This is a genomic window from Actinophytocola sp. (genome assembly GCF_035634895.1).
Taxonomy (GTDB): Bacteria; Actinomycetota; Actinomycetes; order Mycobacteriales; family Pseudonocardiaceae; genus Actinophytocola.
Genome location: NZ_DASQCC010000140.1, coordinates 1 through 50,135, shown reverse-complemented (window position 1 = coordinate 50,135; position 50,135 = coordinate 1). Strand labels below are relative to the sequence as shown.

Genomic DNA, 50,135 nt, shown 5'->3' with positions numbered 1-50,135 from the left:
CTAGTGTCCCGCGCCGGAAATCAGGCAACTAATTCGGCGGCCCAGCTTCCCGCTGGCGGCGTTGCCGGTTCGCCCAAGTACGACCCAGTACGAGGGCGAACCGGCGTCTTGCCAGCAGAAACCCGGATCCACCGACTTAATCACCGCATTCCCGGCGCGGGACACTAGTTAGATGACCTCATGGCTACAACCGCACAGTGGGTGGCTGGTGCTCGGGTCCGGACGCTGCCCAACTCGATCGCGCCGGTGATCGTCGGGGCCGGGGCGGCCGCCGCTGTCGACCAGTTCAACTGGTGGGCGTCCCTGCTGGCGCTCGTCGTCTCCCTCGCGCTGCAGGTGGGCGTCAACTACGCCAACGACTACTCCGACGGGATCCGGGGCACCGACGACAGGCGGGTCGGGCCGTTGCGGCTCGTGGCCTCCGGGGTCGCGCCCGCCGCCCAGGTGCGGCTGGCCGCCTTCGTCTGCTTCGCGGTCGCCGGGGTGGCCGGGCTCGTGCTCGTCGCGTTGACCGGTTACTGGTGGCTGGTCACCGTCGGCGTCGTCTCCGTTGCCGCCGCCTGGTTCTACACCGGCGGGCCGCGGCCCTACGGGTACGCCGGGTGGGGTGAGGTCGTCGTCTTCGTGTTCTTCGGGCCCGTCGCGGTGCTCGGCACCCTGTACGTGCAGACCGGGCAGCTCACCTGGGCCGGGGTCGCCGGCGCGGTCGCGCTCGGGTGCATCTCGGCCAGTGTGCTTGTCACCAACAACCTCCGGGACCTGCCCACCGACTCGGCCAGCGGCAAGATCACCCTGGCCGTGCGGCTCGGGGACCGGCCGACGCGCCGGCTCTACGTGCTGCTCGTGGCGGTGCCGTTCCTCGTGTCGGTCGTCGGCGCCATCTGGTCACCGTGGTTGTTGCTCGGGTTGCCGGCCGCGTTCCTCGCCGCGCCGGCCGCACGGACCGTGACCGGTGGGGCCACCGGGATGGCACTGATCCCCGTGCTCCGCGACACCTCCTTCGCCATGCTCCTGTGGGCCGTGCTCGCCGGATTGGGACTGGCGCTGAGCTAGTGTCCCGCGCCGGAGATCAGGCAACTAATTCGGCGGCCCAGCTTCCTGCTGGCGGCGTTGCCGGTTCGCCCAAGTACGACCCAGTACGAGGACGAACCGGCGCCTTGCCAGCAGAAACCCGGATCCACCGACTCAATCACCGCATTCCGGCGCGGGACACTAGTGCGGTGTCCGCACTAGTTGTTCGAAAATCGGTAACGTTGATCGGTCTGTCGCGACATTCGGGACAGAGACAGAACTCTGGGGGATCGTCATGGCGCGGTGGGCTCGTCACCCATTACTCGGGCTGGTCGTGCTGGCGCTCGTCACCACGGGGTGCGCCAACAAGGTCTACGGCACGCCCACCGCCGTCCGCGTTCCCGAGAAGAGCCGCGACTTCGACGACCCGGACCGGCTCACCGCCGAGGACGCGCTCGGCGACCTCACCCTGTTCAACCCCTGCAGCGTGGTCGATCCCGACGAGATGCCGGACGACTGGACCGCGCGCGTCGACGTCCCCGCCGCCTTCGAGTACTGCGCCATGGCCGTGACCACCAAGGACGGCGCCACCGCGGAGGTCCAGGTCGGCTACCTCTACGAGTCGGAGCACGACGGCGGCCGCGGGGACCGGAAGGGCGGGCTCAGCGTCGCACCCGCCGAGGACTCGGACGCCGCCTGCACCCGTGACATCGTCTTCGCGGACGGCATCGCGCTGGAAGTGCGCAGCTGGGCCGAGGACCCGGCCGACGCCAAGGCGATGTGCGGGATCGCCGACGAGACCGTCGACCACGTCATCGACGCCGTCGCCGCCGGCAGGGCCGAGACGCTGAGCCTCCCGGAGCACTCCGTCGGCGAGGTCGACCCCTGCGACATCGTGACGGCGGACATGGCCGCCGTGGTGCGCGGGGTCACGGCCGGGGTGCGGCCGGAGCGCCAGACCAGCGGGCACACCTGCTGGTGGCAGAGCGACGAGGGCACGATGCTGCAGGTCGCCTTCGACATCGGTCGCGTCCCCGTCGGCGACACCGGCGACACGATCCACGACCGCTACACCGCGACCACCCAGTACGCCGACAGCGCCGAGTCCTCGACCTGCGCGGTGGTGGGCGAGCACGTCCCCTTCGAGTACGGCTCGACCACCGGCCTCATGGAACGCGCCGGCATCTGGGTCTACCTCAAGCCGGGCGAGGTCGAGGCCGCCTGCGCCGCCGGCAAGCAGATCGCCGACAAGCTCTGGCCGGCGCTGCCGAAGCTATAGCCACTCGCCCGAGGACAGGAACCGGTCCACGGTCGCTCGGTGCGGCGCCAGGTCAAGGCCCTGCGCGGCCAGCCACGCGTCGTCGTAGTACGTGCCGGCGTAGCGCTCGCCGCCGTCGCACAGCAGCGTCACCACGCTGCCCGCGCGGGACGCGGCCAGCAGCTCCGCCACGAGCTGGAACGCGCCCCACAGGTTCGTGCCGGTCGAGCCGCCCACCCGGCGCCCCAGCAGCGGCTCCACCGCGTGGATGGTCGCCAGGGACGCCGCGTCCGGCACCTTGACCATGCGGTCGATCACCTGCCCCACGAAAGACGGCTCGACACGCGGCCTGCCGATGCCCTCGATGCGTGATCCCTGGCACGACGTCAGGTCCGGCAGCGTGTCCCGCCACGCGTCGAAGAACACGGAGTGCTCGGGGTCCACCACCGCGAGCCGGGTGCGCAGGCGCCGGTAGCGGATGAACCGGCCGATGGTCGCGCTCGTGCCCCCCGTGCCGGCGCCGACCACCACCCACTCCGGCTCCGGGTGCGGCTCAAGCGCCATCTGCTCGAAGATCGACTCGGCGATGTTGTTGTTGCCACGCCAGTCCGTCGCCCGCTCGGCGTGGGTGAACTGGTCCATGAAGTGCCCAGCCAGCTCGGCGGCCAGGCGGTGGGACTCCGCGTAGAGCTGGCTCGGCTCGTCGACGAAGTGACATCGGCCACCCTGGCGCTCGATCAGCTCGACCTTGCCGGCACTGGTCGTGCGTGGCATGACCGCGATGAACGGCAGGCCGAGCAACCGGGCGAAGTACGCCTCCGACACGGCCGTCGAGCCCGAGGACGCCTCGATCACCGGCGTGCCCTCGACGATCCAGCCGTTGCACAGCGCGTAGAGGAACAGCGAGCGCGCCAGGCGGTGCTTCAGCGAGCCCGTCGGGTGCGTCGACTCGTCCTTCAGGTAAAGGCGGACATTCCATTCGAGCGGGAGCGGGAAGGGCAGCAGGTGCGTGTCGGCGCTGCGGTTGGCGTCCGCCTCGATGACGCGGACCGCCTCGCACACCCAGTCACGGGTCTTCTCGCTGCCGCGGTCGACCGCCGTCATTCCTCGTCGCCGCGCAGCTCACGACGCAGGCGTTCCCTCGTCTGCGCCCGCTCGGCGCCACGCTCGGCCAGGCCGGCCGTGACCCGCTGGTTCAGGCCGCGGAACACCAGCAGGCCCAACGGAAAGCCGACCACGAGGGCCACCGCGACCGCCGGCAGCAGCGGCACGTCGAGCAGCATCAGCGCGACCGTCACCGCGCCGACCAGCACCAGCCGGCCCAGCGTGTACAGCGTGAGATCGCGGCCCAGGGTGTCCGCCTCGTCGTGGTCCGCTCCGCCAGCTCCGCTCACGGCGGGAACGTTACTCGTCACCCTCACCTACCTGCGAAGTGTTGGGCCGACCCTCGAAACGGGTCGACAGCACGAGTGTGGTTCGGGTCCGCGCGACGCCGTCGATGCGGCGCAGGCGGCCGAGCGTGTGCTCCAGGTCGTCGACCGTCGCGACGCGCACCTTGACGATGAAGGACTCGTCGCCCGCGACGCGGTAGCACGACTCGACCTCGTCGAGGGCGGCGAGCGCCTCGGCCACGTCGTCGTCGTCCGCGGTGTCGGTCGAGTAGATGCCGATCAACGAGGTGACGCCGAGACCGACCATGGTGGGGTTCACGACGGCGTGGTAGCCGGTGATGACACCGCTGGTCTCGAGCTTGCCGACGCGCTCGTGGACGGCGGACGCGGACAGGCCGACCTGCCGCCCGAGCTCGGCGTAGGTCGCCCGGCCGTGCTCCCTGAGCGCGGCGATGATGCGGTGGTCAACAGCGTCCACGGCGGGCACTCTAGCCAATGGCTCAGCCTGTCCGAACCGGCCGTTTTGTCCCTTACTACCTCTTTACCATCAGACAACCGTTCGAGTACCCGATGGTCGAGATGCAACGATTGACGTGTCCAGGCCAGATCAACTGAGGAGGACACGTGACTGCGGCACATGTCGGAGAGCGGCTCCTTACCCCCGGCGAGGTCGCCGCGCTCTTCCGCGTCGACCCCAAGACCGTCACCCGGTGGGCCACCGCCGGACGCATCGGTTCCATCCGCACGCCCGGTGGGCACCGCCGGTTCCGCGAGTCCGAGGTGAAGACCCTGCTCGCCGAGCTGACGACCGAGGCCAACCTCGGCAACGGCCACGCGTAGCGCACGCATCGCCCCCTGTGGCCCCCAAATCGGTACAAAAGGGCTAACCTCGATGCGGAGGACCTCAGGAGGTGGCCAATGCTGTACTTGCTCGCCGCGATCGGCGCGATCTGCGTCGTAGTCCTGCTGTGGCGGGCGTTCGTCGCGAACCCCACCACGACGACCACGGTGGGTGACCGGCGGGTGAGTCGACCGAACCGGGAGAGCCGTCGCACCGGGCCGGTGGCGCCCGACGACGACCCGGAGTTCCTTCGGAGCCTCAACCAGCGAAAGAACCCGCCGGAGGCGGAGGGCAAGGAACCGAGCTGAGCCCGCTCGGTCGTCGGCGACCCCTGCTCGCCGGGCACGGCTTCGACCGGGGCGACCTTCGCCGTGTCTTGTGGGGGCCGAGCCCCCACACCCCCAACCGGGGGCGAGCCCCCGGACCCCCATTGTCGGTGGTCGTGCAGGGTGGCCCCAGTGGTCGTCCATGGTGGCCCCGGTGGTCGTGCAGGGTGGCCCCGGTGGTCCGTGCATGGTGGTCGTGCTGGCTGGGTCGGGGGTGCTCCGCACGCTCAGGCAGATCATTCGGGGCTGGCCGCAGGCCGCTCTTCGCCGCGGCTTCGAAAGCTTCTGCCGGGTGTTCGCGTTGCGGGGGCGTTTGTTAGCGCATGTAGTAGAACTCGCTGGGGAAGCCGTCTGCGACTGTGGCCGCTAGTTCTAGTAGGGCTAGGCGGGTTGGGGCGCTTAGGCGGTCCAGTTCGATTTCCGCGCCTTCTTCCAGGTGTGGGTCGAACGGGATGCGGCAGACGGCGCGGCAGCGGGCGCCGAAGTGTTGGGCCAGCTTGTCGAGGTCTACCGAACCGGCCTGGGGGCGTACCGAGTTGATCACGGCGACCGAGCGGGCGACCAGGTCGCGGTAGCCGTGGGCGTCGAGCCAGTCGAGGGTGGCCGAGGCCGAGCGGGCGCCGTCCACCGAGCCGGACGACACGACCACCAGCGAGTCCGCCAGGTCCAGCACGCCCTTCATCGCCGAGTGCATCAGGCCGGTGCCGCAGTCGGTCAGGACGATGTTGTAGAAGTGTTCGAGCAGCGTGACCGTGCGCCGGTAGTCGTCCTCGCTGAACGCCTCCGACACGGCCGGGTCCTGCTCGGACGCCAGCACCTCCAGCCGGCTGGGGCCCTGTGAGGTGTACGCGCGGATGTCGCTGTAGCGCTTGATGTTGTCCACGTCGCGCAGCAGGTGCCGGACGGTGGCCGTGGTCTCCAGCGGGATCTTCTGGCTGAGCGTGCCGCGGTCGGGGTTGGCGTCGACGGCGATGACGCGGTCACCGCGCAGCGAGGCGAACGTCGAGCCCAGCGTGGTGGTCGTGGTGGTCTTGCCCACGCCGCCCTTGAGGCTCAACATCGCGATCTTGTAACAACCGCGCAGTGGCTGGTTCACGCGGGTGATCAGCTCGCGGCGGTGCGTCTCGTTCGGGCTCTCGCCGACGTTGATCAGCCGGCCGCTGGCCACGAAGACGGCCTTGCGCCAGCCGGACTGCGGCGGCCGCTTCTGCTGCTTGATGAGCTTCTGGGACGACAGCTCGCTGTGCCCGTGCGCCTGCTGGGCCTGTTGGGCCTGCTGGCTCTGCACCGGGTACTGCTGCTGGTAGACCTGCTGTTGGTAGGCCTGCGGCGGGACCTGGTAGGGGCCGGAGCCCTGGGTCACGTGGTGGGGACCCGAGCCCTGCTGGACCTGATGCGGTCCCGAACCCTGGGGGACCTGGTGGGGACCCGAACCCTGCTGCATCTGGTGCGGGCCGGACACGGCAGGCTGCGACCCCGACGGTGTCTGGTCCACATAGGGCACCCGGTACGGGCCCGACACGGCAGGCTGCGCACCGGACGGTGTCTGGTCCACATAGGACGGCATCGCCGCCTGGGAGCCCGACGGGGTCTGATCGACATACGGCACCCGGTAGGGACCGGACACGGCCGGCTGCGCACCGGACTGCTGCTGCTGGGGGGCCGACGGGTCCGCGTACTGCGGGTTCGGGTCCTGGTAGGGCCGCGACTCGGATCGGTCCTCGTTCTCCAGGTCGGATACGAGCGGCCGCGGGCCGAAGTCCTCAGTCGGGGGTTCCTGACCTACGCCGACGCGGGGCACGCCCCCCTCCGGCTCGCCGTGCGCACTCACCGCTGGGTTCCTCCCTGAAGCACTGACCGGGTCCGCCTCCGAACGCGACGGTAGTCGCACGTGCTCGCGAGCGTCGACACGGGGGTTACCGGTCTTCGCACCAGCAACCGGTCAGGACACCGCAGGTCACGGGCAGGTTTCGACGCACCGACCGACGGCGTGGGCCGAGTGCTGGAACCGGTGCCGCCGAACGGCGTCCCGTCAGCCGACGGCGAGCAGGTCGCCCAGCGGGTTGATCATCGTCAGCGCGGGGCCGGCCGGCGCGGACTTGGCGGAGGCGGTGCTGTTGGTCGAGGCCGACGACGGGGAGAGGATGTCGCCGACGGCGCCGGTCACCGGGGAGAGCACGTCGCCGACGGTGCCGAGGAGCCCGCCGCCGTTGGACCCGGAGCCGGAGTTCGAGTCGGAACCCGAGTCCGAGGGCGTCGTGGGCTCCGGCGCGGGCGTGTCGGTCCCGGTGCTCGGTGCGGGCGTGCTGGTGCCGGTGCTCGGCGACGAACCGCGCTGGTTGCTGCCGCCACCGGTGGAACCCGTGCCGCCGGTCGCGGTGTTCGACTCGACCGGGGTGCCCTGCGCGTTCGTGCCGGCCGAGGCGGGCGTCGTCGGCTGCGCCTGCTGCCCCTCGGGCCGGGACTGTTGGTGCTGGTCGCCCTTGCCGGGCACGGGGGCGCCGACCACGGGGCCGCTGCCGTCCGGGGCGTGGCCGGGGGCCGCGGGTGCGTGCTCGGGGGCCGCACCGGCGGCCGGCGCCGCGCCACCGTGGAGGCCGAGGGCGCCGGCGGCGAACGTGCCGGCCATCAGCAGGGCCCCAGCCGCTACCCCAAACGTCCAGCGCTTGTGGGACGCGGAAGTCTCCGGCTCCTCGATCGCGGCCTTGGTCGCCTCAGCTCGGCGAACACCCAGTGGGTGGCCTTCGCGACGTAGTACCCGGTCGACAGGTAATCCGTCGTTACCCCCATACAGCCCTGCGTAGGTCACAGTGCCCTCCTGCCCAGCTCAGCGTCACCCAATTGGGTGTACCGTGGCGAACCCCGAAGCGGAGAGTACTGATCTCTGTGCAGCTTGTCCAACGGTCGAGGTCAAACCCCCGCATAGGAATGCAACCCGGCCGTTACCAGGTTGATGAAGAACAGGTTGAAGATCATCGCCGCCATGCCGACGATGTTGATGACCGCGGCCCGGCCGCCCCGCCAGCCCGCGGTCGCGCGGGAGTGCAGGTACGCGGCGTAGACGACCCACGCGACGAACGCGACGGTCTCCTTCGGGTCCCAGCCCCAGAACCGGCCCCAGGACTCCTCGGCCCAGATCGCGCCGAAGATCACGCCTGCGGTGTAGATCGGGAACGCGAACACGGTGGCGCGGTAGGCGACCCGGTCGAGCACGTCCGCGGCCGGCAGGCGCGCCGCGAGCCCGGTCGACCACCGCGGCTCACGCACCTTCAGCAGGTACAGGATGCTGACGACGCCCGGCACCAGCAGGATGCCGCTGCCGGACGCGATCGTGAACACGTGGATCACGAGCCAGTAGGACTGGAGCGCGGGCTGGACGGGCGCGGCGGTCGTGTACAGGAGGACGCCGCCGAGGAACATCAGCACGACGACCGGCAGCAGCACCCACACGCCGAGGTGGCGGACCGGGTACTTGCGCAGCACCACGAGCCAGGTGCCGACGGCGACCAGGCAGAGAACGGCGCCGAACTCGTACATGTTGCCCCACGGGGCGCGGTGGGTGGCGAACCCGCGCAGCGCGAGCGCGGCGACGTGCAGCATGACGCCGAAGACCGTCAGCGAGACCGCGAGCTTGCCGATCCGCTCGGCGCGGTTGTTCCGTTCCAGGACGGTCTCGTCGGCCGGCCTCTCGTCGGTGGGCGCGTCGCTGGCCGGCTCGGTGTCGGCCGGCTCGGTGTCGGCCGGCTCGGTGTCGGCCGACTCGCTGCCCGCGCCGACCGCCACCAGCTCACGGTTCCGGACGGTGGTCCTGCGGCGGTAGCCGAAGGCCTGCTCGTACAGGTAGAAGAGCATGGCCACGACGTAGGCGCCGACGGCGATGCCGTAGCACCAGTCGCTGTAGCCGGACAACGTCTGGTTGATGTCCATCAGGACTCCCTCCCGGTTACCGCGTCCGCGTGCTCCCGCTCCGGCCCCAGCAGGTCGAGCAGGTCCTCGGTGACGCGGCCGAACTCCTCGCCGTATCCCGCCTGGTCGGTGCGGGCGAGGCCGCCGAGCAGCAACACCGTACCGCCGTCCGCGGGCACGGCCCGCACCCACAACCTGCGCCGTTTGACGACCAGGGACGTGCCCAGCCCCAGCACGATCAGCACCGCGAACACGAGCACCCAGACCTGCGCGGGGTCGTGCGAGACCTGCAGGTACACCCACTGCTGCACGCCGTCGAAGCTGATCTTCGTGCCGTCGTCGAGGGTGACCGTCTCGCCCGGCCGCATGTTCTCCCGCGCGACCCGCTTGAGCCGGCCGGAGTCGACCATCTCCTGGTTGACCTCGTAGATCGACTGGCCGCGGCCGGACTCGTTGCCCAGGTCGCCCTTCAGCACGTCGACCGCGACGGCCGGGTCACGCAGGTCGGGGAACGCCGAGCCGAGCAGGTCGCCCTGCAGCACGGCGGTCGGCGCGAACAGGCCGGTGATCGCGAGCTGGCGCTGGCGCCGCTGGGCCGGGTCGGTGACGCCCGGCGGGTCGAACTTGGTCGCGCCCTCGGACAGGTAGGTCATCTGGTTGACCGGCCGCCACTGCGTGGTGTGCGTGCGTTTCTGGCCGTCCGGGAAGGTGACGGTGAAGACCGGCGCGTAGCCGTGGCTCAGCAGGTAGACGCGGTCGCCGGCGGTGCGGAGCGGCGAGTTGACCTCGAGCGGGTAGGGCCGCCAGGTGTTGGTGGCCAGGTCCTCGCCGGACTGGTACTCGATGTCGGCGCGGTAGTGGTCGGCCTGGCCGGTGGGCAGGTAGCTCGCGGTGAAGCCGTCGACCTTGACGCAGAACGGATCCAGGTCGGTGCCGTCGACCCGCAGGCCGGGGCGGAACGTGTCGTAGCTCAGCGTGCCCGAGTTGCAGAACTGGGAGCCGTTGGCGAGGACGATGACCTGGCCCTCGTACTGGTACATCTTGCCGATGGCGAGCGCGATGATCAGGCCCAGCATCGCGAAGTGGAACACCAGGTTGCCGGTCTCGCGGAGGTAGCCGCGCTCGGCGGAGATGCTGCGGGCGCCGTCCTCTTCTTCCCGTTCTGCCATGCGCCAGCCCCGGAGGCGCTGCCTGGCCGTCGCCATGACCTCCTCGGGTGTGGCGTCGACGGTCGTCTCGTGGTGGTGCGGGAGGCGGGCGAGGTTGCGTGGCGTGATGACCGGCCTGCCGCGCGCGGCCTTGGCGTACTCCAGGCTGCGCGGCAGCAGGCAGCCGACGAGCGAGATGAACAGCAGCAGGTAGACGGCGGAGAACCAGACGCTGCCGTAGACGTCGTAGAACTCGAGCCGGTCCAGCAGCCCGCCCCACCAGCCGTGGCTCGCGACGTACTCGTCGACCTTCTGCGGGTTCAGCGAGCGCTGCGGAAGGAGGGCGCCGGGCAGTGCGGCGAGGGCCAGCAGGAACAGCAGCACGAGCGCCGTGCGCATGGAGGTGAGGCCGCGCCAGGTGTTGCGCAGTAAGGCGATCACAGGGGCAGCTCCGTGTCGGTGATCACGGCGTACTTGAGCCAGGACGTGAGCTCGCCCCACAGGCCGGTGACCAGCAGCACGCCGACCACGAAGAGCATGCCGCCGCCGACCAGCTGGATCGTGCGGGCGTTGCGGCGCAGCCAGCCGTTGGCGCGGACCGTCCAGCGGGCGCCGAGGGCGATCAGCAGGAACGGGACGCCGAGGCCGAGGCAGTAGACCAGCACGAGCAGCAGGCCGCGGACCGCGGTTCCCCCGGTGCTCGCGGCGACGACCATGACGCCCGACAGCGTCGGGCCGATGCACGGGGTCCAGCCGAGGCCGAAGATCGCGCCTAGGACGGGGGCGCCGGCAAGGCCCATGCGGGGCCGGGAGTGGAAGCGGATCTCCTTCTGCATGCCGGGGATGAGACCGACGAAGACCAGCGACATGGCGATGATGAGCACGCCGCCGACCCGCTGGAGCACCTCCTGGTTGGCGAGGATGGCATCGCCGAGCCAGTACAGCAGGCCACCCATCCCGGCGGCGAAGACGACGGTGAAGCCGAGCACGAACAGGGCGACCGCGCCGAGGACGCGGCCCTTCTTGCCCTTCTCGTCGGGGGTCTCCGCGCCGACGAGGGCGGCGAGGTAGGCGAGGTAGCCGGGGACCAGTGGGACCACGCACGGGGACGCGAAGGAGACCATGCCCGCGAGCAGCGCCACTCCGGCGGCCAGCAGGAGCGGCCCGCTGGTGGCGATGGCGGTCGGGTCCACGCGGTTCAGGGTAGGCATGGGACCTTGGTCCTACGGGGACCGGGTCGGCCTCGGGAGACGGCGGTCCGCGGCCACCGCCACCGACCGCTGGTGAGCTCGACCTGTTGGCCGGCCCGTTCGAGGCCGGCCAACGGTCACTTCTCGGCCAGTAGCCGGTCCAGCCGCGGGGTCAGGTCGCTCGCCAGCAGGTCACGAAGGTAGACCGCCGCGACGCGGTGCTGCTTGTCCAGCACGATCGTCGACGGGACGGCCGCCCGCGGGTAGCCCTGCAACGCCAGCAGCGCGCGCTGCGGCGGGTCGTAGATGGACGGGTAGGTCAGGCCCGTGTCCCGCATGAAGTCCTCCGGGAAGCTGCGGTCGTCGTCGCGGACGTCGATGCCCAGGACCTGCACACCCTTGTCCTCGTAGGACTCCCACACCTTCTGCAGCTGCGGGGCCTCGACCCGGCACGGCGGGCACCAGGCGCCCCAGATGTTCAGGACCACGACCTTGCCCTCGTAGTCCGAGATCTTCAGCTGCTTGCCCTGCTCCATCAGGCTCTCACCCTGGATGTCGGGGATCTTCTTGCGCTCGTCGCCGTCGTAGGGGATGTCGGTCCTGCCGCCGGGGCTCACGAAGTTGAACTCCGTGCCGTTCTCGACCGCGTCCGCGCCGGTCGAGCAGCCGGCCGCGAGGAGTGCCGCGGCCAGCAACAGAGCCGCTGTCCCCAGCACCCGGCGATGCGCTCCGCTCATGCCCCGGTCACCTTCGGGCTGGTCGCGCCGGCCGGCTCGGCGTACCGGATCGAGACCAGGCTCTCGTCCTCGAACAGCAGGCTGGTCAGCGAGGCCAGCGAGCACTGGCGCCGGCGCGGGTCATGCCACAGGCGCCGGCCCTCCAGGAACCGCCGCACCGTCCAGATCGGCAGCTGGTGGGACACGCACACGGCCTCGTGCCCTTCCGCCGCGGCCCGCGCGCGGTACACGGCGCCCAGCATGCGGCGCGCGATCGCCAGGTACGGCTCGCCCCAGGACGGCGTGAACGGGTTGTACAGCTTCGGCCAGTGCTTCGGTGAGCGCAGTGCGCCGTCGCCGATGGACACCCGCTGGCCCTCGAACGCGTTGCCGGCCTCGATGAGCTGGCCGTCCGTGGCGAGGGCCAGCCGGTGGGAGTCGACGATCGGGGCCGCGGTCTCCTGCGCGCGCTGCAGCGGGGACGCGACGACGTGCACGATGTCGTTGCCCGCCAACTGTTCCGCCACGATCAACGCCTGCCGCTGGCCCAGCTCGGACAGCTTGAAGCCGTCGAGCCGGCCGTACAGGATGCCGTCCGGGTTGTGTACCTCGCCATGCCGCAGCAGGTGCACGATCGTCCTGGTGCTCACTTCTCCCCCTCAGCCGCCGCGGCCGCCGCGGCGGGCAGTGCGGCGGCGATGATCTCGAAGGTCTCGTCGGTCATCGCCGCGTTGACGAACCACGCCTCGAACGCGCTGGGTGGCGCGTACACGCCCCCGTCGAGCAGTGCGTGGAAGAACGCCGGGAACCGGCCGGTGGCCGTCGCCCTGACCTCGGCGAAGTTCCGCACCGGCGTCTCGGTGAAGAACACGCTCAGCAGGTTGCCCGCGAACTGGACCCGGTGCGGCACACCGGCTTCGCTCAGCGCGGTGCCCAGCAGGGCGCCGAGGCGGGTCGCGTTGGCGTTGAGCCTCATGTACGTCCCGGGCTTCGCCTCCCGCAGCGAGGCCAGGCCCGCCGCCACCGCGACGGGGTTCCCGGACAGCGTGCCCGCCTGGTAGACCGGGCCGGCCGGGGCGAGCAGCGCCATGACGTCCGCGCGGCCGCCGAACGCCGCGGCGGGCAGCCCGCCGGACATGACCTTGCCGAACGTGTACAGGTCGCCGGCCACCGTGTCGATGCCGTGCCAGCCGGCCTCGGTCACGCGGAAGCCGGTCATGACCTCGTCCATGACCAGCAGGGCGCCGTGCTCGGCGGTCAGCGCACGCAGGCCCTCGTTGAAGCCGGGTTCCGGCGGGACCGCGCCCATGTTGCCGGCCGCGGCCTCGGTGATCACCGCGGCGATCTCCGTGCCGTGCTCGGTGAACGCGGCCCGTACCGCGTCGAGGTCGTTGTACGGCAGGACGATCGTGTCCCCGGCCTGCGCGCCGGTGACGCCCGGCGAGTTGGGGAGCGCGAAGGTCGCGACCCCCGAGCCGGCCTCGGCGAGCAGCGCGTCGACGTGACCGTGGTAACAGCCGGCGAACTTGACGATCTTGGCCCGGCCGGTGAAGCCGCGGGCGAGCCGGATGGCGCTCATCGTGGCCTCGGTGCCGGAGTTGACCAGCCGCACCCGCTGGACGGGATCGACGCGGCGGACGATCTCCTCGGCGAGGTCGATCTCGGCCTCGGTCGGCGTGCCGAACGAGAGACCGCTCGTCGCGGCGGCGCGGACCGCGTCGACGATCGGGGGGTGCGCGTGCCCGTGGATCATCGGGCCCCAGGAGCTGACGAGATCCACGTACCGGTTGCCGTCCGCGTCCCACAGGAAGGGTCCTTCGCCGCGGACCATGAACCTCGGGGTGCCGCCGACCGCCTGGAACGCGCGGACCGGGGAGTTCACCCCGCCGGGGGTCACCGACTGAGCACGCTTGAAGAGAGCCCGAGACTGTTCGGTCGTCACCCAACCAGTCTTACACCGCTACCTTTCGCGCCTCGGCCGGGCACGGACGGCGAGAATCGCCTGGCGCAGCGCGTCGACGACCAGGAGCGCGGCGACCGTGCCGAGCAGGATCGCGAGCGCCATCCAGCTGCCGACCCAGCGTGTCGACTCGAGCGTGATGTCGTTCGGGTAGTGCTCGACGATCTTCGCGACGCCGAGCGGCCACACGTCGAACGCGAACCAGACGGCGACCGCGGCGACCACCAGCTCACCGGCCGCGACGAACGCCCGGACGGGCTTGTGCAGCCGGCCCGGCTCGGTGGGCGGCGGGGCGACGAGCTCATCGGTGGCCACGGTCACGTATCCACTTTCTCACGGTCGCCGCGTGGAGCGCAGCCGGCGCTCCTTGTACTCGGCGAAGTACTTCGAGGACTCGGGACGGAACATGTAGATCACCGCGGTGACACCGAAGGCGACCTCGGCGAGGCTCCACATCAGGCTCAGCTCCGCGCCGCTGCTGGCGATCGCGGTGAGGAAGCTCCAGACGCCGAACACGGTGTAGATCGTGATCACGATCCGCGCCCAGTTCCTGCCGGCCCGCATCTTGACGGCGAACAGCACGAACAGCCCGGCGAAGATCGCGATGCTGAGGCCGAGGATGACCTGCATGGCGCCGACCATCGCGCTCGGGTCGAGCCGCTGGTCGGGCGGCATGCTGTCGATGGTCTCGGTGACCCACCTGGTCAGCAGTGCCTTGTCGAGCAGGACGGTGACGACCGTGCCGATGGCGCTCACGACCACGCTGGCGAGCACCGCCTGGAACGCCGAGTCAACGGCCTTGGGCCTGACGATTGGCTCGTCCATGGTGCCTATTCTTCCTCTGCTTCTTCCTCTGCTTCTTTCTCTACGAGGCGGGTCAGCGCGTCCTTGAGGGCTTCGCCGTCGCGGGCCCAGGCCAGGGCGACCGTGCCGTCGCCCAGACGGACGGGTACCTCGATGGTCTTGCGCGGCGCGGTCCAGCCGCCGCCGAGGATCCGCGCGCCCGGCGCCGCCCCGACGTCGGTGACCTTGGTGATGGACTCGGTGTCGATCGTCTCGCGGCCCTGCGTCAGCCGGCTCGGCGTGAGCTCCACCCGGTAGACCTTGCGGCGGGCGTTCACCCACAGCGACGCGACCCCGAACAGCACGATGCCGACGACCAGCCACGGGACGGTGTGCACCGGACCGGTGAGCGCCTCGAGCCCGGCGCCGACGGCCGCGAACGCGGGTCCCCAGAGCAGCGGCCACCAGGTGGACCCCGGTTCCGTGTAGAGGACCCGCTCGTAGCTCACGACGTCCCCTCGCGGCCTCGGTGACGTTCGCCGGCGGTGTTCCTGATGTTCGCTTCGCAGGCTCCGCTCACCGTAGTTCGCGCGGCGGGAAGTAGGCGCGCGAGGACGGCGCCCAGAGCAGTCCCAGGCCGACGAAGCCGAACAAGGCGCTCAGGATGCCGAGCTGCGTGCCGTTCAGGAACACGTGGAAGATCACGAGGATGGCGGCGAAGATCGTGACCAGCGTTCTGCCGCGGCGGGCCCCCTCGGTGGCCTTGTAGCCGAACAGGGCGAGGAAGATCGTGAACGCGAGCGCCGCGATGGTCACGATCCACAGGATCTGGTTGACCGCGCCGGCGAGCTGCTCCGGGGTGATCTTCGGATCCTTGTTGGCCTTGACCTGCGCGTCGATGATCTGCTGCTTGTAGAACAGGGACAGGACCATGCTCCCCAGCCAGACGAGCCCGGCGGCGGTGAAGAAGTAGAACGAGAAGCGCAGCATGCGCGGGGGCGGTTCCTCGAAGCGACGCTTCGCCTGGGCGCGGAGGACTTCGGCGTTCGGTGGCAGCGGGGCCTTTTCGAGTTCCGCCATGAGCGGCTCGGGCTCCTCGTCGGCCGCGGCGGCCCTGGCCCGCGTCTTGGGGACACGCTTGGCCGCGGCGGGCTCCGGTTCGGCGGGCTCGGCGCCGGCTGGCTCGGCCGTCGCTCCCGTGCCGTCCTCCGCCGTCGCATCGCTGGAACCGGAATTGTCGGTGCTCTCCGGTAGCGTGGAATTCGGGGGGCCCCCCGGCGCGCGAGTGGGACTTTCGTGCGAGGAGGGGGGCGCCGAGGCCGGGTCCTCGGCCGGTGTGGTGGGTAACTCGGGGGTGCCGTCAGCCGCTTCCGTGCCGGCCACGGTCGGCTCGGGAGCCTCGTCGGCCGTGGGCTCTGCTGGATCCGAATTGCCTGGCTTCGTCACGGCCGCAGGTTACCTTTGCCTTTTCGCCTTATCGCAGCCAGGCCGCTGCCTCGGCGGCCCAGTAGGTCAGCACGATGTCCGCGCCGGCCCGCCTGATCGCGGTCAGTGACTCCAGGATCGCCGTCCGGCGGTCGCACCAGCCGCCGGCCGCGGCGGCCTCGATCATCGCGAACTCGCCGGAGATCTGGTATGCCGCGACCGGCACGTCCGAGATCTCCGCCACCGCGTGCAGCACGTCCAGGTACAGCATGGCCGGCTTCACCATGACCATGTCCGCGCCCTCGTCGAGGTCGAGCCGGACCTCGCGGAGTGCCTCACGCAGGTTGGCCGGGTCCTGCTGGTAGGTCCGCCGGTCACCCTGCAGCGACGACTCCATCGCGTCGCGGAACGGGCCGTAGAACGCCGACGCGTACTTCGCCGAGTAGGCCAGGACGCCGGTGTCGGTGAAACCGGCCTCGTCCAGCGCGGCGCGGACGGCGGCCACCTGGCCGTCCATCATGCCGCTCGGGCCGAGCAGGTGCGCGCCCGCTTCCGCCTGCGCGACCGCCATGCGGCCGTAGACCTCCAGGGTCGCGTCGTTGTCGACGCGGCCGTCGGGGGAAAGCACGCCGCAGTGGCCGTGGTCGGTGAACTCGTCAAGGCACAGGTCGGACATGAGCACGGTGTCGTCGCCGAGCTCGGCCCGCAGGTCGCGCAGCGCGGTGTTCAGGATGCCGTCCGGGTCGACGCCGCCGGAGCCGACCGCGTCCTTGTGCAGCGGCACGCCGAACAGCATCAGTCCGCCGACCCCCGCCTCGACCGCCTCGACGGCGGCCTTCCGCAGGCTCTCGCGGGTGTGCTGGACGACGCCGGGCATCGTCGCGATCGGGGAGGGCTCGGTCGCGCCCTCCTTGACGAACATCGGCAGCACCAGCTGGCCGGGCCGCACGGTCGTCTCGGCCGTGAGCCGGCGCATGGCGGGCGTGGTCCGCAGCCGCCGGGGCCTCTGTGCAGGAAACATGGACAGCTCTCCCAGATGCCAGAAGGACCCCTCCGTGAAGGGGTCCTCCATGGCGTGTCAGCGGCGGGCGCGCTTGGTCTTGCGCGGCGGAGGCAGTGCGCCCTCGGCCCGCAGGCGGGCGGCATGCTCGGCCAGCGCGTCGACCAGCGCCGCCACCTGCGCGATCTCGGGCTGCACGTCCACCCGCAGGCCGAACTCCCGCGCGGTCTCCGCGGTCTTCGGGCCGATGCAGGCGACGAGCGTGCGCGTGTGCGGCTTGCCGGCGATGCCGACCAGGTTCCGCACGGTGGACGACGAGGTGAAGCACACCGCGTCGAAGCCACCCGTCTTGATCATCTCGCGGGTCTCGGCGGGCGGCGGCGCGGCACGCACCGTGCGGTACGCGGTCACGTCGTCGATCTCCCAACCGCGGTCGCGCAGACCGGCGGCCAGCGTCTCCGTGGCGATGTCGGCCCTCGGCAGCAGCACGCGGTCCACCGGGTCGAGGATGTCGTCGTACGGCGGGAACTCGTCGAGCAGGCCCTCGGACGACTGCTCGCCTGAGGGCACCAGCTCGGGGATGATCCCGAAGCCGCGCACCTTCTCCGCGGTGGCCTCGCCGACGCAGGCGATCTTCACGCCGGAGAACGCCCTGGCGTCGAGCCCGAACTCCTCGAACTTCTCCCACACCGCGCGCACGGCGTTGGTCGAGGTGAACACCAGCCACTGGTAGCGGCCGTCCACCAGGCCCTTCACCGAACGCTCCATCTGCGCGGGGCTGCGCGGCGGCTCGACGGAGATCGTCGGGACCTCGGACGGGATGGCGCCGTGCAGCCGCAGCCGCTCGCTCATCTCGCCGGCCTGGTCCTTGGTGCGCGGGACGAGCACGCGCCACCCGTACAGGGCACGCGACTCCCACCACGACAGCTTGGTCCGCGCGGCGACGGCCTGGCCGACGGTGACGACCAGGTTGCCGCCGATCTCGCCGGCGTCGGCCGCGAGGGTGGCGAGCGTGGCGTCGAGCGTGCGCTGGCCAGCGCCGGTGCCGTCCGCCGTCACCGCGACCGGGGTCTGCGGCGCCAGGCCGTGCTCGACGAGCGCGGAGGCGGCCTCGGCGAGGTGGCTGGACGACGCGAGCAGCACGATCGGGCCCGGTGTCTTGGCGAGGCCCGCCCAGTCGACGTCACCGCGGACGTCGACCTCGGTGTGCGTGCCGCCGAGCGCGATGCCGGCGTAGGCGGGCACGGCGGTCGCGGCCGGCACACCCGGCACGACGTCGAACACCGCGGCGGTCCTGGCCACCGCCTGCGCCTCGGCGACGAGCCCGGAGTGGGTTAACGGGTCCCCGGAGACGAGGCGCACGACGACGCGGCCGGCCTTGGACTCGGTGACGAGGTCCTTCGCGACGTCGGCCGGTTCGCCGACGGCGGGACGGATCTCGGCACCGGCGTCCGCCAGCGCGAGCACGCCGGACGGCACGTCCGGATCGATCACCAGGAGCTCCGCGCGCTGGATGAGCTCCTGCGCACGAACGGTGAGAAGCCCGGCATCGCCGGGCCCCGAGCCCACGAACGCGATGCGCCCTGAGGACTTTCGGGACTGGGTGGTCATTTCTCGGCCACTTCCTCTTAATTACCTGTTGTGCTCAGCGTCGTTGTTGCTGGTGGTCAGCAGCCCCGCACCGAGCTCGAGCAGCTCCGCGGCCAACGCACGCCCGAGCTGCTCACCTTCTGTCAGGTCACCGGTGGCCGACGCCCGGATCAGCTCGACGGCGGGCCCCTCGGCCGCGCTGCCGGGTATCCAGTTGGCGGCCGCGACCCCGCGCAGCGACAGGCGATACACGATCCTGTCGTCCGCGTCGAAGTCCTCGACCACGTCGGCCAGTGCGCCGACCGGGGCCTGGCAGCCGGCCTCGAGCGCGGCCAGCAGGGCCCGCTCCGTGCCGACCGCGGCCCTGGTGGCTGCGTCGTCTACCACGGACTGGAGAAGATGCTCCGTGTCCATGTCGTCGACCCGGCACTCCACGGCCAGCGCACCCTGCGCCGGCGCGGGCAGCACCTGGATCGGGTCGAGCACCTCGGTGATCACCTCGAGCCTGCCCAGCCTGGCCAGGCCGGCTCGCGCGAGCACCACGGCGTCCAGCTCGCCGCTCTCCACCTTGCGGAGCCTGGTGTCGACGTTGCCCCTGATGGGCACGATCGAAAGCCCCAGGCCGAGCGCCTGGATCTGAGCCGCCCGCCGGGGCGACCCCGTGCCGACCCGCGAGCCCGCCGGCAGCTCACCGAGGGTGAGGTTGTCACGGGCGATGAGCGCGTCCCTCGGGTCCTCCCGCGGCGGCACGGCCGCGAGGGAGAGCCGGGGGTCGGGTGCGGTCGGCAGGTCCTTGTAGGAGTGGACGGCGATGTCGACCATCCCGTCGGCGAGCGCGTCCCGCAACGCGGAGGTGAACACGCCGATCCCGATCTCCGGGATGGGCGCGGACGACTTGTCGCCGGGGGTCATGACGGTGATCAGCTCCGTCGTCGCGCCGGCCGCCTCGAGCCGCGCGGCGACGATCCCGCTCTGGGCGAGCGCCAGCGCGCTGCCCCTCGTACCGATCCGGATGGCACGGCTCACCGAGACTCACCATCCACGAATGGGACTTTCGCTCGGGTTCCCACCGCGAAGTTGTCCACAACCCCGCTTTCCGCCCCGGAACCGTCGGTCCCACCCGATAGCGTGGAAACCGGGGGGGCCCCCGGCGCGCGAGTGGGACTTTCGTGCGAGGGGGCGGCGATCGCGGCCGGTGCGGTCGGGGTGAGCTGGAACAGCTCGCGCAACGCCTCCGCGTACTCCACGCCGTTCGGGCCGGACGCCAGCTCCTTCACGCGGACGGTCGGGGTGTGCAGCAGCTTGTCCACCACGCGCCGTACGGTCTGCGCCACCTCGGCGCGGGCCGCCGGCTCCAGGTCCAGCCGCGAGCTCAGGCGCAGCAGCTCCGAGTCCACCACCTCGGCCGCCCGCCGGCGCAGGGCGGTCACCGTCGGCGTGACCTCCGCCGAGCGCTGTGTGGCCAGGTACCCGTTGACCTCGTCGCGGACGATCTTGGCCGCGCGGCGGGTGTCGAGGCCGCTCGGCGACTCGGCCAGCCGCCGCTGGAGGCTCTCCAGGTCGACGATCGTGACGCCGCGTACGAGGGCCACGTCGCCAGCCACGTCGCGCGGCAGTCCCAGGTCGCAGACGACCAGCGGACGGTCCCGCTCGGCGATCATGGTCGCGTCGACCACCGTCGCGGTCGCGCCCGTGCAGGAGATCACCACGTCCGCGGCGGCGATGTGGGTGGCCAGGTCCTCGATGCCGACGGCGAACGCCGGGGTGCCGTGCTCGACCTGCAGCGCCGCCAGGCGGGCGCCGGTCCGCTCGGTGCGGTTCGCGATGACGATCTCGGCGATGCCGGCACGACGAAGCGCGGCAGCGGAGAGGCCGCCCATCGAACCGGCACCGACGATCAACGCGCGGCGGCCGGTCAGGCCGCCCAGCACGGACGCCGCGTCCGCCAGCGCCTCCGACACGACCGAGCCGCCCGCCGCGTCCAGGCCCGTCTCGGCGTGCACCCGCTTGCCGACCCGCAGCGCGCGCTGGAACAGCTCGTGCAGCGTGCGGCCCGCGGTGTGCAGCTCGCGCGCGGTGTTGTAGGCCGTGCGGACCTGGCCGAGGATCTGGGACTCGCCAACGACCATCGAGTCGAGGCCCGCGCTCACGCCGAACAGGTGCTCGGCGGCCGCGGCCGCGTAGTGCACGTACAGGTGCTCGTACAGCTCGGCCTCGTCGAGGCCGGAGTGCCGGCCGAGCACACCGACGACGTCCGATAGCCCCGCGTGGAAGGCCTGCACGACCGTGTAGACCTCGACCCGGTTGCACGTCGTGACCAGTGCGGCCTCCACGACGTTCTCGCACCGCATCAGCTCGTCGAGTACCTTGCCGGCCTCACCGGCCGGCACCGTGGCGCGTTCGAGCACTCGCAGGTCCGCGGACCTGTGCGAGACGCCTACCGCCAGGACACTCATCTTCTGACCACCGCCCCGTTGTCGACAGCGTGGCGCGGCGTTCCGTTCACCCGGCCACTGTTCCGTGGCTGCGGCGCGGTCTCCCCGGTCGGCGCACTGTCCGCGCGCCTGGCCTGGTGGAACGACAGGATCTGTAGTTCCACCGCGAGATCGACCTTGCGGACCTCGACCGTCTCCGGCACCTGGAGCACCACCGGAGCGAAGTTCAGGATGCACTCCACCCCGGCCGCCACCAGCCGGTCGCACACCGTCTGCGCGGCGGCCGGCGGCGTGGCGATGACACCGATGGTGATCTCCCTGGCCCTGCACACCGGCAAGATGTCGTCGATGTGGTGCACCGGGATCCCACCGACGGGCACGCCCATCAGGTCGGGGTCGACGTCGAAGAGTGCGGTCACCGGAAAGCCTCTGCCAGGAAACCCGCCGTAGTTGGCGAGCGCATGTCCGAGGTTACCGATCCCCACCACTGCCACGCTCTGTTCACGCGTGAGGCCGAGTACTCGTTCAATCTGATCGATGAGCACCTCGACCTCGTAACCAACACCACGCGTGCCGTACGTGCCGATGTAGGAGAGGTCCTTGCGGAGCTTCGCCGAGTTGACGCCGGCCGCGACCGACAGCTCCTCGCTGGACACCGTGCCGATGCCCTGCTCCTTCATCCCGGACAGCACCCGCAGGTAGACGGCGAGGCGCGCGACGGCGGCCTCGGGGATGGCCCGCGGGGAGAGCGCGCCCTGACCGTTGGTCAGTGGCGGCATGGGGGCGGTGACCTCCGCGGCGTTCTCCGCGGGCGCTACTGGCCTTCTACCGTTCGAGCCGGACTGGCCACGCTGCGCCACGCTGATGCTCCTCGAAAGACTCGCCCCTGGGAATGTTCATACGGTAGCCGCTTGTGAACGCAGGCACAAAGTCGCCGGCCAGAGCCGGTTTTCAACGCGCTGCTGCCAACAGATTTAGCAGGCGCCTCTGGATGTCATCTAGTGCCCTAGGGGGTTCCGCGCTAGCCGGCGGTCACCTCGATCGTGTGCCAGCCGGTCGCGCCGTTGGGCACGGGGTCGGCCAGCGCCTCGGTCTGGGTGTAGCCGGACTTGTCGGTGGCCCGGACCTGGATGCGGTGGCTGCCGGACCGCAGGTTCACCCGCACCCGCCACATCCGCCAGGTGTCGAGGCCGACCTCGGTGCTCAGCTCGGCCTGGTGCCACTCGTCCGCGCCGTTGTCGCTGACCCGGACCTCGACGCTCCTGATGCCGATGGTCTGCGCCCACGCGACGCCGGCGATGGTGGTGCGGCCCGTCGGCAGGTCCGCGCCGTCCTGGGGGTTGTCGATGCGGGACTCGGTCTTGATGGGGCCCTTCGCGGACCAGCCGCGCGGGATCCAGTAGGCCTGCTTGTCCTGGAACGTCGTCAGCTCCATGTCGGCCACCCACTTGGTGGCGGAGACGTAGCCGTACAGACCGGGGACCACCATGCGGGCCGGGAAGCCGTGCTCCTGCGGCAGCGGCTCGCCGTTCATGCCGATGGCGAGCATGGCGCCGCGGTTGGGGTCGAGCAGCGCGTCGACCGGGGTGCCGGCGGTGAAGCCGTCCACGCTGGTGGAGAACAGCTGGTCGGCGCCCGGTTTGACGCCGGCCTCCATGAGCAGGTCGCGGAGCGGGACGCCGATCCAGTTGGCGGTGGAGATGAGGCCGCCGCCGACCTCGTTGGACACGCAGGTGAGCGTGACGGGCCGCTCGATGAGGGCACGGCCGCGGATCTCTTCGAACGTGAACTCGACGGGCTTGTCGACGAGGCCGTGGACGCGCAGCCGCCAGTCCTGGGCGGAGACGCGGGGCAGCGTGAGGGCCGTGTCGATGCGGTAGAAGTCGCGGTTGCTGGTGATGAACCGGGCGCTGCCGCTGCCGGCGAAGTCGGCGCCGGCCGGGAGCTTCGGCGCGGGGCTCGCGATCCTGAGCCGGCCGACCTCGGCACGGGACTGCTCGACGTCGACCCGGTTGCCGGCGAGCTGTCCGATGACACCCGCGGCGCCCGCGCCGATGAGGACGCCAGCCCCGGTGCGCAGGAACCGGCGGCGGCCCTCGCGGTCGAGCTCGGCGGGCCAGGCCCGCGCGTGCAGCCAGCTGAAGGTGAGCAGGCCGGCGACGATGCTGACGGCCGGCGCGACGATGCCGAGCTGCCCGAGGTCGGGACGGCTGAGCACGGCGACGAACCCGACGACGCCCTGGCCGCCCGCGATGATCAGCCCGGGGGTCGGTCGCGTTCGCGAGAGGAGCCCGGCGAGCACGGTGACGCCGAGGATGACGACCGTGACGCCGATGAAGAGGACGGTCTTGTCGGCCGTGCCGAAGGTGTTCTTGGCCCACTCGACGACCGGGTGGGGCGAGCTGTCCCGCACCCAGTTCTCGACCGCGACGAACGGCGAGGCCGACGGCCCGACGAACGCGGAGACGAGGTGGCCGGCGCCGAGGGCGGCGATGAGGGAGACGAGCGCGACGGCGATCGCCCGGGTCCGCGGTAGCCGCCCGGGTGGGGCGGCGGGCGTGCCAGCGGCACGCGTGTCGAGTTGCACACCTCTACGTTCGGCGCGGAGGGCCGTTCGGTTCAACCCAATCTCGATTACGGACTTCTTACCCCACCCTTTCGTGAGGTGCGCCGAACGCGTCGGTGACTCCCCGATGACGAAGGTGGCCCCCGAGGCGGCTCCGCCACCGCGAGCGAGCACGACGCGCGGCAGAAGCCTGCCGGTGCCGGGTCAGCGGGCCAGTGCCGCCCGGAGGCGGGGCTCCTCGACGCGCCAGTAGCCGTGTTCCTCGCCGTCGATCAGGATCACCGGGACCCGTTCGCCGTACTCGGCACGCAGCTCGGGGTCCGCGTCGACGTCCATGGTCTCCCACGGCACCGCCAGCTCCACGCAGATGCGCTCGACCTCGGCCTCCGCCACCTCGCACAGGTGGCAGCCCTGCCTCGTCACCACGGTCACCACGTCAGCCGCCACCCCTCAACGCCGCCCGCCGGACCTTGCCCGTCGCCGAGTGGGGTAACTCGTCGGCGAAGCGCACGGTCCTCGGCACCTTGAACCGGGCGAGCCGCTCGGCGCAGTGCTCGCGGACCTCGTCCTCGCTCAGCGCCGCACCCTCCCGCAACACCACGACCGCGACGACCTGCTCGCCGGTCCGCTCGTCCGGCACGCCGACCGCGGCCGACTCGAGGACGTCCGGCAGCTCGTCGATGACCCGCTCCACCTCGTTGGGGTACACGTTGAAGCCGTTCACGATGATCAGGTCGTTGGCGCGGTCGACCAGCCGCAGGTCGCCGTCCGCGTCCAGGTAGCCGACGTCGCCGGTGCGGAACCAGCCATCCTCGTCCGGACCGCCCGCGCCGTCGGGCCAGTAGCCGCTGAACAGGTTCGGCCCGCGGGCGGCCACGCGGCCGGTCTCGGGCTCGTCCTCGTCGAACCAGCCCTCCTCGTCCGGGTCGGCCGAGCCGCCCTCGCTGTCCACGATCCGCAGCTCCACGTCCGGCAGCGGGCGGCCGACCGAGCCTGCCTTCGCGACGCCGCTGACCAGGGTGGACGTCAGCACCGGGCCCGTCTCGGTGAGGCCGTAGCCCTCGAACACGGGCAGGCCCGTGGCCTGCTCGACCGCCGACAGCACGGCCGGCGACAGGGGCGCGGCGCCGGAGGTCAGGAGCCGGACAGACGCCAGGCCCTGGGCGAGCCGCTCGGGATCGGCGGCCGTCAGCGCCTGGTACATGGCCGGCACGCCGACCAACGCGGTCACCTGGTGCTCCGCGCACACGGACAGCGCGCGCTCGGTGCCGAAGGTCTCCATCAGCACGGCCGTGGCGCCCGCGGAGGTGACCTGCAACAGGCCGGGACCGAGCCCGTAGGCGTGGAACAGGGGCACGACCAGCAGGACGCGGTCGGTCGACGTGACCGGCGGCGGATCGAGCTGGGCGCACTGGCGGACGTTCGACAGCAGGGCGCGGTGGGACAGCATCACTCCGCGCGGCACGCCGGCCGTGCCGGAGGTGTAGCAGAGGACCGCGATGTCCTCGCCGCCCGCCGTCGCCTCGCGTGGCTCGCCGGTCGCGGCCAGGTCGGGCGCGTCGATGGTTTCCGAACCACCGCCAGTGCCACCGCCAGCGCCACCGCCAGTGCCACCGCCACCGCCACCGCCACCGCCACCGACCACGAGCTTCGCGCCGCTGTGCTCGATGAGTCGCGGCAGCTCGGGGGAGGTCGCCGCGGCCGGCACCGCGATGCCGCCGGCCCGCAGCACGGCGAACAGCGCCACGCAGAACGCCGGCCCGTTGGGAAGCGTGATCGCCACCCGGTCCCCGGTTTCCAGCCCGGCCTCGGCGAGTCTCGCCGCGTAGGCGTCGACGGCATGGTTGGTTCGTGACCAGGTGAGTGTGTGACCGGTGGCCGCGTCCACCAGGGCTGGGTGGTCCGGGATTCGTCCGGCCGCATCGGCGACCAGGTCGGCAACGTTGCCGGTCAGCGCGTCGACCATGGAAAGCCCTTCGTTAGGCGCAACTTTCCGGCAGTGTGGCACGACTCACTTACGTCATGGTTGTCCGCCTACCGAGTCTTCTCAGTAGGCGAACCTACCTACTATCGAGTAACTACACGTATGCTGCCAAGGCCGCCGGCTGTGCCCCGTCACCGCCGGTGGGCCAGCCGAGGGAGTCGAGCATGCAAGCCGCAAGCCCAGCTCAGCGGGCTGCGGTGGCGGTTGCCCGAATCCCGCGACAGGAGTCTGCCGTGGAGGCACCCGAGCCCGGTGGATCGTGGGAGCTTGTTCGCGCCGCCCAGGAAGGTGACCGGTCGGCGTTCGCTCTGCTCTACGACAAGTACGTCGACGTGGTGTTCAGATATGTCCTATTCCGGGTCGGGGACCGGGAACTCGCCGAGGACGTCACCAGCGAGACCTTCCTGCGCGCCCTGCGCAGGATCACCTCGGTGACGTATCAGGGCAGGGACGTCGGCGCCTGGTTCGTCACGATTGCCCGAAACCTCGTGTTGGACCATGTGAAGTCCAGCCGTTTCCGCCTGGAGGTGACGACGGCCGAGGTCGATGACTCCGGCCGCGTCGAAGCCGGGCCCGAACAGCAGGTGCTGGCGGGCGCGACGAGGTCCGCGTTGCTGGAGTGCGTGTCGCAGCTGGGCGATGACCAGCGGGAATGCATCGTGCTGCGGTTCCTGCAGGGCCTGTCGGTCGCGGAGACGGCGGTGGTGATGTCACGCAACGAAGGCGCGGTGAAGGCACTGCAGCACCGGGCCGTCCGCCGGTTGGCCCAACTGTTGCCGCCCGACCTTCGCTGAATGCGTAACTTTGCTGGCCGCAGATTCGTTTTTCCAGTCGTGGACGGCGAGAACAGAGGGAAGCACGACCGGCCGGTCGTGCGTGCTCTGCGGTCGCTGGATCCACTGACGGTCCCCACGGCGGTCGAACGTCAGCGGATCCGCGACCGGATCCTGCTCTCCCTGGATGCCGACGAGTCCGGGGAGCCTGTCAGATCCGTCCCGTCGGACACCACCGACTCGCCGGCCGCCTCGCGTTCCCCATCGCGTTCCCCATCGCGTTCCCCGTCGCCTCCGCCTGAGGTCGCGCCGCGGGAGCGGGGCCGGACGGGGCCGGACACGCCACGCGGGCGGTCCCGGCCGGCCGGGACAAGACCGGACGACAAGAGGCGTGGCGCGTTCGCCGGAGCACGCGGCCGGTTGGCGGTCGCGGCGCTGGCGGTGCTCGCGCTGGTCGGGTCGCTGGCCGGGATGAGCGTGCTGCTCTCCCGCGACGCCCTGCCCGGCGACGCCCTGTACGGCATCAAGCGCACGGCCGAGGCCGCCTCGCTCGGGCTGACCTTCGGGGACGAGCCCAAGGCGCTCAAGCACCTGGAGTTCGCGTCGGCGCGGCTCAGCGAGATCGAGACGCTCGCGCGGCGCTACCCCGACCCGGCCGACGCGCCGGTCGGCGGTTACCTCACCGCGCTCACCGACTTCGACAACGACGCCGTCGCCGGCTCCCGGCAGCTGATCGCGCTGGGCACCGGCAGCGACGGGCGACTGCTGGAGTCCCTGCGGGACTGGTCGAAGGCGCAGGCGTCCCGGCTGCGGCAGGTGTCCGCGCAGCTGCCGGAGGCCGCACGCAACCGCCAGCACGCGTCCCGCGCGCTGCTCGACGGGATCACCGAACGGGCGAGTGGCCTGCTGGCCCGCATGGACTGCTACCAGATCACCTCCGGGTCGTACGACGACATCGGCGCGCTCCCCGCGACCGGACCGTGTGAGGTGAAGGACCCCGCGCCCGCGTCGAGCGCCGCGCCGACTGTGCCGGCGCCCCCCGGCGACCCCGGTGCGCCGACCGGCCCGGAGATACCGAGCCCGCCCGTGCCGTCGGCCGAGCCGACGCCGCAGTTGCCGCTCCTGCCGGTCCCCGGCGCGACGGTGTCCGTCCCGGCGCCGACCCGCGACCCGGCCCCGGCCGCCGGCACGACGACGACACCGCCGCTCATCGACCTGCCCTCGCTGCTGCCCGGCCTGGGCATTGGCTGACCACCCCGCGCACCCCACCCGCACGAAAGTCCCTTTCGTGCGGCCCAAGGGGGACCCCCGGTTTCAACGCTACCGGGGAGCACCGACATTCGGCGGTGCGTGGCTGGTGGGCGCTGGTGACGCGAAAACCCGGGCGAGCCTGCTCGCTACGCTGTTGGATGTAGAAGCCGCCTGAACCAACTCGACCGCGGAGGCGATGCCGTGTCCCTGTGGCGTGGCCGTGGGAAGGAGCCCGAGCTGCTCGCCACGATCGCCGGCGAGGCCTCGGCCGAAGCCGCTTTCGTGCTCGAGCACGCCCAGCAGCCGATGGCGCCGGTCGATCTCACCGCGGCCGCCTTCTTCGACGTCGACAACACCATGATGATGGGCGCGTCGATCTTCCACTTCGCGCGCGGCATGGCGGCCAGGAAGTTCTTCACCACCGCCGACCTGACCAGGTTCGCGCTCCAGCAGGTCGCGTTCCGCGTCGGTGGGCGGGAGACGCACGACAACATCCGCAACGCCCGCGAGTCCGGGCTGTCGTTCGTCGCCGGCCACTCGGTGGCCGAGCTGACCACGCTCGGCGAGGAGATCTACGACGAGCTGATGGCCGACAAGATCTGGCCCGGCACCCGCTCCCTCGCCCAGATGCACCTCGACGCCGGCCAGCGGGTCTGGCTCGTCACCGCCACCCCCGTCGACCTCGCCGCGATCATCGCGCGCCGGCTCGGGCTCACCGGCGCGCTCGGCACCGTGCTCGAGAGCGAGGACGGCATCTACACCGGCCGGCTCGTCGGCGAGATGCTGCACGGCCCGGCCAAGGCACACGCGGTCCGCGCGCTCGCCGCCCGGGAGGGCCTCGACCTGCGGCGCTGCACGGCCTACTCGGACTCCGCGAACGACGTCCCCATGCTGTCGGTGGTCGGCACCGCGGTCGCCGTCAACCCGGACGGGACGCTCCGCGAGACCGCGCGCAAGCGCGGCTGGGAGATCAGGGACTTCCGCACCGGCCGGAAGGCGGCGAAGATCGGGGTCCCGTCCGTGCTCGGCGCGGGTGCGGTCGCCGGCGCGGTGGTCGCCGGGCTCGCCTACCGGAAGCGGGGCTCATGACCGGAATACTGATACTGCTGGTCGCGGTCATCTGCCTCGGCATCGGCTTCATCTACGGCCGGCGCAACGGCATCGAGTTCGAGCAGCGACGCCAACTCCGGGACCGCGACCCCGACTGGCCCCTCTAGCCCCTCAGTCCCGTCAGCCCCGGAAGACGGACCGGCGCCCGGCCACCATGCCGTCCAGCGTCTGCTGGACCGTGTCGCGGACGTGCTCGGCCGTCTCCAGCGCGGCGCCGTGGTCGTCGGTCTCGTCCGGGGTGGCCAGGTCGGTGCGGACGGGCGTGCCGAAGTCGATGTGCCACTTCGTCGGCAGCGGGACCGCGCCGAGCGGGCCCAGCAGCGGGAAGAACGGCGTGACCGGGAAGTACGGCAGGCCGAGCAGCTTCGCGACCGGCTTCAGGTCGGCGATCTTCGGGTAGATCTCCTCGGCGCCGACGATCGAGCAGGGGATGATCGGCACGCCCGCCCGCATGGCGGTGCGTGCGAACCCGCCCCGGCCGAACCGCTGCAGCCGGTAGCGCTCGCTGAACGGCTTGCCGATGCCCTTGAAGCCCTCCGGCCACACGCCGACGAGCTCACCGGACCGAAGCAGGCGCTCCGCGTCGGCGCCACACGCCAGGGTCTGGCCGGTCCGGCGGGCGAGCGTGCTCAGCACCGGCACCCTGAACACCAGGTCGGCGCCCAGCATGCGCAGGTGCTTGCCCCGCGGGTGGTTGTCGTGCACGGCGATCGCGGTCATGACCGCGTCCCACGGCAACGTGCCGGAGTGGTTGGCGACGACCAGCGCGCCGCCGTCGACCGGCAGGTTCTCCGCACCCGTGACCTCGACGCGGAACCACTTCTCGTACATCAGCCGCAGCGGCGGCATGATCACCGCGTCGGTCAGCTGGGGGTCGAACCCGAAGTCGTCGACCGGGTAGTCGCCGGTCAGGCGGTTGCGGACGAAGCCGGCGAACGTACTCGCCAGCGACTCCGGCCGGGGTCGCAGCTCGATCACCGGCGCGAGCCGGCGCGGCGGTGTCTCCGGCGCCCCTGGCTCTCTCGGGCGCAGCGGAATGACTTCGGCTTCCTGTACAGGCACGTCTTCCCCTCAACGAAGCTTCGCTCAGAACCGCGCGGTGGCGGAGCGGCCGTGGACGTAGTCGTCGAACGCGGCGGCGGTGGTCCACTTCGGCGTGAACCCGAACGTGGTCTTGAGGCGGGTCGTGTCGATGACCCGGCCGTAGCTGAGCAGCCGAGCCTGGCCCGGTGACAGGTCGACCCTGCCCGCCAGGCGGGTACCGAAGCCGATGGCGGCCCGGGGCAGCGGCAGCGGGACGCGGCCGGCGCGGCGGATCGCCTGGGACAGCATCAGCACCCCGTCCCCGCCCGCGTTGAAGACGCCGGGCAGGTGATGGGTCGCGGCGCGGTTCAGCACCGCCAGCGCGTCGTTGACGTGCAGGAGCTGCACGCGGGCGTCGAAGCCGAGCACGGTCGGCACCACGGGCAACGAGAAGTACCTGGCGAGCGCGTTGTCCACGCCAGGGCCGATGACCTCGGCCAGCCGGATGACGGTCAGCTCGACGTCCGGGCGGCGGCGGGCGAAGCCGCGGACATAGCCCTCGACCTCGACCTCGTCGGCGTGGCCCTGTTCCGGGGCGTCCTGCTCGGTGAACACGGCCGGCGAGCTCGCGCTCGCGCCGTACACCTCCGCGGTGGACTTCACGACCAGCTTGCGCACGCTGTCCGCCCGCTGGCAGGCGGACAGGAGCCGCATCGTGCCGATGACGTTGAGCTCCTTGATGGCGGCCCGTCTCGGCCCGACACTCGGCCGGGGCGCGGCGTGCACCACCGTGTCGACCCGCGCGGAGTCGATCACCTTGGCGATCCTCGGTCCTCGGATGTCCGCGCGGACGAACTCCACCCGCGCGTCGCGTGGGCCGGGTCCTGGCGTCACGTCGACACCCAGCACCCGGTCGATGGCCGGATCGGCCGCCAACCGGGCGGCGAGCTGGCCACCGAGCTGGTCGGCGACTCCGGTGACGAGGACAACCCTGGACGCCATGCGACTCCGATGACTCGAGTTCGGCGGTCCGCGCCCTAGCATGCGTTGCGGACCGTCCGCGACTCTACATCCGAATCGTGATCGATTCGTCGCCGGCAACGAGTAGTTAACGCAGGTCACACGCTGTTTTGGTGGATGTCACCCGTTTGGCGGACACCCACCAATCGGCGTTACTTCTTCAGCTTGCGACGCTGCACGCGGGTCTTCCGGAGCAGCTTGCGGTGCTTCTTCTTGGACATGCGCTTGCGGCGCTTTTTGATGACCGAGCCCATGCGGAACCTCTGCTTCATCGGTGGTCGGGTCTACCTGGACAGCAGCGACCATCTCGACCAAACAGGTCCGGTAACGGACGCGCCCCATGACACCAGGCAACGGGCATCAAGATTACCTGGGCGTCATGGGACGCTCGGCACCGGCCACCTAGCCGGCGTCGAAATAGGCACTACGCAGGTAGTCGTGCACCGCCTGCTCGGGTACCCGGAACGACTTGCCGACCCGTACCGCGGGCAGCTCGCCGTTGTGCACCAGGCGGTACACCGTCATCTTCGAAACTCGCATCATGGTGGCCACCTCGGCCACGGTCAGGAACTGCACCTGTGCGAGACCAGGTGGCTCCGGTTCTTTCCTGTTCGCCGGCATGCTCACCGCGTCCTTCGACACGTGTCGCGCCGCCGGCTTCCCCACCGACGGTATCGACACGCACGTGCTACTCCCGAGACTAGCGGGACTGGTGTGACTGATGCGATGCCACGCGCCACGAATTTTTGATCATTTCGGGTCGTGCGCCTTCCCCAGCTCCTGCGACCGGTCCCGCGCGGCCTCGATCGCGGCGAGCAGCGCGGCCCGGACGCCGTGCTTCTCCAGCTCGCGGATGGCCATGATCGTCGTGCCGGCCGGCGAGGTCACCGCCTCGCGGAGGATGACCGGGTGCTCGCCGGTCCTGGCCAGCATGGCGGCGGCGCCGACGGCCGACTGGATGATCAGCTTCTCGGCGACCGCGCGCGGCAGGCCGAGCAGGATCCCGGCGTCGATCATGGCCTCGACCAGGTAGAAGAAGTAGGCGGGACCGGAGCCGGACAGGGCGGTCACGGCGTCCTGCTGCGACTCCGGCACCCGCACGACCTGGCCGACGACCGAGAGCAGCTCCTCGACCGTCCTGAGGTGGTCGTTGGTGGCGTGCCGCCCGGGCGAGATGGCGGACATGGCCTCCCCGACGACCATCGGCGTGTTGGGCATCACCCGGACGACGGGCACGCCCTCGCTGAGCCGCCGCTCGTACAGGCTGGTGGGCAGGCCCGCGCAGAGCGAGACGACGAGTGTGTCGCGGGTGGCGTAGGGCGTCAGCTCGTCCAGCAGCGGCTCGATGTCCTGCGGCTTCACGGCCACGACGAGCACGGTGGCCGTCTTGGCCGCCGTGGCGACGTCGACGGCGGGGAGGCCGTAGCGAGTGGTCAGCTCGGCAGCCCGCTCGGGGTGACGTTCGGTGAACATGAGCTCGTCGACCCGGCGGCCGCCGGAGAGCAGCCCGGAGAGGAGTGCCTCCCCGATCTTCCCGGCCCCGAGCACCGCGATGGAATCTGTCATGCGGGACAGCGTGCCACGCTAGCGTCTCCAGGCATGTCGACCGGTACTGCCTTCGTCCTCGGTTTCCTGCTCGGTGTCGTGCTGATGCTGGTGGTGTTCCTGAGCGTGCGCCACCGACCCCAGCCACCGGTCGTGCTTTCGGAGGTGGGTGAGGAAACACTGGGCCGGGCCCGTGACCTGGTGGCCCGCGGCGAGATCGTCCACGCGGTGAAGGTCGTCCGCGAGGAGACCGGCCTCGACCTCGTCCGCGCCAAGGCGGTCGTCGACCGGCTGCCACGAACCACCGGGAAGGACGACGACCTCCCGTAAGCGGCGCCGGCTAGGGCTTCGCCGACAACGCCAGCTGGCGGGACTGGCAGACGAGGCGTCCCGTGGCGTCCACGACCGTCGCGTCGGCGTCGAACCACGCGCCGTGGACGGCCTTGCAGTCGACCTGGACGCGTAGCCAGCCCGGGGCGGGGCGAGAGCGGAGCAGCCCGGTCATCTGGACCGTCGGGGACCAGCCGAAGCGGCCGAGGTTGAACGTCACCGGTGGCGAGATGTCGCCCACCAGCAACGCGAAGAACGGGTCAACCTGTTCGTTCCTCGGCCTCGCCCACAGCCGCAGCCGGGGCGGGTCGTTCGTCTGGCCGTGCAGGAAGCCGGCGCCGTTCGGGTCCAGGCGCACGTCGCAGCCCTCGGTCAGGCGGAACACCGAGGCCATCGGCAGCGCCGCCAGGTCCAGTGCGTTGCCCGGTGGCTCGGACGGCAGGTTCGGCAGGTCCGACCACGCCGCCCGCTCGCGTGGCAACCGGCCCGTCGTCACCACACCCTCCACGCACGACTGACCGCGCTGCTCCAGCTGCACGCCCACGACCGTCGTCTGCCGGCCGCTCTTGCGGACCTCGGTGCGGATCAGCACCGGGCCCAGCTCGGGCGCACGCAGGAACTGGGCGCTCACCGTCAACGGGTCGGCCGCCGGGGCGCCGCCGGCCGACGCGACCCCCGCACGGGCCAGCAGGGCCACCAGGAAGCCGCCATGGGGCTTGCCGGCGATGGTCCATGGGCTGGACAGCGTGGCGGCGAACGTGCCGTCGCCGAGCGGGCGGACGCGTGACGCGGTGGTGAACGGCCCGGCCGAACCGTGCCCGGCGCGCGCGTCGCCATGACCCGCAAGACTGCTCATGATTATTACCCTGCCACGTTCTCGGGATCTTGATCAGAGAATGCCGTCAGATTCTTGATCACCTGCGGGATACCAAGGCACGCAAGAAGAACGCGGTGTTCGCGGGGCGCTCGGCGAGCCTGCGCATGAGGTAGCCGTACCACTGCACGCCGTAAGGAACGTACACGCGCACGGTGTGTCCTCGACCAGCGAGCCGCAGTTGCTCGTCCGGTCTGATGCCGTACAGCATCTGGAACTCGAAGCTGCCCGGCTTTCTGCCGAGCGCCTCCGCACGAGTGCCGATGATCTCGACGAGTCGGGGGTCGTGGGTGGCGAACATGGGGAAGCCGTCGCCACGCAGGAGGACGTTCGCGCACCGCACGTAGCCGAGGTCGACCTGGTGCGGTTCCGCGAAGGCGACCTCCGGCGGCTCGGCGTAGGCGCCCTTGCACAGCCGCACCCGTGAGCCGTCGCCGGACAGGCGGGCCGAGTCCAGCTCGGTGCGGTGCAGGTACGACTGGAGCACCGCGCCGACCCACGGCCAGGTCGCGCGCAGGTCACCGAGGACCCGCAGGGTCGAGTCGGTGGTGGTGTGGTCCTCCATGTCGAGGGTGACCGTGGTGCCGGCCTGCTCGGCGCGCGCGCAGATGCGCCCGGCGTTCTCGAGGGCGAGCGCCTCGTCGAACGCCTGGCCCACGGCCGACAGCTTGACGCTGACCTCGGCGTGCTTCGCCAGGCCCTCGCGCTGGAGGCCGTCGAGCAGGTCCAGGTAGGCCTCGACGGTCTGCTCGGCCAGCGCCTTGTCGGTCGTGTCCTCACCGAGGTAGTCGAGGGTGACGTTGAGTCCCTGGTCAACGAGTTTCCTGGTGACGGTGAGCGCGTCGGCGGTGGCCTCACCGGCCACGAACCGCCGGACGACATCCCGGCTCACCGGAGCGGTCGCGACCAGCCGGCGGATCACGTCGTTGCCGGCCGCGGCCAAGATGAGGCTGCGTAAGGGGTGCACGGACGGGACTCTACGGGCAGCCGCCAACCCTTGGGTGGTGTGCGGCTCGGTCGTCTCGCGTGCCAGCTCAGCGCGTGTGTGGGCGCGATGTCGATCGTGCGGCCGGCTCCGGGTGCCGGCCGGGCGGCCGTGTGCACGAAACCGCGACTCGGGGTGTGTGAACGCGGGACTCGGGGTGTGTGAACGCGGGACTCGCGGGTTACTGGCCCAGGTGCAGGCGGGCGAAGAGGAGGGACTCGGCCAGGTCCTTGGTGCGTTCTGGGCCGGTCCTGGCCCGGCGGGTGTTGATCTCCACGACCACCTGGCCGGTGAAGTCGGTCACCGACTCGCAGACCTGTGCGCACGGCTGGGTGCCGCGGCCCGGGACCAGGTGCTCGTCGCGGGGGAGGCCGGTGCCGTCGGCCAGGTGGACGTGGTGGAGCGCGTTGCCCATGCGGCGGCGCAGGGCCATCGCGTCCTCGCCCGCCGCCGCCGTGTGGGACAGGTCCAGGGTGTAGTTGCGGTAGCCCACGTCCGTCGGGTCGATCGACGGGTCGAACGCGGTCACCTGGCGGCCGAAACGGCGCACCGGGAACATGTTCTCCACCGCGATCGCGATGCCGGACGAGTCTTCCAGCTCCGCGACCAGGTCGGCGAAGCCGTCGGCGTACCGGCGCTGCCAGCGGAACGGCGGGTGGATCACGACCGTCGGCGCCCCCAGCTCGACCGCGGCCGCCACCGAGCGGCGCAGGCGCTCCTCCGGCAGCGGCGACCACACCCGCTGCGTGATCAGCAGGCACGGCGCGTGCACCGCCATGACCGGCACGCCGAACTGCCGTGACCGCCGCCGCAGCGCCACCGGGTCCTGGCTCAGGGGATCCGCCCAGACCATCACCTCGACGCCGTCGTAACCGAGCTGGGCCGCCAGCTCGAACGCCGTGGAGGCCGTGCGTGGCCACACCGACGCGGTCGACAGCCCGACCCGAACGGTCACGTCAGCGGTTCAGCAGCAGCAACGCCGCCGGCGACACGGTGACGACCAGGCCCACCAGCACGGCCAGCACGGTGGTCTGCAGGTCCTCCGCCTTGCGGATCTTCCGGACGATCAGCACCAGGCCGGTGGTCACGACCAGCGCCACCACCAGCGCGGCCGCGGGCAGGAAGCCCCACAGCCAGTTGAACCCGAGCCAGACCGCGGCGCCGCCGATGACACCCAGCGCGAGCTGGGCGAGCATGATCAGCCATTCCCGCACCGGCGAGCGCTCGCGGTCGCCGTCGAGGTCGTCGTCCTCGAGGTCCTCCAGCTCGTCGAGATCGTCGAGGTCGTCCCTGTCGCGGTCCCTGTCGCGGTCGCGGCGCAGGTCGTCGTCGTCGAGCAGGTTGTCGTACTGGGCCGAGTCGTAGCGGTCGCCCGGGTAGGACCGCTCGCCGGTGTCGTACCGCTCGTCCGGGTCGGCCGGCGGGTACGCGTTGCGGTAGCCGCTCTCCTCCGGCTCCGCGTACGGGTCGTAGGCCGGCGCGTACTGCGTCGGGACGTCGGCCGGCGGCATCGGGCGGCGCCCGGACATCGAGCCGTCCACCGGGACGCGGCCGGGCACCCTGGGCAGCTCCTCGGTCGTCTCCGCCGACGGGCCGGCCATGGACGGCGGCGTGGGCAGCGGAGGGGAGACGGGCGGCGCCAGGTCCCCGTCCAGCCGCGAGCGGATGCCCGAACGGTCCCGGGTGCCGCCGGGGGGCGGCGGCATGGGCATGCGCTGGGACGGCTGCGGGCGCGGCATCTGCCGCGACGGCTGCGGTGCGGGACGGGGCGGTGGCTGGTCGCGCACCGGGGGCGGCTCGACCCGTCCGGTGAAGCCGGACGGCATCCGGCTGGACGACTGCTGGCCGGGGCCGGGGGACGGCGCGGGCTGCGGCCGCGGCATCTGCTGTGAGGGCTGTGGAGGCAGCGGTCTCGGTATGCGCTGCGACGACTGCTGGCCCGGTGTCCCGCCACGCGGCGTGATCTGCCGCTGGTAGCCACTGCGTTCGGCGCCCCTGCGGTGCGACGTGCGCTCCGGCGGCGGCATGTCGTCGCGGATGGCCTGCATCTCGCCGGACTCCGACATCACCCGGTCGATGATCTGCTGAGCGCCGGTGTCGCCCATGTCGTCCGCACGCCGACGACGGCGCCGGGGCTGGTTGCCCGCGTCGGCGCCGTACTTCGCGAGCAGCTCCGCGACCGTCCGCTGAGGCTGCTCTGGTCCGCCTTCGTGACTCATCGACTCCACCGTGCCCGGCGCCGGCCGATTCGTCCAGCGGCGACGCCCGAAGGGCTCTCATATTCGTAACGTGCGAACCACATTATGAATGGCCCCCGGTGAGGTCCTCGTCGTGCATCACGGCTACTCCCCATCAGCCTGGTCGAGCCGCCGCAGGATGACTCCCTCACGCAGCGCCCATGGACAGATCTCCAGCTCCGGCAGGTCCAGCGCGTGCAACGTGGCCTGCGCCACCAGCGCGCCGGCGACGAGCTGGTGCGCGCGGCTCGCGCTGACGCCCTCCAGCTCGGCCAGATCGGCGGCACTCATCCTGGAGACGAACGCGATGAGCTGCCGCAACCCCGCCTGGGTAAGCACCCGCCGCACCCGTGGACCGGCCGTCGACGGCGCGGCCCCGGTCAGCCTGGCGAGCGTCCGGAAGGTCTTCGACGTGGCCACCACACGGTCCGGGTCACCGTGCTTGGCGACCTTCCGCGCCACCGGCGCGAGCTGGTCGGCCAGCCACGCCGAGGTCTCGGTGATCTCGGTGCGGGTCGGCGGGTCGCCCGCGAACCGCTCCCGGCTGATCCGGCCGGCCCCGAACGGGACCGACTTGGCGTAGTCGGGTGCCTCGTCGATGCCGATCCCGAGCTCCAGGGAGCCGCCGCCGATGTCGAGGACGAGCAGCCGGCCGGCGGACCAGCCGAGCCACCGGCGGGCGGCGAGGAAGGTCAGCTTCGCCTCGTCCTTGCCGGTGAGCACCTTCAGCTCGACACCCGTCTCGTCGCGGACCCTGGCCAGCACGTCGGTCACGTTGCCGCAGTCGCGAACCGCCGAGGTCGCGAAGGCCATGAGGTCCTCGCAACCCAGCTTGGCGGCCGACTTCTTGGCGTCGGCGACCGAGCTGACGAGGTCGTCCACCCCCTCCGCGGAGAGGTCGCCCGCGCCGGTCAGCCGCTCGGCCAGCCGCAGCACCGAACGCCGCGAGCTGGCCGGCATCGGGTGCGCGCCACGATGCGCGTCCACGACAAGAAGGTGGACGGTGTTGGACCCAACGTCCAAGACCCCAAGGCGCACGAGGCGAGAGATTACCTGTAGGTCGCGGTTAGGGAAGGGTTTCCGTCACGATTCGAACTTGTAGCCCAGCCCACGCACGGTCACGAGGTGGCGCGGCGAGGCCGGGTCGGGCTCGATCTTGGACCGCAGCCGCTTGACATGGACGTCCAGCGTCTTGGTGTCGCCGACGTAGTCCGCCCCCCACACCCGGTCGATCAGCTGCCCGCGGGTGAGCACCCGCCCGACGTTGCGCAGGAGGTACTCGAGCAGGTCGAACTCCTTCAGCGGCAGCGGAATCTCGGTGCCGTCGACGGTCACCACGTGCCGTGCGACGTCCATCCGGACCGGGCCAGCGGCGAGTACCTGCGGCAGCAGCTCGCCGTCGCCGGACTCACCCCCGCGGCGCAGCACGGCGCGGACCCGGGCGATCAGCTCACGGGCCGAGTACGGCTTCGTCACATAGTCGTCCGCGCCGATCTCCAGACCGACGACCTTGTCGATCTCGCTGTCCCGGGCCGTGACCATGATCACCGGCACGGTCGAGCGCTGGCGCAGCGCCTTGCACACGTCGGTGCCGCTCATCCCCGGCAGCATCAGGTCGAGCAGCACGATGTCCGCGCCGTTGCGGTCGAACTCCTCCAGCGCCTGCTGGCCGGTACTCGCGACGGCGGCCGTGAAGCCCTCCTTGCGCAGCAGGAAAGCGAGCGGGTCGGCGAACGACTCCTCGTCCTCGACGATCAGCACCCTGGTCACTGCTTTCCTCCTGTGCTGTTGACACCGCTGGAGTTGGAATGGGCGGGGATGCGCAGCGTGAACGTGGACCCGGTGCCCGGCCGGCTCCACAGCTTGACCTCGCCGCCGTGGTTGGCGGCGACGTGCTTGACGATGGCGAGCCCGAGACCGGTGCCGCCGGTGGCCCGCGAGCGGGCCTTGTCGAGCCGGTAGAACCGCTCGAAGACACGTTGCTGCTCGTCCTCCGGGATGCCGATGCCCCGGTCGGTGACGGAGATCTCCACGAACTCGCCGACGCGGCGGCGGCTGATCGAGACCGGGCTGCCCGGCTGGGAGTACGCGAGTGCGTTCTCCAGGAGGTTCGCGAGGGCCGTGACCAGCAACGTCCGGTCTCCCTCGACGAGCAGTGCGCTGTCGGTGTCGGTGGCGATGTCGATGCCGGTGCTCTCCGCGGCCAACTTCGCGCGGCCGAGGGCATCCCGCACGACCGCGTCGACGTCCACCGCGTTCAGCTCGGGCAGGCGCTCGGCGCCCTGGAGGCGGGACAGCGCGATGAGCTCGGTGACGAGCGTGCCGAGGCGGGTCGCCTCGTGGAGGATCTTCGTGGTGAAGCGGCGGACGGCCGCCGGGTCGTCCGCCGCGTTCAGCACGGCCTCGGCCAGCAGCGCCATCGCGCCGACCGGGGTCTTCAGCTCGTGGCTGACGTTGGCCACGAAGTCGCGCCGGGTGGCCTCCAGGCGGACCGCCTCGGACTCGTCGGCCGCGTCCACGACCAGGAAGCCGTCGCCGAGCGGGCGGATCTCCCCGCGGACGGCCTCCGGGCCGCGGCCGAAGGCACGCTCCTGCGGCCGCAGCTCGATCTCGACCGGCTCACCGGTCTCCTTGGCCAGCTCGGCGGCCTTCTTGGTGTGGTTGTCGACGCGGCGGTTGCGGACCACACCCAGTTCCTCGGCGCGCCGGTTGTGCTGCACGACGTCGCCGAACTGGTTCAGGATGACGATCGCGTTGTGCGCGGAGAAGACCAGCCGCTGGAGTAGCACCGAAATGGTCGGACCGGCCGGAGGCTGCGCCGCCGACCGGTGTCGTGCCCCGGCGATTCCCACACCGGCCACGAGGCCGACGACCAAAGCACCGGCTGTCAGGAATGTCCAGACCAAGTCGGTCACGGGCGAATCGTAAGCAGGTCAGGGGTGCCGCGGGCCAGTGCGCCACGGGCATAGGTGATTGTCCCGACACCTAACAGGGGCGTTGTTCGTCCTGGCGCAAGCCCGCGTTCACCTGATCGTGTCCAAGCGGGACATCTCCTCGTCGGTCAGCCGCAACCCGGCCGCCGCGACGTTCTCCGCCAGATGGGCCGGGTTGCCGGTGCCGGGGATGGCGAGGACGTTCGGTCCCTTGTGGAGTGTCCAGGCGAGCCGGATCTGGGCCGGCGTGGCGTCGTGCGCGGCGGCGACCTCGGCGATCACGTCCGCCTCGGTCTCGTCCGGCGGCCCGCCGGGAACTCCCCCGACGGCGAAGAACGGGACGAAGGCGACGTCGTTGGCCGCGCACAGCTCGATGAGCGCGTCGTCCTCGCGGCGGGTGGTGAGTCCGTACTGGTTCTGGACGCACACGACCGGTGCGATGTCGATGGCCTCCTTCAGGTGCTCGGGGCCGACGTTGGAGATGCCGAGGTGCCGAATGAGACCCTCCTGGGCAAGCTCGGCCAGCGCCTCGAAGCGGTCCCTGAGCGGGGTCGTGCCGCGTTCGAGCCCCTCGCCGATGCGGAGGTTGACGACCTCGAGGTGGTCGAGGCCGAGCTGGCGGATGTTCTCCTCGACCTGTCCGCGGAGCTGGCCCTTGGTGGTCGCCCGGACGAAGTTGGACTCCAGGTCGCGGCCCGGGCCGACCTTGGTGGTGATGACCAGGTCCCGCGGGTACGGGCTCAGCGCGGTGTTGATCAGCTCGTTGGCGGAGCGGAGGTTGGAGAAGTAGAAGGCGGCGGTGTCGATGTGGTTGACACCGAGCTCGACGGCCTTCTGGAGGACCTCGATGGCCGTGGCACGGTCACTGGGCGTGCCGTCCGCCCTGGCCATGAGCCGCATGGCCCCGAACCCGAGCCGGTTGACGGTACGGTCGCCGAGCCGCCAGGTGCCGGCAGCGCTTGCGTTTGTCATGGGTTCCAGCCTGCTGTCGGCGCGTTCCGGCCGCCGGTTTTGGCAACTTCCTGCCGACATTGGCGACCGCGGTGCCGCTCGGGAAGACTTGCCGTATGAACGCTGACGTCGTCCACGGCGAGGAGGAGCTGTTCGCGCGGACGTCCCACCTGTTCGCGACGGCCAGCGAGATCTTCTGTGCGGCGAAGGACCTGAACACCTTCGCGACGACCCGGCCGCCAACCGAGCCGGTGTCGATGCCCCGGCTGCGGAAGGTCTACCAACCGGCGGCGCTGCTGAACCCGTCGACGGCGCAGCACATGCGGACCGTGTCGCGGCGGCGTGCCGCCGAGATCCGCATCACCACGGACGACCTGAACGAGACGATCATCATCGACCGCCGGTTCGCGATCCTCGCGGGGGACCTGCGGGACGGCCAGCGGAGCTACGGGGTGGTGACGGCGCCCGCGGTGGTCCAGAACGTCCTGTCCCTGTTCGACGCGGCCTGGCGGTCGGCAACGGATCTGGCTGTGTACGACGCCCGGTACGCGGAGCTGCGGTCGCTTGCACCGCGGGTCCTGGAGCTGCTGGCGTCGGGCTGCAAGGACGAGACGGCCGCACGAACGCTCGGCCTGGGCGTACGGACGTACCGACGGCGCGTGGCGGAGCTGATGACCGCGCTAGGCGCCGAGTCCCGCTTCCAGGCAGGCATGCGAGCCCGCGACCTGGGCCTCCTCTAACCGCGAGTCCCGCGTTCAAACCTAGCGAGTCCCGCGATCGAACAGTACGAGTTGCGGTTTCGTGCAGGTCTGGTGTGCACGAACCGCAACTCGGTGTGTGTGAACGCGGGACTCGGTGTGTGTGAACGCGGGACTCGGTGTGGGTGAACGCGGGACTCGCGGGGTTAGCGGCCCTGGTTCGCTACGGCGGCGGCGGCTTTTTCCGCTTGTTCGGGGTCGAGGTAGGTGCCGCCCGGGTTCAGGGGCTCCAGTTGGTCGTTGAGGTCGTAGCGGAGTGGGATGCCGGTCGGGATGTTCAGGCCGGCGATCGCGTCGTCCGAGATGCGGTCCAGGTACTTCACGAGGGCGCGCAGTGAGTTGCCGTGGGCGGCCAGCAGGACCGTCCTGCCGGCGCGCAGGTCCGGGATCACGGCCGACTCCCAGTACGGGAGCATGCGGGCGACCACGTCCTTCAGGCACTCCGTCCGGGGAATCTCCGCGCCGGCGTACCGAGGGTCGCCCTCCTGCGAGAACTCCGCGTCCGGCTCGATCGGCGGGGGCGGGGTGTCGTAGGAGCGGCGCCAGAGCATGAACTGCTCCTCGCCGAACTCCTCGAGCGTCTGCTTCTTGTTCTTCCCCTGCAACGCACCGTAGTGCCGCTCGTTGAGGCGCCAGTCGCGCTTCACGGGGATCCAGTGGCGGTCGGCGACGTCCAGTGCGATGTTCGCCGTCGCGATGGCCCGGCGCAGCACCGAGGTGTGCACGATGTCGGGCAGCAAGCCAGTCTCACGAAGCAACTCACCCCCGCGCCGGGCCTCCGCCTGGCCCTTGGTCGACAGGGGGACGTCAACCCAGCCGGTGAACAGGTTTTCCGCGTTCCATTCGCTCTCGCCGTGGCGGAGCAGGATCAGGGTTCCGACCGAAATCGATCCAGACATGCCCAGCAGCCTGCCAGACCAGCACAAGCTGCACTTCAGCGCCCACGGACGTGACGACCGTTCGGGCCAAGCTAAGTGCTCCGAACAACGCTGTGTTGAACTGGCCAGTAAGGTTCGTGACCTAATAGTTACCTACGGAGCGCGATTACCCCTTCGCGTATTGAACAGTGGCCTTGTGTAACCGCGCGACTTCTGACAGGTTGACGGAGCCCTTGCGGATCAGCTCCCACGCACTCCCTGATCCGGGAGGGCAGCAGTACGGCTCGTCTCCCCTGCCGAGCCGTACCCCGCCCGGAATCCCAGGGTGCCCCCCGCTCAGGGCTCCGACGCGGCGGGAACCTAAACGCGGGGCGGCTTGGGATCGCGACTCCCCCCTCGCCCAAGCCGCTCCGCGAACCCCGTGTGCATACAAAATCAAACCTTCCCCGAAGGCGTCAGCATGTGCTCGAACGCCTTCAGGTTCGCCAGGGACTCCCCGCGGGACACCCGCCATTCGTACTCCCGGCGGATCGACGTCGCGAAACCGATCTCCAGCAGAGTGTTGAAGTCGCCGTCCGCGGCCTCCAGGACCTGGCCGAGCAGCCGGTCCAGCTCGTCGTCCGTCACGTGCGAGACCCGCCCGACCAGGTAGATGTCGCCCAGCTGATCCACTGTGTACGCCACCCCGTACAGACGAGCGTTCCGGCGCAGCATGAACCGGTACACGTCCTCGTGTGCCTCGTCCGGGCGCCGGCACACGAACGCCTCGACCACCAGCGCGTGCGGGTTCACCCGCAGCCACACGTTGGTCTGCAGCTTCTTGGTCCCGGGCAGCGTCACGAAATACCGCCCCGCGCCCGGCGAGGTGTACTTCAGCTCCCGCTCGGCGAGAAAGGCCTCGATCACCTCGGCCACCCCTCGCTCCGGCCGTTCCGTCACACCGCCACCTCCGCCTCGAAGACCGCCCGCCGGAACGCGTTCGCGGCGTCGGCATATCCCGCCACCAGCGCGTCGGTCGTACGGTCCCACGAGAACTCCCGTGCGTGCGCGACGGCGCCCTGTGCCAGCAGCGGACGCGACCGCAGCGCCGAGACCAGCGCGGACGCCCACGTCTCGGCCCGGTGTCCGGCGACCAGCAGCCCGGACCGGCCGTTCGCCACCGCCACCGGCAGCCCGCCGACCGCGGCGGCGACCACCGGCGTGCCACATGCCTGCGCCTCCAGCGCGACCAGCCCGAACGACTCGTTGTGGCTCGGGACCGCGACGACGTCGGCCGCCAGGTACACGTCGCGCAGGGCCATGCCGCGGCGCGGCGGCAGGAACCGGACGACGTCCGCGATGCCGAGCGAGGAGGCCAACTCCTGCAGGGCCGTGGGCGCCTCGAGCCCGGTCCCGGACGGTCCGCCGACGATCACGACGACCAGCCGCGACCGGTCGACCGAACCATGCGCGACCAGCTCGGCCGCGGCGCGCAACAGCACGTCAGGCGCCTTCAGGGGCTGGATCCGGCCGACGAACGCCAGCACGACCGAGGACGGCGAGAGGCCGAGCGCCTGCCGGGCCGCCAGCCGTGACCCCGGCCGGAACATGTCCAGGTCCACCCCCGGCGCGACCGTGTGCACCTTGTCCACCGACGCCCCGTACAGGTCGAGGAGCTGCGCGGCCTCCACGTCGGTGTTGGCGATCAGCTGGTCGGCCTCGTCGACCACCTGCTGCTCGCCGATCTCCCGCAGCCGCGGCTCCGGGGTGTCCCCCTCGGCCAGCGCGGCGTTCTTGACCTTCGCGAGCGTGTGCGCGGAGTGCACCAGCGGCACGCCCCAGCGGTCCCGCACCAGGTACCCGACCTGCCCGGACAGCCAGTAGTGCGAGTGCACGAGGTCGTAGTAGCCGGGCTCGTGCCGGGCCTCGGCCCGCAGCACGCCTGCGGTGAACGGGCACAGCTGCGCGGGCAGTTCGTCGCGGGCGAGCACCTCGTACGGACCGGCGGTCACGTGCCGGACCAGCACGCCGGGCGCCAGCTCGGCGGTCGGCGGCAGGTCGGAGGAGGTGGCCCGGGTGAAGACCTCGACCGCGATGCCCTGCCTGGCCATTCTCGTGGCGGTCTGGGTGATGTAGACGTTCATGCCGCCCGCGTCGCCGGTGCCGGGTTGCTCCAGCGGCGACGTGTGCAGGGACAGCACGGCCACCCGCCGGGGCAGCCTGCGCAGCCTCACGACGGACCCATCTAGGACCGACACACGGACCCCCGACTCAGTTGGTAGCGGTCGACCCCGCGAACTCGAGCAGGGCCGCGTCGAACTCCTCACGACGTTCTGTGAACGGCAGATGTCCTACTGATGAGAACCAACGCACGACCGCGCCCGGAATCTTCCCGGCCGAGTACTCGGCGCTGCTCGGCGCCACGACCGCGTCCTCGGTCCCGTGCAGGATCAGCGTGGGCACGTCGACGCCCGCCAGCACCTCCGCACTGCCGACATCCCGCCTGAACAGGGCTTTCCGCACACTCGGCGGCACCGAGAGCATCTCGCCGACGTGCCGCTGGAGGTCCGGACCGGGCCGCGGGGTCGTCGTCATCCGCTTCGCGAGCGTGGTCAGCGCGGGCACGGCCTCGTCCGGGTCGTCGGACACCGACTCCCGCATGATGCCGTCCCAGGCGCCGCCGACCGCGCCGCCGGGGCGATCCCGGCCCAGCTCGGTCAGCGCGCCGACCAGCACCAGGCCCGCGACCCCGGCGCTGCGGCGTTCCCGCAGGTAGTCGGTGAGGACGAGGCCGCCGTAGGACCAGCCGACGAGCACCGCGGGCCGGCCGGCGTAGGCCAGCACGGCCGCGATGTCGTCCGCCCAGGTCGCCGCCCGGTCGTAACCGCTGACCGGCACGTCCGAGGCGCCGTGGCCACGCAGGTCGACGGCGATGAGCCGGTGCCGGGCCGCCAGCTCCAGGTCGGTCAGCTGCGCCGACCAGGCCCTGCTCGACGACGCCCAACCGTGCACGAACACGATGGGCGGCGCCTGGGGGTCGCCGACGGCTCGAACCGCTATGCGCACCCCCTCGGCGCCCCTGAGTTGGTGCTGCGTGGATCTGGTCGCTTCGCTCATCCGCCTGGCCGCCTCCTTCCCTCGTCGCGGGCTCGACGCTCGTTCCTCGCTCGCGAGCCCGCTCCTCGGTCAGTCCGGCGGGAGGCTCCTCCGCTCCCGCTCCTGCTCAGCTCAGCGCCGACATGGTCTTCCACTGGTCCCACGAGATGAGCCAGTCGAACACGTCCGAGGTGGTCGGGTAGTTGGCCACCGAGCCGGTGATCTCCACCGGGTCGCCGATCAACGCGCTGTCGAAGTAGGACTTGGCGTCGTTCTCGAGCAGGTTCACGCAGCCGTGCGAGCTGTTCTTCTTGCCGATGTTGGCCGCGTTGTCGTTGTTCTCGTGGATGAACTCGCCGTGGTTGGAGATGCGGACGGCCCACTTCTTCATCACGTTCGTGTACCCGTACTTCGGGTTCGAGAAGTCGCCGACCGGGTCCTTCTCCATGACGATCACGGTGCCGTTCGGCGTCGTGCGGTCCGGGTCGCCGTCGAGACCGTTGCTGGACGGGTAGCTCGCGGTCAGGTTGCCGTCGCGGTAGACGTTCATCACGTGGTCCGGCGTGTGGATCTTCACGACCTGGTTGCGGCCGATGGTGAAGCTCGTCGACAGGTCGGCCTTGCCGTACGCGCCGCCGCCGTAGGCCAGGCCGTACAGCTTCGCGGTGACCGTGACCTGCGTGTTCGCCGGCCAGTACGCCTTGGGCCGCCAGTCGACCTGGCTCTTGCTGATCCAGGCCCACGAGCCTTCGACGGGCTGCGAGGTCTGCACGTTGAGCGCCTTCTCGACGGCTGCCCGCTCCTCCTTCGTGGGGCCACCCTCGGGGAACTTGATGCTGACCGGCATGCCGACGCCGACCGTGGCGTTGTCGCTCGGGTTGATCGTCGCGCGGGGCGTCGAGCCGGGGTTCAGCGTGGTGAAGGAGCCCTTCTCGGTGGTCTCCTTGCCCTTCGCGTTCTTGGCGGTGGCCGTGTAGCTGTAGGTCTTGCCGTAGCCGAGGACCTCGCCGCTGGCCCAGCTCTTCTTGTCCGCGGCGATCGCTCCCTTGATCGGCGCGCCCTCGGCGTTCGTGACCGTCACCACGGTCAGGTCACCACCGGACGCGGTGACCTTGACGGGCTCGGTCACCGCGACGTCCTTCGCGCCGTTCGCGGGCGCGAAGGCGATCTTGGCCGGCATCTCCTTCTTGTCGACGGGATTGGCGCTCCCGCCCTCCGTCGACGTACAGGACGCGAGCATGGCGATGGCGGTGACCAACATCGTGGCCGTACCCATCAACCGCCGTCCGGATCTCACCGTTCAACCTCCGACCTAGCTAAGTCCCTCTAGTGGTTAAGGACGCCCCACCGCCGTCAGGGGTGTGCCTCCGAAAGTGTGACTGTCGTCACCGGAGGCCCGCTCTGCGGGTCGGTTACCCACGGAGAGAGGATCGTCAACGTGAACAACCTCGGCACAGCGATTGTTACCGGTGCGAGCTCGGGAATCGGCGCCGCCACCGCGAGACACCTGGCGAAGGCCGGATTCCGGGTGGTTCTGGGTGCGCGCCGGATGGACCGCCTGACCGAGCTGGCCGCCGCGATCGACGGCGTGGCCCTGCCGCTGGACGTGACCGATCCCGCGTCGGTGACCGCGTTCGTCGAGGCAGCGGGCCCGTGCCGGGTGCTGGTGAACAACGCGGGCGGCGCCATGGGCCTGGCTCCGGTGGCCTCCGCCGACGAGGACCACTGGCGCTGGATGTGGGAGACGAACGTCATGGGCACCCTGCGCGTGACGAAGGCCCTGCTGCCGGCCCTGGTGGCATCGGGCGACGGACATGTGGTGACCATCACGTCGGTGGCGGCCGCCGAGGTGTACGACAACGGCGCCGGCTACACGAGCGCCAAGCACGCCCAGTCGGCGTTGCACCGGACGTTGCGCGGTGAGCTGCTCGGCGAGCCGGTGCGGTTCACCGAGGTGCTGCCGGGCCTGGTGGAGACGGAGTTCTCGCTGGTCCGCTTCGAGGGCGACGCGGCACGGGCGGACGGGGTGTACTCCGGACTGACGCCGCTGACCGCGGACGATGTGGCGGAGGTGGTGACGTTCGCGGTCACCAGGCCGTCGCACGTGAACCTGGACCAGATCGTGATGAAGCCGCGGGCCCAGGCGTCGGCGTCGCGGGTGCACCGGGAGTGAGCTCGGCTCTCGACGGCTAGAGCGTGCAGCCCACCAGCACCGGCTCCGCGGCCAGGGTGACGCCGAACGTCGTGTGCACGCCGTCGCGGACCTCCCTTGCCAGGGCGAGGATCTCCGACGTCGTCGCGTGGCCCCGGTTGGTGAGGGCCAGGGTGTGCTTGCTCGACAGCGCCACCGGGGCGTCCGCGCCCGGGTAGCCCTTCGCGAAGCCGGCACGTTCGATCAGCCACGCCGCCGACAGCTTCGACGTGCCCACGCCCGCCGGGTACTGCGGCACCGGCGTCTCCGCGCCGACGACCGACGCGATCCGTTCGAGCACCGCGGGCAGGTCCGCCTCCGTGACCACCGGGTTCGTGAAGAACGAGCCCACGCTCCACGTGTCGTGGTCGTCCGGGTCCAGGACCATCCCCTTGCCCCGCCGCAGCTCAAGCACCGCCGCCCGCGCGTCCGGGGCCGGCACCTGCTTTCCCTGCCGCACACCGAGAACACGGGCCAGCTCGGTGTACCGGATCGGCGCGGACATGCCGCCGTCGGCCAGCTCGAACCGGACACGCAGGACCACCGCGCGTTCGGTGTTCTTCAGCATGCTCGTCCGGTAGCCCAGCGCCAGCTCATCGGCCGCGAGCGTGCGGACTTCGCCGGACGCGCGGTCGAGCAGGTCCACCGAGATCAGCAGCTGGCCGATCTCCACGCCGTACGCGCCCACGTTCTGCACCGGCGTCGCGCCAACCGAGCCGGGGATGCCCGACAGGCACTCCAACCCGCCGAGCCCGGCCTCCACGGTCTGCCGGACGACCGCGTCCCAGTCCTCACCAGCCTCGACGGTCAGCGCCACGCGGCCGTCGCCCAGGGAGTCGATCTTGCTGCCACGGTTGGCGACGCGCACGACCGTGCCGTCGAAGCCCTTGTCGGCGATGACCAGGTTGGAGCCGCCACCCAGCACGAGGAGGCGGTCGCGGGTCTCCCGGATCGCGGTCACGACCTCCTCGGCGGACTCGGCCGACACGAACCGGGTGGCAGGGCCGCCGACACGCAGGGTCGTGTACCCGGAGAGTGGCACCGCGGCGAGGGGGAGGCTCGTCATGGGGAGCAACGGTAACCTCCCGTTCATGCCGAGCCGCTTCGAGCACCGCGCGACCCTCGCCGCGCCCGTCGACACCGTCTACTCGACGCTGGTCGACGAGGCGTTTCTCACCGCCCGCCTGCGGGACATCGGCGGCAAGGGCGCGGCGCTGCTCGACCACCGGACCAGCGCCGACGGCGCGGCCTACAAGCTGCGCCAGGGCGTCGACGCCAACCGTCTGCCCGGCGCGGTCCGGTCGATCCTGAGCGGCGACCTGATCGTGGAGCGGGAGGAACGCTGGCAGGGCCGCGAGTCGGCGGGGCGGGCCACGATCAACGGCGTGCCGGCCGAGATCAAGTCGCGCGGCCGCCTCGCGTCGAAGGGCGACGGCACGGAGCTGGTGGTCAGCGCGGAGGTCAAGGTCAGCATCCCGCTGATCGGCGGGAAGATCGAGAAGGTCGTCGCCGAGCAGGTCACCAAGCTGCTGGCCGCCGAGGCGGAGTACGCCGAGAAGTGGCTGGCCGAGCGCGCCTAGCCGGGTCCGGTGCGCGCTCCGCGAAGCCGCTGGGCAACCCGACCCGCGGCACCACCAACCCGAACCGGCTGCGACGGTCCGACCGCTGGCTGACCGGCACGCCGTGGGTCGCCAGGGCCCTCGCCGGCGCCGCCGACCCACTGGTCGTGGACCTCGGCTACGGCGCGACCCCGGTGACGACGATCGAGCTGGCGCGCCGGCTCGCGTCGGTCCGGCCGGACGTGCGGGTCCTCGGGCTGGAGATCGACCAGGAGCGCGTGGACGCGGCACTGCCGGCCGCCGATCCGCCGCGGCTGGACTTCCGGCGGGGCGGGTTCGAGCTGGGTGGGACGCGGCCGGCGCTGGTGCGGGCGTTCAACGTGCTGCGCCAGTACGAGGAGGCGGAGGTCGCGGCCGCGTGGACGACCATCACGTCGCGGCTCGGCCCGGGTGGGCTGCTGGTGGAGGGCACGTGTGACGAACTGGGCCGGCGCTGCTGCTGGGTCACACTGGACGCGGCCGGGCCGTTGACGATCACGTTGGCGTGCAGGCCTGCCGACCTGGCTGTCCCGTCCGACCTGGCGGAGCGGTTGCCGAAGGTGCTGATCCACCGGAACGTGCCGGGTGAGCGGGTGCATGCGCTGTTCACGGCGCTGGACCGCTGCTGGGCGCGTGCGGCGCCGTTCGCCAACTTCGGTCCACGGGCTCGCTGGACGGAGGCCGTCGCACTCCTGAGACAGGACTGGCCGGTGCGGGACAACCGCCGCAGATGGCGCCTCGGCGAGGTGACCCTGGACTGGGCGGCCGTCACACCCGGCTAGCGCGCCGGCACCCGGGACGACATCGGGGTGTTGGACGTGACCTGGCACTAGTAGGACTTTGTTAGTTCGTCATGGTGGTCGTTGGTGGCAGGTGGGGCATCGGCCTGTCCAGGTGGCCAGCAGGACCTGGAGTTCGGTGAGGATCTTGTTGAGGGTTAGGCCGCCCCAGCTGCTTTTGGGCTGTGGAGGCGGAGTTCGGTGAGGAAGAGGTGGGCGGCGGTGACCAGGGTGACGTGGCGGTGCCAGCCGGTCCAGTTGCGGCCTTCGAAGTGGGTGAGTCCGAGGCCGGTT

55 protein-coding genes and 1 pseudogene are annotated in these 50,135 nt (G+C 71.1%); 13 read left to right on the top strand and 43 right to left on the bottom strand.

Annotation, left to right across the window (positions count from 1 at the left end):
- The first annotated feature begins 180 nt into the window (after positions 1-180).
- Together VET29_RS20640 and VET29_RS20635 are read left to right on the top strand one after the other, a co-directional pair.
- On the top strand, positions 181-1,053 hold the full coding sequence (locus VET29_RS20640; RefSeq protein ID WP_324922889.1) for a 1,4-dihydroxy-2-naphthoate polyprenyltransferase: 873 nt from the start codon (positions 181-183) through the stop codon (positions 1,051-1,053).
- A 253-nt stretch (positions 1,054-1,306) separates the two neighbouring features.
- Positions 1,307-2,290 carry a hypothetical protein gene (locus tag VET29_RS20635; RefSeq protein WP_324922887.1) on the top strand — a complete coding sequence of 328 codons (984 nt, stop codon included), beginning with the start codon at positions 1,307-1,309 and terminating at the stop codon, positions 2,288-2,290.
- Here the strand turns inward: VET29_RS20635 and VET29_RS20630 are convergent.
- The 3 genes from VET29_RS20630 to VET29_RS20620 are packed head-to-tail and all read right to left on the bottom strand — an operon-like array spanning position 2,285 to position 4,138.
- Positions 2,285-3,373 (bottom strand): PLP-dependent cysteine synthase family protein, encoded by a 1,089-nt coding sequence (locus VET29_RS20630; RefSeq protein WP_324922885.1) that lies wholly within the window; start codon positions 3,371-3,373, stop codon positions 2,285-2,287. The two genes, VET29_RS20635 and VET29_RS20630, sit on opposite strands and share 6 nt — an antisense overlap.
- Positions 3,370-3,663 carry a DUF4229 domain-containing protein gene (locus tag VET29_RS20625; protein WP_324922882.1) on the bottom strand — a complete coding sequence of 98 codons (294 nt, stop codon included), beginning with the start codon at positions 3,661-3,663 and terminating at the stop codon, positions 3,370-3,372. Before VET29_RS20625 ends, VET29_RS20630 begins: the two co-directional genes overlap by 4 nt.
- A 10-nt stretch (positions 3,664-3,673) precedes the next feature.
- Positions 3,674-4,138 carry an Lrp/AsnC family transcriptional regulator gene (locus tag VET29_RS20620; protein ID WP_324922878.1) on the bottom strand — a complete coding sequence of 155 codons (465 nt, stop codon included), beginning with the start codon at positions 4,136-4,138 and terminating at the stop codon, positions 3,674-3,676.
- A gap of 146 nt (positions 4,139-4,284) precedes the next feature.
- Between VET29_RS20620 and VET29_RS20615 the strand changes: the two genes are divergently transcribed.
- Together VET29_RS20615 and VET29_RS20610 are read left to right on the top strand one after the other, a co-directional pair.
- Complete coding sequence (locus tag VET29_RS20615; protein ID WP_324922875.1) at positions 4,285-4,500, top strand: BldC family transcriptional regulator; 216 nt, start codon at positions 4,285-4,287, stop codon at positions 4,498-4,500.
- Positions 4,501-4,578: 78 nt separating this feature from the next.
- Positions 4,579-4,809, top strand: coding sequence for a hypothetical protein (locus tag VET29_RS20610; RefSeq protein WP_324922873.1), 231 nt, complete (start codon positions 4,579-4,581; stop codon positions 4,807-4,809).
- Between the two features lie 334 nt (positions 4,810-5,143).
- On the opposite strand, the gene VET29_RS20605 is transcribed toward VET29_RS20610, so the two are convergent.
- From VET29_RS20605 to VET29_RS20510, 20 genes are all read right to left on the bottom strand, one after another.
- Positions 5,144-6,658 carry a MinD/ParA family ATP-binding protein gene (locus tag VET29_RS20605; protein ID WP_324922869.1) on the bottom strand — a complete coding sequence of 505 codons (1,515 nt, stop codon included), beginning with the start codon at positions 6,656-6,658 and terminating at the stop codon, positions 5,144-5,146.
- A gap of 201 nt (positions 6,659-6,859) precedes the next feature.
- Complete coding sequence (locus VET29_RS20600; protein ID WP_324922864.1) at positions 6,860-7,456, bottom strand: hypothetical protein; 597 nt, start codon at positions 7,454-7,456, stop codon at positions 6,860-6,862.
- 281 nt (positions 7,457-7,737) lie between these two features.
- Entirely contained in the window at positions 7,738-8,754 is a 1,017-nt protein-coding gene (gene ccsB, locus VET29_RS20595; protein WP_324922861.1) for a c-type cytochrome biogenesis protein CcsB, read from the bottom strand.
- The gene (gene resB, locus VET29_RS20590; protein WP_324922902.1) at positions 8,754-10,280 is read right to left on the bottom strand and encodes a cytochrome c biogenesis protein ResB; all 1,527 of its coding nucleotides are present in this window, start codon (positions 10,278-10,280) and stop codon (positions 8,754-8,756) included. Before resB ends, ccsB begins: the two co-directional genes overlap by 1 nt.
- Positions 10,281-10,318: 38 nt before the next feature.
- Positions 10,319-11,083, bottom strand: coding sequence for a cytochrome c biogenesis CcdA family protein (locus VET29_RS20585; RefSeq protein ID WP_324922900.1), 765 nt, complete (start codon positions 11,081-11,083; stop codon positions 10,319-10,321).
- 125 nt (positions 11,084-11,208) lie between these two features.
- Complete coding sequence (locus VET29_RS20580; RefSeq protein WP_324922859.1) at positions 11,209-11,808, bottom strand: TlpA disulfide reductase family protein; 600 nt, start codon at positions 11,806-11,808, stop codon at positions 11,209-11,211.
- The gene (locus VET29_RS20575) at positions 11,805-12,437 is read right to left on the bottom strand and encodes a histidine phosphatase family protein (RefSeq protein WP_324922856.1); all 633 of its coding nucleotides are present in this window, start codon (positions 12,435-12,437) and stop codon (positions 11,805-11,807) included. Before VET29_RS20575 ends, VET29_RS20580 begins: the two co-directional genes overlap by 4 nt.
- Positions 12,434-13,729, bottom strand: a complete 1,296-nt coding sequence (gene hemL / locus VET29_RS20570) for a glutamate-1-semialdehyde 2,1-aminomutase (protein WP_324922854.1) — start codon at positions 13,727-13,729, stop codon at positions 12,434-12,436. Before hemL ends, VET29_RS20575 begins: the two co-directional genes overlap by 4 nt.
- 18 nt (positions 13,730-13,747) lie before the next feature.
- Positions 13,748-14,062: a hypothetical protein gene (locus tag VET29_RS20565; protein ID WP_324922852.1), complete on the bottom strand. Its 315-nt coding sequence runs from the start codon at positions 14,060-14,062 to the stop codon at positions 13,748-13,750.
- 18 nt (positions 14,063-14,080) lie between these two features.
- A complete protein-coding gene (locus VET29_RS20560; protein ID WP_324922850.1) occupies positions 14,081-14,572 on the bottom strand; it encodes a hypothetical protein in 492 nt (163 codons plus the stop codon).
- Between the two features lie 5 nt (positions 14,573-14,577).
- Positions 14,578-15,039 (bottom strand): hypothetical protein, encoded by a 462-nt coding sequence (locus VET29_RS20555; protein ID WP_324922848.1) that lies wholly within the window; start codon positions 15,037-15,039, stop codon positions 14,578-14,580.
- A 67-nt stretch (positions 15,040-15,106) separates the two neighbouring features.
- A complete protein-coding gene (locus VET29_RS20550; protein ID WP_324922846.1) occupies positions 15,107-15,976 on the bottom strand; it encodes a hypothetical protein in 870 nt (289 codons plus the stop codon).
- A 28-nt stretch (positions 15,977-16,004) separates the two neighbouring features.
- Complete coding sequence (hemB, locus tag VET29_RS20545) at positions 16,005-16,976, bottom strand: porphobilinogen synthase (RefSeq protein ID WP_324922844.1); 972 nt, start codon at positions 16,974-16,976, stop codon at positions 16,005-16,007.
- Between the two features lie 57 nt (positions 16,977-17,033).
- A complete protein-coding gene (locus tag VET29_RS20540; protein ID WP_324922842.1) occupies positions 17,034-18,566 on the bottom strand; it encodes a bifunctional uroporphyrinogen-III C-methyltransferase/uroporphyrinogen-III synthase in 1,533 nt (510 codons plus the stop codon).
- Between the two features lie 21 nt (positions 18,567-18,587).
- Complete coding sequence (hemC, locus tag VET29_RS20535) at positions 18,588-19,571, bottom strand: hydroxymethylbilane synthase (RefSeq protein ID WP_324922840.1); 984 nt, start codon at positions 19,569-19,571, stop codon at positions 18,588-18,590.
- On the bottom strand, positions 19,568-21,001 hold the full coding sequence (locus VET29_RS20530) for a glutamyl-tRNA reductase (RefSeq protein ID WP_324922838.1): 1,434 nt from the start codon (positions 20,999-21,001) through the stop codon (positions 19,568-19,570). The genes hemC and VET29_RS20530 overlap by 4 nt, the downstream gene beginning before the upstream one ends.
- Positions 20,998-21,759 (bottom strand): redox-sensing transcriptional repressor Rex, encoded by a 762-nt coding sequence (locus tag VET29_RS20525; protein WP_324922898.1) that lies wholly within the window; start codon positions 21,757-21,759, stop codon positions 20,998-21,000. The genes VET29_RS20530 and VET29_RS20525 overlap by 4 nt, the downstream gene beginning before the upstream one ends.
- A gap of 242 nt (positions 21,760-22,001) precedes the next feature.
- Positions 22,002-23,567: a molybdopterin-dependent oxidoreductase gene (locus VET29_RS20520; RefSeq protein ID WP_324922836.1), complete on the bottom strand. Its 1,566-nt coding sequence runs from the start codon at positions 23,565-23,567 to the stop codon at positions 22,002-22,004.
- Between the two features lie 183 nt (positions 23,568-23,750).
- Entirely contained in the window at positions 23,751-23,993 is a 243-nt protein-coding gene (locus tag VET29_RS20515; RefSeq protein ID WP_324922834.1) for a glutaredoxin family protein, read from the bottom strand.
- A complete protein-coding gene (locus tag VET29_RS20510; RefSeq protein WP_324922831.1) occupies positions 23,983-25,512 on the bottom strand; it encodes an AMP-binding protein in 1,530 nt (509 codons plus the stop codon). The genes VET29_RS20515 and VET29_RS20510 overlap by 11 nt, the downstream gene beginning before the upstream one ends.
- Before the next feature lie 182 nt (positions 25,513-25,694).
- On the opposite strand from VET29_RS20510, the gene VET29_RS20505 reads away from it, so the two are divergent.
- The 4 genes from VET29_RS20505 (at position 25,695) to VET29_RS20490 (ending at position 28,771) form a co-directional block, all read left to right on the top strand.
- The gene (locus VET29_RS20505) at positions 25,695-26,324 is read left to right on the top strand and encodes a sigma-70 family RNA polymerase sigma factor (RefSeq protein WP_324922829.1); all 630 of its coding nucleotides are present in this window, start codon (positions 25,695-25,697) and stop codon (positions 26,322-26,324) included.
- 399 nt (positions 26,325-26,723) lie between these two features.
- Positions 26,724-27,554 (top strand): DUF5667 domain-containing protein, encoded by an 831-nt coding sequence (locus VET29_RS20500; RefSeq protein ID WP_324922826.1) that lies wholly within the window; start codon positions 26,724-26,726, stop codon positions 27,552-27,554.
- A 201-nt stretch (positions 27,555-27,755) separates the two neighbouring features.
- Positions 27,756-28,643, top strand: a complete 888-nt coding sequence (locus VET29_RS20495; protein ID WP_324922823.1) for an HAD-IB family hydrolase — start codon at positions 27,756-27,758, stop codon at positions 28,641-28,643.
- Complete coding sequence (locus tag VET29_RS20490) at positions 28,640-28,771, top strand: hypothetical protein (RefSeq protein ID WP_324922821.1); 132 nt, start codon at positions 28,640-28,642, stop codon at positions 28,769-28,771. The genes VET29_RS20495 and VET29_RS20490 overlap by 4 nt, the downstream gene beginning before the upstream one ends.
- A gap of 13 nt (positions 28,772-28,784) precedes the next feature.
- Here VET29_RS20490 and VET29_RS20485 read toward each other — a convergent pair whose 3' ends face one another.
- The 5 genes from VET29_RS20485 to proC all read right to left on the bottom strand — a co-directional run bounded on the left by VET29_RS20485 (position 28,785) and on the right by proC (position 32,273).
- Positions 28,785-29,726, bottom strand: coding sequence for a lysophospholipid acyltransferase family protein (locus VET29_RS20485; RefSeq protein WP_324922819.1), 942 nt, complete (start codon positions 29,724-29,726; stop codon positions 28,785-28,787).
- A 24-nt stretch (positions 29,727-29,750) separates the two neighbouring features.
- Positions 29,751-30,689 carry an NAD-dependent epimerase/dehydratase family protein gene (locus tag VET29_RS20480; RefSeq protein ID WP_324922816.1) on the bottom strand — a complete coding sequence of 313 codons (939 nt, stop codon included), beginning with the start codon at positions 30,687-30,689 and terminating at the stop codon, positions 29,751-29,753.
- Positions 30,690-30,859: 170 nt separating this feature from the next.
- Positions 30,860-30,961 (bottom strand): 30S ribosomal protein bS22, encoded by a 102-nt coding sequence (locus VET29_RS20475; protein ID WP_018684825.1) that lies wholly within the window; start codon positions 30,959-30,961, stop codon positions 30,860-30,862.
- A 148-nt stretch (positions 30,962-31,109) separates the two neighbouring features.
- Positions 31,110-31,328: a helix-turn-helix domain-containing protein gene (locus VET29_RS20470; protein ID WP_133905697.1), complete on the bottom strand. Its 219-nt coding sequence runs from the start codon at positions 31,326-31,328 to the stop codon at positions 31,110-31,112.
- 129 nt (positions 31,329-31,457) lie between these two features.
- Positions 31,458-32,273: a pyrroline-5-carboxylate reductase gene (gene proC / locus VET29_RS20465; protein ID WP_324922808.1), complete on the bottom strand. Its 816-nt coding sequence runs from the start codon at positions 32,271-32,273 to the stop codon at positions 31,458-31,460.
- Between the two features lie 33 nt (positions 32,274-32,306).
- On the opposite strand from proC, the gene VET29_RS20460 reads away from it, so the two are divergent.
- Positions 32,307-32,582 (top strand): hypothetical protein, encoded by a 276-nt coding sequence (locus VET29_RS20460; protein ID WP_324922805.1) that lies wholly within the window; start codon positions 32,307-32,309, stop codon positions 32,580-32,582.
- A 10-nt stretch (positions 32,583-32,592) separates the two neighbouring features.
- On the opposite strand, the gene VET29_RS20455 is transcribed toward VET29_RS20460, so the two are convergent.
- The 8 genes from VET29_RS20455 to VET29_RS20420 all read right to left on the bottom strand — a co-directional run bounded on the left by VET29_RS20455 (position 32,593) and on the right by VET29_RS20420 (position 40,583).
- A complete protein-coding gene (locus tag VET29_RS20455; RefSeq protein ID WP_324922802.1) occupies positions 32,593-33,438 on the bottom strand; it encodes a thioesterase family protein in 846 nt (281 codons plus the stop codon).
- A 58-nt stretch (positions 33,439-33,496) separates the two neighbouring features.
- A complete protein-coding gene (locus VET29_RS20450; RefSeq protein WP_324922800.1) occupies positions 33,497-34,423 on the bottom strand; it encodes a proline dehydrogenase family protein in 927 nt (308 codons plus the stop codon).
- A 199-nt stretch (positions 34,424-34,622) separates the two neighbouring features.
- Positions 34,623-35,396, bottom strand: a complete 774-nt coding sequence (locus VET29_RS20445) for a sugar phosphate isomerase/epimerase (RefSeq protein WP_324922798.1) — start codon at positions 35,394-35,396, stop codon at positions 34,623-34,625.
- 1 nt (position 35,397) lies between these two features.
- Complete coding sequence (locus VET29_RS20440; RefSeq protein WP_324922796.1) at positions 35,398-36,660, bottom strand: hypothetical protein; 1,263 nt, start codon at positions 36,658-36,660, stop codon at positions 35,398-35,400.
- Positions 36,661-36,783: 123 nt separating this feature from the next.
- The gene (locus VET29_RS20435) at positions 36,784-37,716 is read right to left on the bottom strand and encodes a Ppx/GppA phosphatase family protein (protein WP_324922793.1); all 933 of its coding nucleotides are present in this window, start codon (positions 37,714-37,716) and stop codon (positions 36,784-36,786) included.
- 45 nt (positions 37,717-37,761) lie between these two features.
- On the bottom strand, positions 37,762-38,448 hold the full coding sequence (locus VET29_RS20430; protein ID WP_324922791.1) for a response regulator transcription factor: 687 nt from the start codon (positions 38,446-38,448) through the stop codon (positions 37,762-37,764).
- The gene (locus VET29_RS20425; RefSeq protein WP_324922789.1) at positions 38,445-39,593 is read right to left on the bottom strand and encodes a sensor histidine kinase; all 1,149 of its coding nucleotides are present in this window, start codon (positions 39,591-39,593) and stop codon (positions 38,445-38,447) included. The genes VET29_RS20430 and VET29_RS20425 overlap by 4 nt, the downstream gene beginning before the upstream one ends.
- A gap of 108 nt (positions 39,594-39,701) precedes the next feature.
- Positions 39,702-40,583, bottom strand: coding sequence for an oxidoreductase (locus VET29_RS20420; protein WP_324922786.1), 882 nt, complete (start codon positions 40,581-40,583; stop codon positions 39,702-39,704).
- A gap of 95 nt (positions 40,584-40,678) precedes the next feature.
- Here VET29_RS20420 and VET29_RS20415 point away from each other — a divergent pair, with 95 nt between their 5' ends.
- The gene (locus tag VET29_RS20415; protein ID WP_324922784.1) at positions 40,679-41,302 is read left to right on the top strand and encodes a DNA-binding response regulator; all 624 of its coding nucleotides are present in this window, start codon (positions 40,679-40,681) and stop codon (positions 41,300-41,302) included.
- Positions 41,303-41,466: 164 nt separating this feature from the next.
- Here the strand turns inward: VET29_RS20415 and VET29_RS20410 are convergent, their stop codons facing one another.
- The 5 genes from VET29_RS20410 to VET29_RS20390 form a co-directional block, all read right to left on the bottom strand.
- Complete coding sequence (locus VET29_RS20410; protein WP_324922780.1) at positions 41,467-42,219, bottom strand: phosphoglyceromutase; 753 nt, start codon at positions 42,217-42,219, stop codon at positions 41,467-41,469.
- Positions 42,220-42,633: 414 nt separating this feature from the next.
- Positions 42,634-43,104, bottom strand: coding sequence for a YbjN domain-containing protein (locus VET29_RS20405; RefSeq protein ID WP_324922893.1), 471 nt, complete (start codon positions 43,102-43,104; stop codon positions 42,634-42,636).
- Between the two features lie 29 nt (positions 43,105-43,133).
- Positions 43,134-44,411 carry a D-inositol-3-phosphate glycosyltransferase gene (mshA, locus tag VET29_RS20400; protein WP_324922775.1) on the bottom strand — a complete coding sequence of 426 codons (1,278 nt, stop codon included), beginning with the start codon at positions 44,409-44,411 and terminating at the stop codon, positions 43,134-43,136.
- 37 nt (positions 44,412-44,448) lie between these two features.
- A complete protein-coding gene (locus tag VET29_RS20395; RefSeq protein ID WP_324922771.1) occupies positions 44,449-45,294 on the bottom strand; it encodes an alpha/beta hydrolase in 846 nt (281 codons plus the stop codon).
- A gap of 106 nt (positions 45,295-45,400) precedes the next feature.
- Positions 45,401-46,549 carry a L,D-transpeptidase gene (locus VET29_RS20390; RefSeq protein ID WP_324922891.1) on the bottom strand — a complete coding sequence of 383 codons (1,149 nt, stop codon included), beginning with the start codon at positions 46,547-46,549 and terminating at the stop codon, positions 45,401-45,403.
- Positions 46,550-46,732: 183 nt separating this feature from the next.
- Between VET29_RS20390 and VET29_RS20385 the strand changes: the two genes are divergently transcribed.
- A complete protein-coding gene (locus tag VET29_RS20385; protein WP_414636544.1) occupies positions 46,733-47,446 on the top strand; it encodes an SDR family NAD(P)-dependent oxidoreductase in 714 nt (237 codons plus the stop codon).
- 16 nt (positions 47,447-47,462) lie between these two features.
- On the opposite strand, the gene VET29_RS20380 is transcribed toward VET29_RS20385, so the two are convergent.
- Entirely contained in the window at positions 47,463-48,530 is a 1,068-nt protein-coding gene (locus VET29_RS20380) for a UDP-N-acetylmuramate dehydrogenase (protein WP_324922768.1), read from the bottom strand.
- Between VET29_RS20380 and VET29_RS20375 the strand changes: the two genes are divergently transcribed.
- Together VET29_RS20375 and VET29_RS20370 are read left to right on the top strand one after the other, a co-directional pair.
- Positions 48,529-49,044 (top strand): DUF2505 domain-containing protein, encoded by a 516-nt coding sequence (locus VET29_RS20375; protein ID WP_324922766.1) that lies wholly within the window; start codon positions 48,529-48,531, stop codon positions 49,042-49,044. The two genes, VET29_RS20380 and VET29_RS20375, sit on opposite strands and share 2 nt — an antisense overlap.
- Positions 49,023-49,844: a class I SAM-dependent methyltransferase gene (locus VET29_RS20370; RefSeq protein WP_324922761.1), complete on the top strand. Its 822-nt coding sequence runs from the start codon at positions 49,023-49,025 to the stop codon at positions 49,842-49,844. The genes VET29_RS20375 and VET29_RS20370 overlap by 22 nt, the downstream gene beginning before the upstream one ends.
- A 155-nt stretch (positions 49,845-49,999) precedes the next feature.
- Here the strand turns inward: VET29_RS20370 and VET29_RS20365 are convergent.
- Positions 50,000-50,135, bottom strand: a pseudogene (locus VET29_RS20365) (IS701 family transposase); the annotation flags it as partial.

Excerpts from the sequence above, each read along its gene's own strand:
- VET29_RS20640 (WP_324922889.1), top strand. The coding sequence starts at position 181 with ATGGCTACAACCGCACAGTGGGTGGCTGGTGCTCGGGTCCGGACGCTG.
- VET29_RS20635 (WP_324922887.1), top strand. The coding sequence starts at position 1,307 with ATGGCGCGGTGGGCTCGTCACCCATTACTCGGGCTGGTCGTGCTGGCG.
- VET29_RS20630 (WP_324922885.1), bottom strand. The coding sequence starts at position 3,373 with ATGACGGCGGTCGACCGCGGCAGCGAGAAGACCCGTGACTGGGTGTGC.
- VET29_RS20610 (WP_324922873.1), top strand. The coding sequence starts at position 4,579 with ATGCTGTACTTGCTCGCCGCGATCGGCGCGATCTGCGTCGTAGTCCTG.
- VET29_RS20600 (WP_324922864.1), bottom strand. The coding sequence starts at position 7,456 with ATGGCCGGCACGTTCGCCGCCGGCGCCCTCGGCCTCCACGGTGGCGCG.
- ccsB (WP_324922861.1), bottom strand. The coding sequence starts at position 8,754 with ATGGACATCAACCAGACGTTGTCCGGCTACAGCGACTGGTGCTACGGC.
- resB (WP_324922902.1), bottom strand. The coding sequence starts at position 10,280 with ATGCGCACGGCGCTCGTGCTGCTGTTCCTGCTGGCCCTCGCCGCACTG.
- VET29_RS20580 (WP_324922859.1), bottom strand. The coding sequence starts at position 11,808 with ATGAGCGGAGCGCATCGCCGGGTGCTGGGGACAGCGGCTCTGTTGCTG.
- VET29_RS20560 (WP_324922850.1), bottom strand. The coding sequence starts at position 14,572 with ATGGACGAGCCAATCGTCAGGCCCAAGGCCGTTGACTCGGCGTTCCAG.
- hemB (WP_324922844.1), bottom strand. The coding sequence starts at position 16,976 with ATGTTTCCTGCACAGAGGCCCCGGCGGCTGCGGACCACGCCCGCCATG.
- VET29_RS20540 (WP_324922842.1), bottom strand. The coding sequence starts at position 18,566 with ATGACCACCCAGTCCCGAAAGTCCTCAGGGCGCATCGCGTTCGTGGGC.
- VET29_RS20530 (WP_324922838.1), bottom strand. The coding sequence starts at position 21,001 with ATGAGTGTCCTGGCGGTAGGCGTCTCGCACAGGTCCGCGGACCTGCGA.
- VET29_RS20525 (WP_324922898.1), bottom strand. The coding sequence starts at position 21,759 with ATGCCGCCACTGACCAACGGTCAGGGCGCGCTCTCCCCGCGGGCCATC.
- VET29_RS20510 (WP_324922831.1), bottom strand. The coding sequence starts at position 25,512 with ATGGTCGACGCGCTGACCGGCAACGTTGCCGACCTGGTCGCCGATGCG.
- VET29_RS20505 (WP_324922829.1), top strand. The coding sequence starts at position 25,695 with ATGCAAGCCGCAAGCCCAGCTCAGCGGGCTGCGGTGGCGGTTGCCCGA.
- VET29_RS20490 (WP_324922821.1), top strand. The coding sequence starts at position 28,640 with ATGACCGGAATACTGATACTGCTGGTCGCGGTCATCTGCCTCGGCATC.
- VET29_RS20480 (WP_324922816.1), bottom strand. The coding sequence starts at position 30,689 with ATGGCGTCCAGGGTTGTCCTCGTCACCGGAGTCGCCGACCAGCTCGGT.
- VET29_RS20475 (WP_018684825.1), bottom strand. The coding sequence starts at position 30,961 with ATGGGCTCGGTCATCAAAAAGCGCCGCAAGCGCATGTCCAAGAAGAAG.
- VET29_RS20470 (WP_133905697.1), bottom strand. The coding sequence starts at position 31,328 with ATGCCGGCGAACAGGAAAGAACCGGAGCCACCTGGTCTCGCACAGGTG.
- proC (WP_324922808.1), bottom strand. The coding sequence starts at position 32,273 with ATGACAGATTCCATCGCGGTGCTCGGGGCCGGGAAGATCGGGGAGGCA.
- VET29_RS20460 (WP_324922805.1), top strand. The coding sequence starts at position 32,307 with ATGTCGACCGGTACTGCCTTCGTCCTCGGTTTCCTGCTCGGTGTCGTG.
- VET29_RS20455 (WP_324922802.1), bottom strand. The coding sequence starts at position 33,438 with ATGAGCAGTCTTGCGGGTCATGGCGACGCGCGCGCCGGGCACGGTTCG.
- VET29_RS20440 (WP_324922796.1), bottom strand. The coding sequence starts at position 36,660 with ATGAGTCACGAAGGCGGACCAGAGCAGCCTCAGCGGACGGTCGCGGAG.
- VET29_RS20420 (WP_324922786.1), bottom strand. The coding sequence starts at position 40,583 with ATGACAAACGCAAGCGCTGCCGGCACCTGGCGGCTCGGCGACCGTACC.
- VET29_RS20415 (WP_324922784.1), top strand. The coding sequence starts at position 40,679 with ATGAACGCTGACGTCGTCCACGGCGAGGAGGAGCTGTTCGCGCGGACG.
- VET29_RS20410 (WP_324922780.1), bottom strand. The coding sequence starts at position 42,219 with ATGTCTGGATCGATTTCGGTCGGAACCCTGATCCTGCTCCGCCACGGC.
- VET29_RS20395 (WP_324922771.1), bottom strand. The coding sequence starts at position 45,294 with ATGAGCGAAGCGACCAGATCCACGCAGCACCAACTCAGGGGCGCCGAG.
- VET29_RS20390 (WP_324922891.1), bottom strand. The coding sequence starts at position 46,549 with ATGGGTACGGCCACGATGTTGGTCACCGCCATCGCCATGCTCGCGTCC.
- VET29_RS20375 (WP_324922766.1), top strand. The coding sequence starts at position 48,529 with ATGGGGAGCAACGGTAACCTCCCGTTCATGCCGAGCCGCTTCGAGCAC.
- VET29_RS20380 (WP_324922768.1), bottom strand. The coding sequence starts at position 48,530 with ATGACGAGCCTCCCCCTCGCCGCGGTGCCACTCTCCGGGTACACGACC.